We start from the raw sequence: 54,258 nt of genomic DNA on the forward strand, positions 1-54,258 counted from the left end.
GCGGTGAACTGCGCGGAGGAATTCGATGAGCTATCTGGACGAGCTGTTCTCAGTCGCCCGCAAGACGGCGCTGGTCACCGGCGCCGCGACCGGCATCGGCCGCATGGCGGCGACCGCTCTGGTCATGGCTGGCGCCTCGGTGATGATTGCCTCGCGCAAGGGCGAGGACTGCGCCAAGGTTGCCGGCGAGTTGAACGGACTTGGCGCATCCGGCCGGGCGGAAGGTTTTGCCGGCGACGTCTCCAGCGAGGCCGGCATTGCGGCGCTTGTGGCCGAGGTCAGGGCGCGGACCGAGCGGCTGCATATCCTGGTCAACAATGCCGGCATCTCCTGGGGCGCGCCGCTGGAAAGCTTTCCCTACCATGCCTGGGCCAAGGTGTTCGGCGTCAACGTCACCGCGGTCTTCCACCTGACGCGCGAATTGCTGCCTCTGCTCGAGGCCGCCGCCAGCGATGCCGACCCGGCCCGGGTGATCAACCTCGGATCGGTGATGGGCACGCAGCCTTTGGCCGAAGATGCCTACTCCTACTCGGCCTCGAAGGCCGCGGTTCACCACCTGACGCGCATCCTGGCAATCGAGTTCGCCGCCCGCCGCATCACCGTCAACGCCTTTGCGCCTGGCCCTTTCCAGAGCCGGATGACGGCCTTCGCCACCGGCACCGAGGACCAGGCAAGACACATCGGCAACCACGTTCCGATCGGCCGCATCGGCGCACCGGATGACATTGCCGGCGCAACGCTCTATTTGTGCAGCCGGGCCGGCAGCTATGTCACCGGCGCCATCCTGCCGATCGATGGCGGGCAGTCGGTGCAACACGGGCTGACATTGTTCAAGGAATGAGACGCACGCCATCCGGCAACGAAATGCCGGGGGTGAAGATGGAGGACATCAGCGTGGAACCGATCAGTCTCGATGTGCTTCTGGCCAACGTCGGCAAGGAAGTCGGCGTGTCGCCATGGCGGGTCGTCACCCAGCGCATGATCGACCAGTTCGCCGATGCCACCGACGACCATCAGTTCATCCATTGCGATCCGGAACGCGCCAGCCGCGAAACACCGTTCGGCGGCACCATCGCGCATGGCTTCCTGTCGCTTTCGCTGTTGTCGGCGATGACCTTCGAAACCATGCCGCCGCTGGAAAACAGCAAGATGGGCGTCAATCATGGCTTCGATTCGCTGCGCTTCCTGGCGCCGGTGAAGACCGGCTCGCGCATCCGCACCCGTTTCGTGCTGGCCGACGTCAAGGTCAGGCCGTCGGGGTGGGTGCAGACGGCGCACGACGTGACGATCGAGATCGAGGGCTCGAAGAAACCGGCGCTGACCGCGCGCTGGCTGACGCTGACGCTGATCGAACGCCAGCCGGAAGCGGTCTGACTCTCGTCGGGCGGAGAAGCCCGAATCTATCTGTGCCAAATCTATTTGGCTTCGGCCGCGACGTACTTCATGTGGCGGCTGACCTGCAGCGCAATGTAGACGACCAGTGAACAACCGATTGGGAACACGATCTCGTTGAGGCCGGTTGCGATCGCCTGTGGCATTGCGAGAGCAGCGTCGTTCGCCGCGGCCGTCTCGATGGTCAGCACCGTGATGCCGCCGCCGAATACCGCGCCTATCAGGGCGCCTGCCAGCGCGAAATGGAGCGGACGCGGTTCTTCCTTCGATGCCAGCGACGCCAGTGCCCAGCCGAGCAGCCCGTATTCGATAGCCCGCAGCACACCGAGCGTCGTGAGCGACAGGATGGCCGGCTTTGCCGCCGCGTCCAGCGCGCTGACCATAACCTTTTGCGTCCCTTTGGCGATGCCCATCGCCAGTGGCGCCGAAATCGCACCGATCAGGCCACCGAGCGAGGCTCGCACCTTGGTGAGCGCCGTGCCGAGGCTGACGCCCGCGCAGACGAAGAACGACCAGGTCACGCCTTGCGCCAGTTCGATCAGAACCTGCGTCGTCGCCGGGTAGGCACCTGCCGCAAATCTGACGGTCAGAATGAGAGCTTCCATGGCGAAGCCGAGCGCGATCGCCAGCCATGCGACCATGACGACGCGCCTGAGCGCCATCCTGGCGCGATGAGAAAGCGGGTCCACGTCCGGCACGCCGGACGAAAGCTCAGTTCCGGTCATAACGGCCTCCCGAAACGAAATTTTTGCAGAGCCGCGAATTAGTCTTTGTCTGTAACAGTCCGATGTTGCCGGCTTTATTGCCTGGTTACATCGTTTTGTGAGGTCAAGCCTCTGCTTCACACCGCCCTTGCCCGACGCCGTACAGCGTATATATGCTGCATCCAGCATCAGTCATAAGGCAGTAGAAAGTTGCAGCTAAGCGTCCAGGAGCGCCGCGAAAAACAAAAGGCCGAACTGCGTTCCGAACTTGTCGACGCCGCGCACAAGCTTGTCCAGGAAGAAGGCTATGACGGCCTCACCATCCGCAAGCTCGCCAAGCGCGTCGGCTATGCGCCGATGTCGGTCTATTCCTATTTCGCCGACAAGCAGGACATCCTGTTCGCGCTGGCCGAGGATGCCTTCGAGACCCTGGCCAGGCGCATCGCAAATCATACGGCCGACGACCCGATCGAGGCGCTCAAGGCGGTGCTTGTCGAATACGCCGCCTTCGGGCTGGAAAATCCCAACGAGTACCGCACCGTGTTCATGACCGAAAAAGTCAAGCCGCCGACCGGCAAGACCTTTGCCGAGATGGAAGGCGGCAACCCGGCGATGAAAGTGCTGATCGAGAGGGTCGAAGCCTGCGTTGCCGCCGGCAGGCTCAAAGGCGATCCACGCGCCATCGCCACCATGCTGTGGGCGGTCGGCCACGGCGCCATCTCGCTGCTGATCACCTTCCCGTTCTACCCGTTCGGCGACCAGACGACGTTCATCACACGGATCGGCGACATCATGCTCGAAGCCATCGCCGCGCACGAGATTGCGCCGCTCACGCCGCCCGTCAACTGCTGAAGAGCGGCGCTCCTCCCGATCTGCAGGATCTTCTCCGAACGATCCGCGCCACAGCGCCGAGCGTTCGGCAATTCTCCGTACGCGTACGATTCTGCTTGAACATCGGGAGTCCAGGGCGTATCTGTACGCAATACCGTACAAGTACGAGAAATTCAATAGCTGAACCGGAGACCGACGATGAAGAAGGCAATCCTCACGCTCGCCGCCCTGCTGGCGCTCTCTGGCGCCGCATTTGCCGGCAGCAGTCAGACAGGCAAGCAAGAAGCGGCCTGCATCGACACCAAGGCTGATGTGAAGCTCGATTGCGCGCCGACCGGATCGCTTGAAAACGCCGATGCCGCGGCCCACAAGGCCGGCAGCAAGGGCCCGAGGCTCGGCATCGGCATCGACCCGTGGATCGTGCCAAGCAGCTTCTGAGCCGACGGGCGACAACACGCGGTGATGAACCGAAAGGGCGGCAGCAATTACCGGCCGCCCATCGTGCTGCCTCAGCCCTGCTTTTTGTCACCCCGCGCAGATCACTTCTTGCGCTTCTGTCCCACCACCCTTTTGGGCTTGCCGGGTCTTGCCGGTGCGCCGGGAATGGCCGTTCCGGTGATCGATACCGGATCGCTGGCCGGGAATGTATCCTCGAGGCCTTCCTCGAGTTCCTCTTCGATATCCGTCCCAGTGCGCTGCTCGTCTTCGAAAGAGCGCACGGCCGGCGTCTTGACCGGCGACTTCGGCGCGGAGTTCGGCGGCATTTGCGTTCTCCCTCGGCTCGCTGTCGCAGAACGGGCGGGCGCGGCGAACATGCCTATGCTGCTGCGTCGCGCGCCGCCTCCGACAGAAAAGTAAAGACATAATCGGAAAAGGAACGCCAGCATTCGACGCGGAACGCGTCGGCCGCCGTGCGCAACAGCACGATTTCGACCTTGCCGAGAATGGTACGCGACGCCGCCCCGACCGGAAAGACGTCGAGCGACAGATCCTGCGGGCAGCCGGCATTGATCGTCGCCGCGGCAGCCGGACCGGTAACCGATATGGCGACGTTGCGGTGCGAGATGCCGACCGCCGAATGCAGTACGGAAATGCTGGCGCAGTCGGCGAGCGGATCTTTTCCGCTCTCGTCGATGACCAGCCATTCGTCCGGCCCGAGCCACAAGGCCGTGCGTCCGGCCTTTGCCGCCGAGGTTTTCGGCCTTTGCGGCAGGACGACGCCGAGCGCTTTCGAAAGTGCCGCAATCGAGGCTTCCGGCGCGCGCAGCGATATGCGCTCGGCCGGCGGCAGCACGGCAAGTGTAACGCCGGCGGCGGAAAGCGACTGGCCGGCGAGAGCTGGACGGCGTTCGACTGAGGGTCCGGCGGCGTCGGTTTTCAAAGCGGCTTTAGCCATTGAGGCGCTCCCCCTTCTCGTCGAAGAACACCATGCCGGTGACCTCCACCTCGATCATCCCGTCCGGCATCGGCACATAGAGCGTCTCGCCCGTGCGATCGCGGCCGCCGGCGACCAGCCCCAGCGCGATCGAGCGGCCGCAATTTTGCGACCAATAGCTCGAGGTGACATGGCCAATCATCTTCATCGGGATTGCCTGCTTCGGGTCCGCGACGATCTGCGCGCCCTCCTCCAGCACCACCTTGGGATCCCTGGTCTTCAGGCCGACAAGCTGCTTGCGGCCCTTGGCGACCAGGTCCGGCCGCGCCATGCCGCGAATGCCGACGAAATCGGTCTTCTTCTTGCCGACGGCCCAGTCGAGCCCGGCATCGTTCGGCGTCACCGTCCCGTCGGTATCCTGGCCGACGATGATGTAGCCCTTTTCGGCGCGCAGCACATGCATCGACTCGGTGCCGTAGGCACAGGCTCCGTGCTTCTGGCCCTCGGCCCATAGCGCTTCCCAGACCGCCTCGCCATAATCGGCCGGCACGTTGACCTCGAAGCCGCGCTCACCGCTGAACGACATGCGAAACAGCCTTGTCGGCACGCCGCAGATCCTGCCTTCGCGCACCGACATATGCGGCAGCGCCTCATCCGACATGTCGATGCCCTCGACCAGCGGCGCAATGATGTCGCGAGACTTCGGTCCCTGCACGGCAATCACCGCCCACTGCTCGGTGATCGAGGTCAGCCAGACGTTGAGATGCGGGAACTCGGTCTGGAGATAGTCTTCCATATGGTTCATGACCCGCGGCGCGCCGCCCGTCGTCGTCGTCACATGGAAACGGTCGGGTGCAAGCCTGCCGACGACACCGTCGTCATAGATGAAGCCGTCCTCGCGCAGCATGATGCCGTACCGGCAGCGGCCGGGCTCGAGCTTCTCCCATGGATTGGTGTAGAGCAGTTCCATGAATTTGGCCGCATCCGGCCCGACCACCTCGATCTTGCCCAGCGTCGAGGCGTCAAACAGGCCGGCCGTCTTGCGCACCGTTATGCATTCGCGGTCGACGGCGGCATGTATGTCCTCGCCCGGCTTCGGGAAATACCAGGCGCGCTTCCACTGGCCGACATCCTCGAATACAGCGCCCTGGCGCTCGGCCCAGGGATGGATCGCCGTCTTGCGGGTCGGGTCGAACAGGGGACCCCGCGCGTGGCCGACGATCGAGCCGAATGTCACCGGCGTATAGGGCGCGCGGAACGTCGTCAGCCCGACCTGCGGGATCGGCTTGCCCAACGTCTCGGCGGCAATCGCCAGGCCGTGCATGTTGGAGGTCTTGCCCTGGTCGGTCGCCATGCCATTGGTGGTGAAGCGCTTGACGTGCTCGATCGAGCGCATGCCCTCGTGCACTGCCTGGCGGATGTCCTTGGCGGTGACGTCGTTCTGGAAGTCGACAAACGCCTTGACCGTCGTCTCCGATCCGGCACCGGGTGCTGCACCCAGCATGCCGCGCGACCAGCTCTCGCCGGCGTTGACCTTCGGCTTGGAGCCCTTGGCCGGCCTGCTGCCGGCGTCCTTGGCCGCCTTGGCGCCCGCTGCATAGGCCTCGTCGATCGTCGCCGACAGCCCGTCGGTACCGTTGCAGGCGCCGACCGAGACGCAGTCCTGCGCATAAATTCCGGGCACGAAGCGCTTGGTCTCGTCATTGAAGGCGACCTTGCCGCGCGATTGCGAGAACAGATGCACCGATGGCGTCCAGCCGGCCGACATCAGAATCGCGTCAACCGGGATGGTGCGCTCGCCGCCGCCATTCTTCGGCTGCACGGTCATCGACGACACCCGCAATTTGCCGCCGGCGCGGATCACCGCGCGGCCGAAATTGACCTCGATGCCGAGCGCCCTCGCCTCGTCGATCGCCGGCCCGGTCGGGTTGTCGCGCAGGTCGACGATCGCCGCCACGTTGATGCCGGCCTTTTTCAGGTCGATCGCCGCCGCATAGGCGGAATCGTTCGCCGTATAGACGCCGATATTCCTGCCGACGGCGACGCCGTAATGGTTGAGATAGGTGCGCGCCGCCGACGCCAGCATGATGCCCGGCCGGTCGTTGTCGGCAAACACCATGTGGCGCTCGATGGCGCCGGTCGCCAGTACCACGCGTTTAGCGCGAACCTGCCACAGCCGCTCGCGCGGCAGGTCGCGGCCGGGGTTCTGCAGATGGTCGCTGACGCGCTCGACCAGCCCGACGAAATTCTGCGCGTAATAGCCGAAGGCCGTGGTACGCGGCAGCACGCGGACATTGTCCATCGCGCTCAACTTGGCGAGAGCCGATTGCGCCCAGGAAAAACCGTCCTGGCCTTCGATCTTCGCGCCGCTCTCGAAGCGCAGGCTGCCGCCGAATTCCGCCTGCTCGTCGGCAAGGATGACGCGCGCGCCGGTCTCGGCCGCGGCCAATGCCGCGGCGATGCCCGCGGCACCGCCGCCAAGCACCAGCACCTCGCAATGGGCGAAGCGCGCCGAATAGTGGTCGGGATCCGGCTGGTCAGGAGCGACGCCAAGACCGGCGGCGGCGCGGATCTTGGGTTCGTAGAGGTTTTTCCACGCAGCCTTCGGCCACATGAAGGTCTTGTAGTAGAAGCCGGCCGAAAGCATCGGCGAGGCAATACTGCTGACGGCACCGACGTCGAAAGCGAGCGACGGCCAGCGGTTCTGCGACTGTGCGGTCAATCCGTCATAGAGCTCCTGCACCGTGGCACGCACGTTCGGCGTCTTGCGTGCCGCGTCGCGCTTGATCTCGACCAGCGCGTTCGGCTCTTCGGCGCCGGCCGACAGCAAGCCGCGCGGCCGGTGGTACTTGAACGAGCGGCCGACGAGATGGACGCCGTTTGCAAGCAGCGCCGAGGCCAACGTATCGCCCTCGATGCCGGTATAGGGGCGGCCGTCGAAGCTGAAGCCAGCTATCTTTGCCTGTTTGAGCCGCCCGGCGCCGGCAATGCGGAACGTGGCGCTCATTTGGCGGCTCCCGGCAGCTTTACGGGCTTCGGCTCGCCGGCCTTGTAGGTCATCAGGAACCTGTCGCTGACGGTGTCGCGCACGGCGTTGAAGAACCGCGCGCAGCCATGCATGTGCCGCCAGCGCTCATAGATGATCCCCTTGGGGTTTGAGCGGATGAAGAAGAACTTTTCAAAATCGTCGTCGCTCTCGCTGGCGATGTTTGGGGAACGCGCGATATGCGCCTCGCCGGCGTTGCGGAATTCGAGCTCCGGACGCTCTTCCTCGCAATAGGGGCAGCGGATGAGAAGCATGGTTGGTCCTACAGTTCGCCGTGGCCGACGCGAGCGCCGGCAGGTTGGTCGCAAAGCCTCTGGCCCATCGTCACGAAGGGCGCGACCAGCCGGATGCGCTCCTCGATGCTGGCTACCGGGCGGAAAAGGTCGCGATACGCCATATTGCCGACCGAAAGCGTCATCGGTTCGGTCGTCACGATGACGTAGCGCCGCTCGAATTTTTCGCCCTCCTCGAGATCGGCTGGCCGGTTCTCCATAAAGGTGACCACTCTCTGACCGGCGCTCCAGGTGCAGGCGAGTACACCCTCGTCGACGGAAAACGGCCAATCTGCTTCATTGCCGGCGCGGCTGATGGGCTGCAGGCGCACCTCCTCTGGCGTGGGGATATGGAACAGGCCTTGCTCGCCGGCGAGCATCAGCGGCATGGCGACGGCCATCTCGGTCATCATCAGTGCGCCACCGCTGCCGCCGCCGCCTCGTCGATGAGGCGGCCGGTGCGGAAGCGCTCGATGGTGAAGGGCGCGTTGATCGGGTGCGGATCGTCTCTGGCGATCGTATGGGCAAAGACATGGCCCGAACCCGGCGTCGCCTTGAAGCCGCCTGTGCCCCAGCCGCAATTGACATAGAGGCCGGGCACCGGCGTCTTGGCTAGGATCGGCGAACGGTCCGGCGTCACGTCGACGATGCCGCCCCATGAGCGCAGCATCTTCATGCGCGTGAAGATCGGGAACATCTCGCAGATGGCGTCCAGCGTATGCTGCAAAATGTGCAGCCCGCCGGTCTGCGAATAGGAGACATATTGGTCGGTGCCGGCGCCGATGACCAGTTCGCCCTTGTCGGACTGCGAGATATAGGCATGCACGGTGTTCGACATCACCACGCAAGGCACCACCGGCTTGACCGGCTCCGACACCAGCGCCTGCAGCGGATAGCTTTCCAGCGGCATGCGCACGCCAGCCATGTTCATGATCACCGATGAGTGCCCGGCGGCAACCACGCCGACCTTCCTGGCACCGATGAAGCCGCGCGTCGTCTCGACACCGGTGACCGCGCCGTTCGGCGCCCGTTTGACGCCGGTGACCTCGCAATTCTGGATGATGTGGACGCCGCGCGCCGAGGCGCCGCGCGCATAGCCCCAGGCGACGGCATCGTGCCGCGCCGTGCCGCCGCGGCGCTGCAGGGAGGCGCCCATCACCGGATAGCGCGCATTGCGCGAAATGTTGAGCGGCGGGCAGAATTCCTTGGCCTGCTCCGGCGTCAGCCATTCATTGTCGATGCCGTTCAGCCGGTTGGCATGGACGTGCCGCTTCAGGACCTGGATGTCATGGATGTTATGGGCGAGCATCATGACGCCGCGCGGCGAATACATGACGTTGTAGTTGAGCTCCTGGCTGAGCCCGTCCCACAGCTTCAGCGCATGGTCGTAGATGCCGGCGCTTTCGTCATAGAGATAATTGGAACGGATGATGGTGGTGTTGCGGCCGGTATTGCCGCCGCCGAGCCAGCCTTTTTCCAATACCGCGACGTTGGTGACGCCGTGCACGGTGGCGAGATAATAGGCGGTGGCCAGGCCGTGGCCACCGGCGCCGACGATGATGACGTCGTACTCCTTCTTCGGCTCCGGTGAGGACCATTGTTCCTCCCAGCCCTTGTGACCGCGCATGGCCTCGCGGGCGATGGCGAATACCGAGTATTTCTTCAACGTCGCAGGCCTCGCAAATGGCGGCCGGGCGGATCGGTCGACCCCGGCGCGCGAGCTGTATCACTAGCGAAACGGCGCTGCCAGCCTTGCACTGTTTGCGACGGCGCTTGCCGTTTTGCGCCGTGGTGAAAAAGCCGCATGCGGGCTGGTTGATGCAATTGCCATCCATCACTATCCGTCGCCTGGCGATCGGAGGATTATGGCGGTGGCTAACGTCTGGTGGAATCTGACATTGCGCTTCATGCTGGAACTCGCCGCTTTGCTCGGCCTCGGCATGGCGGGCTGGAGCCTCTCAGCGGGCATGTGGCGCTGGACCCTTGCCGCGGCATTGCCGTTCGTTGCCGCCGCGCTCTGGGGTACGTTCGCGGTGCCGAACGATCCGAGCCGGTCGGGGCGGGCGCCGGTTCCGGTGCCGGGCGGTTTGCGGCTGGTACTCGAGCTCGTCATCCTGTTCGGCGGCGCTGCGGGATTCCACCTGGCCGGTTACACGACAGCCGGCATTGCCGTCGCCCTGCTGATCGCCGTCAGCTACGCATTTTCGCTCGATCGGCTCGGCTGGCTGCTCAAGCAATAGTCGCCTTGCACCGTTTGCGACGGCGCTTGCCGTTTTGCGCCGTGCTTTCACTGATCGCTGTTCTGAGCTTCGCCTTTTGACGGGTCAGCCGGAGCACGCTTCAGGATGGACGGCCCGATTGCATAGATCGGCCGCAAATAACCCTCACGGCAATCGGCGGCGATTTTACGAATTTCCGCATCGTCTGACTGCTCCACCATGGCCACGAAGCGCTCGATGATCACCTGGCGCGGCCTGATAGCCACTGCCGCAGCAAAGCGCCTCAACACGGCATCCGGATGCGCGAGCAACCGTGGCAGGTCCTTGGTGCTCGGCATGTTATATTGACCATAAGCATTGACCAGTGTCTTGAAAGCCGAGTCCGGACGCAGGGTAGCGGCATTTTCCACCGCAAGCCTTAGCTGCCAGCGCTCCGCAAGGCAGATGAACTGGACGACCCCCCACCGCACACCGGCATGTTCGTCATCCAGCCGCAGCATGAGGCGACCGAGAACGGCTCCATCGGCCGGCGTCGTGCATCCCAGAAGCGCCTCGATCGCGTCGAACCGGATACCCGAAGATTCACTGTCGAGCAGATCGGCGATCTCCGCGACGACGCAATTCATCTTGTAACTCATTTTGGAATTGGCTTCGGCCACCAAGTACGCGGCAGCGGCCTGTGTATGAAGGTTGCCGGACGTCAGCAGCGGCCGGAGGTTTTCAAGGGGAAAGCCTTTGCCAAATTCCGATTGAAGGGCGATCGTCAACTCGCTGTCGCCCTCGAAGCCGGGGGCCAACAACTTGATCATTATGTCTTGGGGGGTCATTGGAATGGGTGGCGCGTCCACCCGCGAGTTTTGGATGACGATCCGTAACTTGGTGGCCAACGGACGTCAAGGAGTGCTGTTGAAAACAGCGCAAGTATCGGGTGGTCCGCACCGCCCCGATTTGCGACCAAGCATCCAATTGCCGGCCAGAACCGGCGCGAAAAAAGGATGCAGAAAATGTTCACACTCACCAACAAAGTCGCCATCGTCACCGGCGCCAGTTCCGGCATCGGCCGCGCCACGGCAAAGCTCTTTGCCGAGGAAGGCGCCAGGCTCGTCGTCGCCGCCCGCCGCCAGGCGGAACTCGATGCGCTGGTTGCCGAAATCGAAGACGCCGACGGCACGGCTATCGCTCTTGCCGGCGATGTCCGTGACGAGGCCTACGCGAAAGTCCTGGTCGACCTGGCGGTCGAGAAATTCGGCGGGCTCGACATCGCCTTCAACAATGCCGGCTCCGTCGGCAGGATGGGGCCGGTTTCTGAGCTGTCGCTGGAGGGCTGGCGCGAGACACTCGATACCAATCTGACCAGCGCCTTTCTCGGCGCGAAATACCAGGTGCCGGCGATGGTCGAACGCGGCGGCGGCTCGCTGATCTTCACCTCAACCTTCGTCGGCTACACGGTCGGCATGCCCGGCATGACCAGCTATGCCGCGAGCAAGGCCGGACTGATCGGATTGACGCAGGTGCTGGCCGCCGAATTTGGCGCCAAGGGCGTCCGGGTCAACGCGCTGCTGCCGGGCGGCACCGACACGCCTTCGGCGACATTCAACACACCTGAATCGCGGGCGTTCGTCGAAAACCTGCATGCCTTGAAGCGCGTCGCCGAGCCAGAGGAGATCGCCCGCTCGGCGCTTTACCTGGCTTCCGATGCATCGAGCTTCACCACCGGCACGGCACTGTTCGCCGACGGCGGTGTCTCGATCACCCGCACGTGAAGCGTTTCGCGGTTGGCGTCGGCCCGCCAGCCGCAATGTCGGCCGCCAGCCGCAATGCCGGAAAAACCGGTCTTGCTTTTCCCGGCGATTTGACGATTCCGTCTTCTCCTCGAAAACGGGTTGGAAACATGCTGCTGATCAGGACCTATATCGCTGCAAGCGCAATCGAAGGCGTCGGCGTGTTCGCCGCCGAGCCGATCCGGAAAGGGGCGCAGATCTGGCGGCTCGATCCGGACTTCGACCGGCTGATCCCGATGGAAAGATACGAGACGGCGCCGCCGCACCTCAAGGAATTGCTCGACAGATATGCCTATCCCAGTCCGGACCGGCCGGGCTTCATGGTGTATGAGGTCGACAATGGCCGCTTCATGAACCACGCCGACAAGCCGAACACCGACTTTTCGCAATATGGCGGGGCCACCGCGACCCGCGACATCGCCGCCGGCGAGGAAATAACCTGCGACTACGGCGAGTTCTTCGAGGGTTTCGAGCAGCTCCACCTGGCCACGGCGTAGCGGCGCCTATCTGGCCCAAGGCGAATTTTGTTCTTGCTTTGTGCCGGCAGCTATGCTATTAATTTCTCTACGGTGTGATTCACACCAGCGACCCGCCGCCGAGGCGGGTTTTTTCGTTTCGGGATTCGGCGGCCTCAGGCTTCGGTCTTTTCGGCGGTGAGTTTCACCCCTAAGGCCTTCACCACGCCAAGCAATGTCGAGAGGCGCGGGTCGCCATCGGGGCTCAGTGCCTTGTACAGGGCCTCCCGGGTGACGCCGGCATCTTTCGCCACCTTGGACATGCCACGCGCGCGGGCAACTATGCCGAGAGCATTCGCGATATAGCCGGTATCGCCCGTGGCAAAGGCGTCGGCAAGAAGTTCGGCCTGGGCCTCCGCGCGGCCGAGATGTTCGGCAGGATCAAAAGGCAAGGTCTCGTGGGGCATTTCAGATCTCCTTGGCCATTTCAATGGCCTTCCTGATATCGCGCTTCTGCGAGGACTTGTCGCCGCCGCAGAGCAGGATAACGAGCGCGCTGCCGCGCTTGACGAAGTACAGTCGGTAACCGGGACCGTAGTCTATCCGAAGCTCGCCGATGCCATCGAAGAACTTCACGTCTCCCATCAGTCCGGACTGGATACGTGCCACGCGGATCGCAATCCGCTCGGCCGCCCGCATATCGTTTAGACCCTTGAGCCAGTCCCGGAACTCGGCGGTTTGTTCAACGATGGTCACTCGTGAACTATAGTTCACAGATTGAAAAAATCAAGCCGCCATGTGGGACTGTCGTGCCCGCCCGGACGGCACCGCCTCTCAATCGGCTGTGGACAGAGCCCCTTGATTCTGCTATCAGCCGCCCCAATTCGTGGTGTAACGCGCCGCGGAGGCTTGCGGCTATGGCCGCTTGCCTGTTGATTTCAAACCCGAAAGACAGGATTGCACGTGCAGGTACTCGTCCGCGACAACAATGTTGATCAGGCGCTTCGCGCGCTCAAGAAAAAGATGCAGCGCGAAGGCATCTTCCGCGAAATGAAGATGCGCGGACATTACGAAAAGCCCTCCGAGAAGCGCGCCCGTGAAAAGGCGGAAGCCGTGCGCCGTGCCCGCAAGCTGGCCCGCAAGCGCGCCCAGCGCGAAGGCCTGCTGCCGATGACGCCGCGTCCGGTCGCGGCCGGTGCTGCCGGTGCCGGTGCTCCGCGTCCGCCGCGGTTCTGACGTCAATTTTTCGTCCTTTTCCAAGGATATCCAAGGTGGCGCGATGCGGAATCGCCGCCACCTTTTTGTTGTGAGTTCGACCCGGTCCGAGAGGACCGGTTGGGAGAGATGCCGGTTCGGAGGGGGAACGGACCAGACGGCGCAGTAAGGACAGGGCAGACATGGACGCAATCACCGTAGAGCGCAGAACCGCGTGGCGCGGCCTCGCCCTGACGGCAGCCCTGCTTTCCGGGATGGCGCTTGCCAGCTGCCAGAGCGTTCCGACCGGCGAGTTCAACAACATCGACAAGGCGCAAGGCTCGAGCGAGAACATCTCCTCGCTGTCGGCGGTGATCCAGCGCAACCCCCAGGATCCGGAAGCCTACAATGTGCGCGGCTCGGCCTATGGCCGCGGCGGCCAGTACCAGGCGGCGCTGAAGGACTTCAACACCGCCATCCAGCTCAATCCGAATTTTTACCAGGCCTATTCGAACCGTGCGCTCATCCAGCGCTTCCTCGGCGATCAGGCGAGCGCGCTCGCCGACTACAATCGCTCGATCCAGATCAATTCCAACTATGACGCCGCCTATATCGGCCGCGGCAATCTCTACCGCAGGGCGGGCCGGGTCCAGGAAGCCTTCAACGATTTCCAGAAAGCCATCCAGCTCGACACGACCGATGCGCGCGCCTATCACAATCGCGGCCTGATCTACCAGAGTCAGGGCCAGCACGCCTTTGCCATCGAGGATTTCTCGACCGCCATTTCGTTGGCGCCGGACGCCTCCGAGCCTTACAACGGGCGCGGCCTCTCCTACCTTGCCATGAACGACGAGGACAATGCCTTCGCCGACTTCAACATGGCCATCAAGCTCGACGGCAAGAATGCTGAGGCCTGGTCCAACCAGGCGTTGATCTACGAGCGGCGCGGCGACAAGGTCAGGGCCGCGAAATCCTACCGCGAGGCCGTGCACCTCAATCCGACCTACCAGCCGGCCAAGGACGGCCTGGCCCGCACCAGTGCCGGCTGAGCGGCCGGTTAATCGGGCCTCCGTTTCCGCACTCCGACAACCCTGCGTTTAGCTTCGCCTTGCTGGCGCCAAGTTTTCGGCGGAACGCTCGGCGTGCTCAGCCGTTTGTACAAGGCAATTTCGAAAGGACCCTGCCATGATCAAGAAACTCGCTTGTGCCGCTGTTCTCGCCACGACCGTCGTTGCCGCTCCCGCCAGCGCCAGCAAACTCCAGCTCGGCGTGCTCGACTGCACCATCGACGGCGGCACGGCCTATCTCGTCACTTCCAACAAGGGTGTTTCCTGTGTCTTTCGTGCGCATCGTGGCGGCCCCTCTGAAGTCTATACCGGTGTGATTTCCAAGCTCGGCGTCGATGTCGGCCGGACGCATCAGGGCCAGCTGGTATGGGCGGTTCTGGCGGCGACCCGCAACCACGATGAAGGCGACCTTGCCGGCAGCTACTATGGCGTGAACGCCGAGGCCAGCGTGGTCACCGGTGGCGGCGCCAATCTCCTGGTCGGCGGCCTCGACAGCGCCTTTTCGCTGCAGCCGCTCAGTGTCCAGGCACAGACCGGCGTCAACCTGGCGGTCGCCGTCACCTCGCTCGACCTGATCCACTCGTTCAAATAACGGCGCAGCATGGCTCCCGAGCGGCGGGGAGCGTAGGTGTCGGCCTGCGAATGGCTGCCGAAGGCTCATAGATTCCGGCAGGCCCACTCCGCAGAGGATGGGCCGCCCTGATGTTCAAAGTTGCGGCGCTCGAAGATCACGGCATGGCAACTGTGTTCATGCCGTTACCGTCACCGAAGATTGCGGCGATCCAATATTGCTTGTCTTCGGTCTGACCAGAATCTCAACGCCTCGTCCCCCACCGCACAATTTTGAAATCCGCCACGTCAACGGCGATCAAGACCGCTTGATCTCAACTACGGTTGAGGTTCTAGAAGTCCTCCCATACTGCGGCATGTACTCATTTGGACGTGAAGAACGCTCCAATACTTCAGACCAGCAAAGCCTGGGGGACCGGATGACCAAGACAAGCACAAACAGGGTCGACTGGCGCGCGCTGTGGGCGAGCGGCGACCTGGCGCGCTTCTGCTTCATCAGCCTCGGCATCCTGCTGCACGCCACCAACGAAACCATGGTGGCAACGGTCATGCCGGCCATGGTCGGCGAACTCGCCGGCGTGCAACTGGTCGGCTGGTCGCTGGCGATCTACGAGCTCGGCGCCATCGTTGCCGGTGCGGCCGCCGGACGGCTGGTGAGCTATGTCGCGCTGCGTACCAACATGATGGTCGCCGCAATGCTCTATGCCGCCGGCGCGCTGGTCTGCGCCACCGCGCCTTCGATGCCGCTGTTCCTCTGCGGCCGCCTGATCGAGGGGCTCGGTGGCGGCGCGCTGGTGTCGCTGGCCTTCGTCTCGGTCGAGCGGCTGTTTGCCCGCGCGATCTGGCCGCAGCTTTTCGGCGTCATGTCGGCGATCTGGGGCGTCGCCGCCTTCAGCGGCCCCGTGCTCGGCGCGGTCATGACCGAATTGCTGTCCTGGCGCTGGGCCTTCGGCGTCTTCACCCTCGGCGGCACGGCGATGGCGCTGGCAAGCTTCATCGTGCTCGACACACCGGAAGCAACAAGGCCGCAGGCGACGGGCGGCTCGGCGCCGCCCTTTCCCTTTGCGGCGCTTGGCTGCCTCGCCGTCAGCGTCGTGCTGATTGCCACCGCCGGCGTCGACATCGCCCTGCTGCGCTCGTCGCTGCTGCTCACCCTCGGCCTGATCGGCCTGGCGCTGTTTATCTATATCGACGCACTGAAGCCGCGCTCGCGCCTGTTCCCGTCGCGGCTGTTCTCGTGGCGCTCGCCGGTCGGCGCGGGCATGACCATGGTCGCGGCGTTTTCGGTGGCGACCTGCTCCTTTACCGTCTACGGTCCGCTGCTTCTGACCAGCCTGCACGGCATTCCGATCCTGACCACCGGCTACATCATCGCCGCCGAATCGATCGCCTGGTCGATCCTGTCGATCCTCGTCGCCAATGCGCCGCCGGAACGCGAGCGGCTGATCATCGTCGGCGGGGCGCTGATGATCGCCACGGGCGTCGCCGGTTTCGCCTATACGGTGCCGGCCGGCTCTATCCCGTTGATCCTGCTTTGTGCCTTGCTGCAAGGCGGCGGTTTCGGCATCGCCTGGCCGTTCGTCACGCGTGTCATCGTGGCATCGGCCAAGGAAGGCGAGCAGACGATCGCCTCGGCCGCTGTGCCGACCATGCAGCGCATCGGTTATGCCGTGGGGGCGGCACTGACCGGCATCGTCGCCAACGCCAGCGGCTTTTCCGAAGGCCTGAACCGTGAGGCCGCGGCAAGTGTCGCCGCCTGGCTGTTCCTGGCGTTTATCCCGCTCGGAATCCTGGGATGCCTTGCCGCCTTGCGGATTTCGGGGGCGACCGACACGAAGCCGGCGAAGCTGTCAATCTCCGTGGGGGAGATTGACTAGACAACGACCGTCTTCATCCGGTCGGCGATCAGCGCCGCGAGCCGCGTCGCCACCTCGTCCTTGCTCATCTCCGGCCATTCCTCGACGCCGGCCTTCGAGACGATCCGCACCTTGTTGCGGTCGCCGCCCATCACGCCCGGGGAACCATCTTCATGCGAGACATCATTGGCAACGATAAGATCGGCACCCTTTTTTGCAAGCTTGGCCTCGGCGTTCCTGACCAGGTCCTGCGTCTCCGCGGCGAAACCGACCACCAGCATCGGCCGCTTTTTGTGATGCCCGACACCGGCGAGAATATCGGGATTTTCCACCATCTGCAGCGCCGGTGGCCCCTCGCCCGCCACCTTCTTGATCTTCTCCCCGGCCGAATTTTGAGTGCGCCAGTCGGCGACAGCCGCGACGAACACTGCCGCGTCGGCCGGCAGCAGCTGCTCGACGGCGTCCTTCATCTCGACGGCCGTTTCGACGTGCAGCGTGGCGACGCCGGCCGGATCGGCAATGCCGACCGGGCCGGAGACGAGACGCACGTCGGCACCGAGCCTGGCCAGCGCCACCGCGATGGCGTGGCCCTGCTTGCCCGACGACCGGTTAGCGATGTAGCGGACCGGGTCGATCGGTTCATGCGTCGGCCCGGAGGTGACGATGATCTTCCTGCCCGCCAGCGGCTTTGGCCGGCTGTCGAGCAGCGCCTCGATCGCGGCGACGATCTCCAGCGGCTCGGCCATCCGGCCCTCGCCCACCTCGTTGCTCTCGGCCATCTCGCCCTTCGCCGGGCCGACGAATGCGACGCCGTCCTTGCTCAGCGTCGCACGGTTGCGGCGGACCGCCGGATGCGCCCACATTTTCGGGTTCATCGCCGGCGCCACCAAAACGCGCTTGTCGGTGGCGATGAGCACGGTCGAGGCAAGGTCGTTGGCATGGCCATTGGCGAGCTTTGCCATCAGGTCGGCGGTGGCCGGCGCCACGACCAAAAGGTCGGCCTCGCGCGACAGCCTGATATGGCCGATGTCGTGCTCGTCCTGCCGGTCGAACAATTCGGTGAAGACGTGGTCGGCCGACAGCGCCCCGGCCGACAGCGTAGTGACGAACTCCTGCGCCGCCGCGGTCATCACCACCCGCACTGCCGCGCCGCGCTCGCGCAGCCGGCGGATCAGGTCGAGCGCCTTGTAGGCGGCGATGCCGCCGCCGATGATCAGCAGGATGCGCTTGCCGGAGAGGATGCCTCGCGGGCTGGAGACGGCGACCACCGGCGCTGCTGGACTCTGCGAACTCGTCAGTTCGCGCAGTGTTTTCTCGATCTGGTCGATGCGACCGGCCGAACCGAACTGACCTTCGACCGCTGCGCGGATCATCACCCGCGCCTGGTCTTCCATCGACCGGCCATTCTCCGCCGCCAGTCGGCGCAGCAGGTCCTTGACCTCGTCATCAAGGTTGCGGATCGTGATGCTGGCCATCTGATTGCACCTTGCCCGGAATTGCTGAGTGCAATGATAGCAATGCAATCACTTTGCAACAAGCGCTAGAAAATACGCCAGGCGATATACACCAGCGTCAATGCAATCACCCACAGCGCCAGCCGGCCGGAGCGGGTGTAGCGCGCCTCGGCCTTGCCGATCGCGCGTGCGGTCCTTTCGTCGAAGCGCAGGCCGTGTTCGGCCATCAGGTCGATCTCACGCGACAGCCGCTCGGTGCGGGCGGCGAGGTCCGGTGCCTGGCGGGCCAGCGCCAGCAGCGCGTTGGCACCGTCGCGCGCATCGGCCAGCAGGGCGCGCGGGCCGAGGTTGCGGGCAATCCAGCCGCTCACCACCGGCTCCGACGTCTTCCACATGTTGAAGGCCGGGTCGAGCGTGCGGGCGACGCCTTCGACGACGACCATGGTCTTCTGCAGCAGCACCAGCTCGGACCGCGTCGCCATGTCGAAGAGGTCGGTCACTTCGAACAGCAGCGTCAGCAGCTTGGCCATCGAGATGGTCTCGGCAGGCTGGCCGTGGATCGGTTCGCCGATCGCCCGGATCGCCTGGGCGAAGGCCGCGACATTGTGCTGGCGCGGCACGTAGCCGGCCTCGAAATGCACCTCGGCGACGCGCTGGTAATCGCGCGTGATGAACCCGTAGAGGATTTCGGCGAGGAAGCGGCGCTCCTTTTTGCCGAGCCGGCCGGCAATGCCGAGATCGACGGCGACGATGGTGCCATCGGCTTCTATAAACAGGTTGCCCGGGTGCATGTCGGCGTGGAAGAAACCGTCACGCAGCGTATGGCGCAGAAACGACTGAACGAGGTTGGCGGCAATCGCCTTCAGGTCGTGGCCGGCGGCGGTCAGGCCGGCAATATCGTTCATCTTGATGCCGTCGACCCACTCCATGGTCAGCACGTCACGACCGGTGCGCTCCCAGTCGACCGACGGCACACGGAAGCCGGGATCGTCCTTGGTATTCTCGCCGAGCTCCGAAAAAGCCGCTGCCTCCAGCCTCAAATCCATTTCGATCTTGGTAGTCTGGGCCAGCGTCTCCGTCACCTCGACCGGCCGCAGCCGGCGCGACGACGGGATGTACTTTTCCTGCAGCCGGGCGGCGAGGAAATAGCTTTCGAGATCGCGAAAGAAGCGTCGGCGCACGCCCGGCCGGATGACCTTCACCGCCACTCGCCTAACGACGCCGTCCTGCAGCGTTTCGGCGGTATGGACCTGGGCGATCGAGGCGGCGGCGACGGCCTCGCCAAAACTGACATAGAGCTCGTCGACCCTGCGTCCGAGCGAGGCCTCTATCGCGGCGACAGCCTCGGCCTTGGGAAACGTCTGCATCTTGTCCTGCAGCATGGCAAGATCAAGCGCGATATCGTTGCCGACGACATCCGGCCGTGTCGCCAGGAACTGGCCGAGCTTGACGTAGGACGGGCCGAGCCGCACGACCGCCTTGGCCAGCCTGTCGCCGCGCTCATAGGCAAGCGCCCGACGGCGGGTGAACAGCCGGGCCATGCGCCAGCCGAATTTCGGCAAGCCGAAGAGCTCGTCACCGGGCAAAGCCGCGATGACACCCTCGCGCACAAGCACCCAGCCGGCCCGCACGAGCCTGAAACCAGCGCCGATGCTGCTCATGGCTGGCTTTGCCCTGCCGGTTTCCTGAACTGGCGCAAGGCACGTCGGAAAATGCGGGCCAGCCTCAAAGCTTCCAGCCCGAATGAAGCGCGGCGATGCCGCCGGAATAATTGCGGAATGAGGCGCGCTCGAAGCCTGCGCGCGAAATCATCGCCGTGAAATTCTGCTGATTGGGAAACTTGCGGATCGATTCGACCAGATAGGAATAGGGCTCGTCATCGCCGGTCACCACCTTGCCGATCCGCGGAATGGCGTTGAACGACCATGCTTCATAGACCTTGTCGAGCAGCGGCATCTCGACCTCGGAGAATTCAAGGCAGAGAAAGCGCCCGCCAGGCTTCAGCACGCGATAGGCTTCGGCAAGCGCCACATCGATGCGCGGCACGTTGCGGATGCCGAAAGCGATGGTGTAGGCGTCGAAAGTAGCGTCGGCAAAAGGCAGTTCCTCGGCATTGGCTTCGACGAAATCGGTATTTGCCGACAGGCCTTTTTTCTCGGCCCGGTCGCGGCCGACGGCGAGCATCGAGCCGTTGATATCGAGAACCGTTGCATGAGCGTGCCTGCCGCTCGCCTCGACGATGCGGAAGGCGACATCGCCGGTGCCGCCGGCAACGTCGAGAACGCTCCAGCCCGGCCGCTTCGGTGGATTGAGCCAGGCGACCATGGCGTCCTTCCACAATCGATGCAAGCCGGCCGACATCAGGTCGTTCATCAGGTCGTAGCGGTTCGCCACCTTGTGGAAAACATCATTGACCAGGGACTGCTTGTCGCCTGGCCCTACCCGCTTGAAACCATAGGAGGTTTCCATGCCGCCCGCAGCAGTGGTTCTTTCAACCGACATCGTTTTGATCCGCCATAAAATCGGCGGGACCATAGCCGATCGATGGTGCGGGCGCTATTGTTTAAGGCGCGGTGTTCGGCCGCGCTTCGAAGCAGGTTCCGGAAAAGTGTCACACGGTTTTCCGACAGGAACTTGCGTCATAAGAAAAAGCCTGACGGGATAATTGAATGCCTTTGAAAGCAGAACTGCACTGCCACATCGAAGGGGCAGCGGCGCCTGAACTCGTCCTCCGCCAGGCTGAGAAATACGGCAAGGATGCCTCGCCCTACATCCAGGACGGCTCCTTCGTCTGGCACGACTTCACCTCTTTCCTCGCCGCCTACGACTTCTCGTCGGACCTGTTCCGCACCGAAGAAGACTATGCGCGGCTGGCCGACCATTACCTGACCAGCCTCGCCCGCGACGGCGCCATCTATTCCGAGGTTTTCACCTCGCCCGACCATGCCAACAAGGCCGGGCTGTCGCCAAAGGCCTATACCGACGCGCTCGGCGAAGGCATGGCCCGCGCCAAGGCGAAGACCGGCATCGAAGGCCGCATGATCGTCACCGGCGTGCGCAATTTCGGTGTCGAATCGATCGAGCGGGCGGCGCGTTTCGCCGCGCGCTGCGGGCATCCGCTGGTCACCGGTTTCGGCGTCGCCGGCGACGAGCGGATAGGCGACCTGGAAGATTATGTCAGGGCCTTCGAGATCGCCCGCGAGGCCGGCCTCGGCATCACCGTCCATGCCGGCGAATTGATGGGCTGGGAGAGCGTCGAGGCGGCACTCGACCACATCCGCCCGTCTCGCATCGGCCATGGCGTGCGCGCCATCGAGAACCCCGAGCTTGTGCGGCGCATCGCCGACGAAGGCGTCGTGCTCGAATGCTGCCCTGGCTCCAACATCGCCCTGAAAATCTTCGACAGCTTCGCCGACCATCCCTTCCCCGCCTTGCGGGCAGCGGGCTGCAAGGTGACGCTCAACTCCGATGACCCGCCCTATTTCTGGACCTCGCTGAAACGCGAATACGACATCGCTGCCGAGCATTTTGCGATGGACGACAAGGCGCTCACCGCCGTCACCAGGACGGCCATCGAGGCAGCCTTCGTCGACAGGAAGACCAGGGCGGCGCTGCTGGGCAGGCTCGGCGCCAAGGGCAGGTGAATGGTGAATGGTTCACCCGGCGCTTCGGTCCGTCAGCCGCGAGTTTTTCCGCGCAACCAAGGACTCGCAAACCAGTTCACTATTCACTATTCACCATTCACCATTCACTTGCGCAGTTGGAGAACACCATGAAGGGCGTCACCGTCGTCGACCATCCGCTTGTCCAGCACAAGCTGACCATCATGCGCAAGAAGGAAACCTCGACGGCCGGCTTCCGGCGGCTGCTGCGCGAGATCTCGCTGCTGCTCGGCTACGAGGTCACCCGCAACCTGGAACTGACGACGACGACCATCGAGACGCCGATCGAGACGATGGAGGCGCCGACGCTGGAGGGCAAGAAACTGGTCTTCGCCTCGGTGCTGCGCGCCGGCAACGGCTTGCTCGAAGGCCTGCTCGATCTGGTGCCGGCGGCGCGTGTCGCCCATATCGGCCTCTACCGCGACCATGAGACGCTGGAAGCGGTCGAGTATTTCTTCAAGGCGCCGGGCGACCTCGCCGACCGGCTGGTGATCGTCGTCGACCCGATGCTGGCGACCGCCAATTCGGCGATCGCCGCGATCGACAAGCTGAAAGGCCGCGGTGCCACAAACATCCGCTTTCTCTGCCTGCTGGCGGCACCAGAGGGCCTCGAGCGGTTTACCCAGGCGCATCCCGATGTTCCGGTCTTCACCGCTTCGATCGACCGCCAACTCAATGAGAAGGGCTACATCATGCCGGGTCTCGGCGATGCCGGCGACCGCATGTACGGCACCAAATAGATCCGTTTACCGATTGTTTACGCAAACGGCTGGTTTCCGCATTCGTTAGAGCGGCAAACACCATGTCGGACTAAGGATCGGCAACCACAAAGGCCGGTCCATGCTGCGCAAGCTTCTCATCCTTGGCGTGTTTGCCGGAACGTCGGCATCGCTGCCGATCGTGTATCAGTCCAATTCACAGGTAATCGAGCGGCTGTTGAAATCAGCCATCGGAGCCAGGCCGGCCGACACACAAACCGACCTGAATCTCGCCGCCGTCCCGAACAGGCCCGCAACGCCGCAGCCGCTCGGCCGCAAGGTCGTCGTCACCGCGGACGCGCGCGGGCATTTCATGTCGCTCTTCAAGTTGAACGGTCGCCAGGTCGACGGCATGATCGACACCGGTGCGACGCTCGTCGCCATCAACACCTCGACCGCGCGCAGGATCGGCATCTCGCTCAATTCGACGGACTTCAGCCATCAGGTCAACACCGCCAATGGTGCGATCAAGGCCGCCGTGGTGACGATTGATCGCCTGCAGATCGGCAAGATCACCGTCGAGGGCGTCGAGGCCGTCGTGCTCGACGACAGGGCGCTGCACACCAACCTGATCGGCATGAGCTTTCTGCAGCGGCTCGAAAAATACCAGGTCGAAGGCGGCAAGCTGCTGCTGGTTCAGTAGAACGTGATCCCGAACCGCAGGTCCGCGCCTGCGAAAAGTTGGGGACCAGTCTTCGGACAAGATCGTGGTCCAAAGAAAGATAGAACCCATCCGATACCGTCGGAATGGCTCTACCCGCGGGGCAGGATCCGCCGGATGACGGTTTTCTCCGTGGCCGGTTTGAAAGTGCCGATGGTATACGCCGAAAGCACGGCGGCCGCGGCCGCTTCGGCATCCCCGGTATTGCGGGCATGGACCAGCGCCAGCGCTTCGCCGGCCCGCACTTCAGCGCCGACCGGCAACAGCCTGGTGATGCCAACGGCGTGATCGATCCTGTCGTCGGGCCGCGTCCGCCCGCCGCCAAGCCCGACCACGGCAAGCCCGATCTCGCGGGTCGCGATGCCGGTGACAAAGCCGTTCGCGCTCGCCTTGACCGCGAATTCCGTTGCCGCTTTCGGCAGATATTTTTCCGGATTGTCGACAAAGTCGACGGGACCGCCCAGTGCCGCCACCATGCGCGCGAAGATGGAAGCGGCGCGGCCGCCGGCCAGCGTCTCGGCGGCGCGGCGCAGGCCGTCCTGGTTGGACGACACCAGGCCTGCCGATTGCAGCATCTCGGCGGCCAGCGCCAGCGTCACGTCCTCCAGCCGCCGGTCGCGAAAGCGGCCGGTGAGAAAATCGACGGCGTTGCGCACCTCGACCGCATTGCCGGCGGCGGACGCCAGGGGCTCGTTCATGCCGGTGACCAGCGCCGAGGCCTTAAGGCCGGCGCCATTGGCGACGTCGACCAGGCTGTTGGCCAGTGCGGTTGCGTCGCGCGATTTCTCCATGAAGGCCCCGTTGCCGACCTTGACGTCAAGCACCAGCGAATTGAGGCCGGCGGCCAGCTTCTTCGACAGGATCGAAGCAGTGATCAGCGGCACCGATTCGACCGTTCCCGTCACATCGCGGATGGCGTAGAGCCTGGCGTCGGCGGGTGCGAGATCGGCGGTCTGGCCGATGATGGCGCAGCCGGTTTCGAGCACCGTCTTGCGGAAGCGCGCAACATCCGGCTGGCTGATATAGCCGGGGATGGCATCCATCTTGTCCAGCGTGCCGCCGGTATGGCCCAGACCCCTGCCGGAAATCATCGGCACATAGGCGCCGCAGGCAGCGACGATCGGCGCCAGCATCAAGGAGACATTGTCGCCGACGCCGCCGGTCGAATGCTTGTCGGTGACCGGACCGGGCAGATCCGACCAGTCGAGCACATCGCCGGAATCGCGCATCGCCATAGTCAGCGCCACCGCCTCGTCGCGGCTCATGCCGTTGAAGAACACCGCCATGGCAAAGGCGCCGACCTGCGCGTCGGTGACTGTGCCGGCGGTCAGACCCTCGATGAAGAACGCTGTCTCCTCAGCCGAGAGCTTCTGGCCGTCGCGCTTGCGGCGGATGATTTCCTGGGGAAGCATCAGGCGTCGACCCTGTGCTCCGGAAGCCCGTCCTGAAAAACACGCTGCAGAATGGTCGCCAGCCGCGCGCCGCCGACCGGTGCCATGTCCTTGGTCTCCTGGTGCGACAGCTCGGCTCCGGTCATGCCGGCGGCAAGGTTGGTCACGACCGAACACGCGGCGACGCGCAGCCCGAGGAAGCGGGCGAGAATGACCTCCGGCACCGTCGACATGCCGACGGCGTTGGCGCCCATGACGCGCGCCATGCGGATCTCGGCGGGCGTCTCGAAGCATGGGCCGGAGAACCACATATAGACGCCCTTGTGCAGCTTGGTACCGGTGGCCTTCGCCGCCTGCTCGATGGCGGAGCGGAGACCGGCGTCATAGGCTTCGGTCAGGCCGACGAAACGGCGGTCGCTCGGTTCGCCGATCAGCGGGTTGGAGCCCGAGAAATTGATGTGATCGGTGATCAGCATCACCGAGCCCGGGCCCATCCCGGGATCGACCGAACCGGCGGCGTTGGTGAGGATCAGCCTGGAGATGCCGAGGCCGGCGAGCACCTCGAGTGCCGGCCGCATCGCCGCCGCGTTGCCGTGCTCGTAATAATGCGCCCGGCCGGACAGCATCAGCACCGGCGTGCCGGCAAAGAGCCCCGCCACCACCTCGCCGGCATGGCCGCTGACTCCGCTTCGGGGAAACCCCGGCAAGTCGGCGTAGGAGATTCGCACCGCATCCTCGACTTGGTCGACAAGCCCGCCAAGCCCTGACCCCAGCACCAAGGCGGTAGTCGGCGCCAGCCCGTCCAGCCTTTCGACGAGGTGATCGAGCGCTTCCTTCATTTCAGCACATCGCCTTCAAACCCGTATGGCAGCAACTCGCCCATGGTCACGGTCTCGACCACGCCGCTATCATCGCAGAGATAGAACTTCGTCTCCGGCCGGCAGAATTCCGCCAGCCGCTGCCGGCAGCCGCCGCAGGGCGAGCATTTTGCCACGCGTTCGGCGATCACGGCGATTTCCGTGATTTTGCCGCCGCCGCCCATGATGTAGTTGGCAAGTGCGGTGGTTTCGGCGCACCAGCCCTCCGGATAGGACGCGATCTCGACATTGGCGCCGGTGAAGACACGGCCGTCCTCGGTGCGCAACGCCGCGCCGACCGGAAATTTCGAATAGGGCGCATAGGCCTTGGCCATGGCGGCTTTCGCCGCTTCGAACAGATCATGAGCCATGATAGATCAGCGTTCCTTGACATAAGGCACGCCGCCGGCGCGCGGCGGGATTGCCTTGCCGATGAAGCCGGCAAGCAGGATGACGGTCAGCACATAGGGCAGCGCCTGCATGAATTGCACCGGCACCTTGCCGATCAGCGGCAGCGGCGTGCCTTGCAGGCGGATCGACGCGGCGTCGAGGAAGCCGAACAGCAGGCAGGCGAACATGGCGTTGACCGGTTTCCATTTGGCGAAGATCAGCGCGGCCAGCGCGATATAGCCCTTGCCGGCGGTCATGTCCTTCACGAAGCCGCCATTCTGCACCATCGACAGATAGGCTCCGGCAATGCCGGTGAGCACGCCGGTGCAGATCAGCGCCCGATAGCGCAGCCAGGCGACTGATATGCCGGCGGTGTCGACCGCGGCCGGGTTCTCGCCGACGGCGCGCAGGCGCAAGCCGAAGCGGGTGCGAAACAGCACCCACCAGGTGAACGGCACGGCCAGGAAGGCGAGATAGACCAGCACGGAATGGCCGGAGATGAGTTCCGAATAGATCGGCCCGAGAATCGGAACGCTCCTGAGCGCCTCTGCGCCCGGCCAGATGATTGCCTCGAAGCGCTCGCCGGCGGCCAGCGCCGGCGTGCGCCCGCCTTGCTGGAACCAGGCCTGGCCGAGCATGATCGTCGATCCGGCGGCAATGAAATTGATCGCGACGCCGGAAACGATCTGGTTGCCGCGATGGGTGATCGAGGCAAAGCCGTGGATCAGCGCGAAGGCAACCGAGATGAGGATGGCCATGCCGAGGCCGAGATAGGCCGAGTGGAAGACCGAGGCGGCGGCCGCACCGGCGAAGGCGCCGACAAGCATCTTGCCCTCGAGCCCGATGTCGAAGACGCCGGCCCGCTCCGAATAGAGGCCGGCGAGACAGGCGAGCAGCAAGGGCACAGACAGGCGGATGGTCGAGTCCAGGACCTGTACGATGGCGTTGAAGAAATCCATCTCAGGCGCCCTTCCCCTTGACCGCTTCCATGCCGACCGATTTCGGGCTGAGCGAGGCGAACAACGCTTGGACGTAGGGCCGGAACATATGCTCGAGCGCGCCGGCGAACAGGATCACGAGGCCCTGGATGATGACGATCATGTCGCGGCTGATCACCGGCATCTCGAAGGCGAGCTCGGCGCCGCCCTGGTAGAGCATGCCGAACAGGATCGCCGCCAGCACGATGCCGACCGGGTGCAGGCGTCCCATCAGTGCCACCGCGATGCCGACGAAACCGGCGCCCGAAACGAATTCGAGCGCGACATTGTGCTGGTCGCCCATCGTCGGGTTGAGCGCCATCATGCCGGCCAGCGCGCCCGAGATCATCATCGCAATGATGATGATGCGGATCTCCGAAATGCCGGCATAACGCGCCGCTTTCGGGCTGTGGCCATAGGTGCGCATCTCGTAGCCGAGCTTCGTGCGCCAGATCAGCACCCACACCAGAAAGGCCATGGCTAGCGCCAGCAGGGAACTGACGTTGAATGGCGCCGAACGGATTTTGGCGCCGAACAATTCGATGACCCAGTTGAGCTTCGGCAATTGCGCGCCTTCGAGGAAGGTGCGCGTCTGCGGCGCCATCGAGCCGGGCGGCTTCAGCATCCCCACCAGCGCATAGACCATGACGCTGGCGGCGATGAAATTGAACATGATGGTGGTGATGACGATGTGCGAGCCGCGCTTGGCCTGCAGATAGGCCGGGATCAGCGCCCACAGCCCGCCCATCGCCGCGGCGGCGATAATGGCGATCGGGAAGGTCAGCCACCAGGGCAGCACGCTGTCAAAGGCCAGGCAAACGATGCCTATGCCGAGACCGGCGATGTAGCCCTGGCCCTCGCCACCGATGTTGAACAGGCCGCAATGCGCCGCAACCGCCACCGAAAGCCCACTGAAGATGAAGGTGGTGGCATAGAAAAGCGTGAACGCGATGCCTTGGCCGCGGCCGAAGGCACCCTCGACCAGGATGACGGCTGCACGCAGCGGGTTCTCGCCGACCAATATGACGACGAAGCCGGCGACGACGAATGCGACGAACAGATTGATCAGCGGGATCAGCACGTAATCGGCCCAGGCCGGCAGCTTGGCATAGGGGGTGCTCACTCGGCGGCCTCCCGGTGCTCGACGCCGGCCATCAGCAGGCCGAGCTCGCCCTCGGTCGCGTCGGGGCCGCGTTCGCCGACGACGCGGCCGGCAAACATCACCAGGATGCGGTCGGACAGCGAGCGGATCTCGTCGAGCTCGACCGAAACCACCAGCACCGCCTTGCCCTGGTCGCGCATGGCTATGAGGCGCTTGTGGATGAATTCGATGGCGCCGACATCGACGCCGCGTGTCGGCTGGCCGACGATCAACACGCCGGGATCTTGTTCCATTTCCCGCGCCAGCACGATCTTCTGCTGGTTGCCGCCGGAGAAATTGGCGGTCTTGAGGCGGCAGTCCGCCGGGCGGATGTCATATTTGACGATCTTGTCCCTGGCATCGTTACGGATGGCATCGATGTCGAGGAACGGCCCCTTCAGATAGCGCGCGTCGTCCTGATAACCGAGGATCGAATTCTCGTTCTCCTCGAAGGCCAGCACGAGCCCGACATGATGGCGGTCCTCCGGCACATGGGCAAGGCCGCGCTCGCGCAACTCGCCAGGGTCGGCGGCGCCGGTGAGGTCGATCGGCTTGCCGTCGAGCATGACCGAGCCCGAAACGGCATGCCTGATGCCGGAAATCGCCTCGAGCAATTCGGACTGCCCGTTGCCGGCGACGCCGGCAATGCCGACGATCTCGCCGGCATGGACGTCGAAGGAGACGTCGTCGACCATGGTGACGCCGCGGGAATCCTTGACCGTCAGGTTCTTGACCGCGAGCTTGACGCCGCCGGCCTTCGCCTCGCCCTTTTCGACGCGCAGCAGCACGCGCCGGCCGACCATCAGCTCGGCCAGCTCCTCGACCGTGGTCTTCCTGGTTTCGCGTGTCGCCACCATGGTGCCTTGGCGCATCACCGAGACCGTGTCGGTGATCGCCATGATCTCGCGCAGCTTGTGGGTGATCAGCACGATCGTCTTGCCCTGCTCCTTCAGCTGCCTGAGGATGCGGAACAGATGGTCGGCCTCGGCCGGCGTCAGCACGCCTGTCGGCTCGTCGAGGATCAGGATCTCGGCGCCGCGATAGAGCGCCTTGAGGATTTCGACGCGTTGCTGCAGGCCGACCGGCAACTCCTCGATGATGGCGTCGGGATCGACTTCGAGCCCGTATTCGCGCTCGAGCCGCTCCAGCTCGGAACGCGCCTTGGCAATGCTCTTCTTCAGCAGCGCATCGCTTTCGGCGCCGAGAATGACGTTTTCCAGCACCGAGAAATTGTCGACCAGCATGAAATGCTGATGCACCATGCCGATGCCGAGCGCGATCGCATCGTTCGGCGTCTTGATCGATGCCGGCTGGCCGCCGACACGGATCTCGCCGGAATCGGCCTGGTAGAAACCATAGAGGATCGACATCAGCGTCGACTTGCCGGCGCCGTTTTCGCCGACGATGCCATGGATAGTGCCGCGCATAATCTCCAGATTGATGTCGCGGTTGGCGCGCACGGCGCCAAAGCTCTTGTCGATGCCGATCAGCTCGATTGCGGCTTGCGCCATGCAGCCTGTTCCCACTGTTATTTTTTTACCGCTTGGTCAAACGCCTAGCATGACGCCCAGTCTGTGCCAATTGGGTCCCTACCAATTGGCCGGAGCAGGGTTCACTCTCGACAAATCCCGCCATGCTTGTCAATTTCCAACGTGGCCGCACCCTGCACAATTGCCTGATCGAGGATTTCAAATGACCATGCCCGAGGACCGGCTGACGACGCTGGAAATCCGCGCCGCCGAGCAGGAGAAGATCATCGAGGAACTGTCCGGCCAGATCGCCGAGCAGTGGAAGGTGATCGAGCGCATGCAGCGCAAGCTGGACGCGCTGGCCGAGCGCTTCCTGGCGCTGGAGGAACAGGCCGCGCCCGACGTGCCGGTGACCAAGCCGCCGCACTGGTGAGCGGGCCGACAAGACAAAACCGCCGGGCTTTCACCCGGCGGCTCGTCACTTCAGCAGTGCCAGTCGATCAATAACAGCAATCGATCAATACGGGCAGGCATTGTCCGACATGTAGTCGTGCACCTTGATGGTGCCGGCTATGATGTCGGCCTTGGCTTTTTCGACCGCCGCCTTCATCGCATCGTCGACAAGCGCCTTGTTGTTGTCGTCCATGGCGTAGTCGACCCCGCCTTCCTTGAGGCCGAGATCGTTGACGCCCGCCGTGAACTTGTCGTTCTTGGCATCCATGAAGGTGTTGTAGACGGCAACGTCGACGCGCTTGACCATCGAGGTCAGCACCTTGCCGGGCTGCAGGCCGTTCTGGTTGGAATCAACGCCGATGCCGAGCTTGCCGGCGTCGGCCGCTGCCTGCAGCACACCGACACCGGTGCCGCCTGCCGCTGCGTAGATTACGTCGGCGCCCTGGTCGATTTGCGTCTTGGCGATCTCGCCGCCCTTGGCCGGATCGTTCCAGGCTGCCGGCGTATCGCCGGTCATGTTCTGGATGACGTCGGTGGCCCCGGCCGCCTTGGCGCCACCGACATAGCCGCAGCCGAACCTGCGGATCAGCGGAATATCCATGCCGCCGACGAAGCCGACCTTCTTGGTCTTGGAAGCCATCGCCGCCATCACGCCGACAAGGTACGAGCCTTCCTGCTCCTTATAGACCAGGGAGCGGACATTGGGCTTGTCGACGACCATGTCGATGATGGCGAATTTGGTGTCGGGGAACTCGGTGGCGATCTTGTCAAGCGCGTCAGCCCACGAGAAGCCCGCCATGACGATCGGGTTGCGGCCGTCCTCGGCGAAACGGCGCAGCGCCTGCTCGCGCTGGGTGGCGTTGCTGACCTCGAATTCCACATAGGGGATGCCGGTCTCGGTCTTGAACTTTTCAGCGCCGTGGAAGGACGCCTCGTTGAACGACTTGTCAAACTTGCCGCCGAGATCATAGAGGATCGCGGGTTGAATGTCCGCGGCGAAGGCCGGAAGAACCATTGCAGCTGCGGCCATGAGGCCGAGAACGATACGTTTCATGTGATCCACACCCCTGTCGGTTATTTGTCCATTATGCACCGCATGCCGGCCCGGTTCTCCGGCAGGCATACGGTGTCGGGCAGGAGTGTCTTCCTCCCGCTTCGGGTCAATCTGGCACGGCCCGAAACAAAATTCACGTGGAATTTTGACCCTTTGGAAAAGCATGGCGCCGCATCGCGGCGCCACAGCATATTCCTTGCGTCAGGGGCATAAAATCAGGCGGAGACGGCGGCCGGAATGGCGCAGGTGACGCCGGTTCCCTGCAGGCCGCAATAGCCGTAAGGGTTCTTCGCCAGATATTGCTGGTGGTCTTCCTCGGCGAAGTAGAATTCCGGCGCCGGCGCGATCTCGGTGGTGATCTTGCCGCGTCCGGCACCGCGCAGCGAAGCCTCGTAGGCATCGCGCGAGGCGAGCGCCGCCTGGTACTGCGCGTCGTTGAACGTATAGATCGCCGAACGGTAGGTGGTGCCGACATCATTGCCCTGGCGCATGCCTTGCGTCGGGTCGTGGCTTTCCCAGAACAGCTTCAAGAGCTCGGCATAGGACACGATCTTGGGATCGTAGATGACGAGCACGACTTCGGCATGGCCTGTCAGGCCCGTGCAGGTTTCCTGATAGGTCGGGTTGGGCGTGACGCCGCCGGCATAGCCGGCCGCCGTGACCCATACGCCCTCGACTTGCCAGAACAGGCGCTCGGCGCCCCAGAAGCAGCCCAGCCCGAACATCGCCATTTCCATCCCTTCGGGATAAGGACCCTTGAGCGGCCTGTTCGAGACAAAATGCTTCGATGCCGTCGGGATCGGCCGGTCGCGGCCGGGCAACGCCTCGGAGGGTTTCGGCAGGTTGAGCTTCTTGTTCAGCATGTCGCTGAGAAACATGTGTGGCTTCCTTTTCTTCTTGGTTGAGCCTTCCTGGTACGGGATCACCGGGTCAGGCTGGAAATGTCAGGTTGCGGCGAACCGCCCGCTGGGGCGCTGCCGCCTGTAACCGATGGCATAAAGAATGAACGCCAGCACCGCGAACACGGCAAAGCCGGGCTGGCTGAGCACCCAGGCGATGGCACCGTCCCACAGCAGCGGGTTGACCTTGTCGCGGACGAAGCTTTCGAAGGCGCTGCGCGTATCCGGCGAAACCGCGAGCCAGCTGGTGTTGAGCGGAGTCATCACCAGCGCCGAAGCCGCCACCGAGCGGGTCGCATCGAGCACGGCCATGATGACCGAAACCGAAAGCGCGACCATTGCAGCGAGACGAAAAACGAAGCGGAACATCCGGACCCTTCCTCCCCAGGAGTTTATCAGAATGTCGTGTCGGACTGTTAGATAGGATCTACCCGCTTATTGCACAATCGCGACACGTGAAGTTGAACCTGCGGCCGCCGGTTCGCCGGGACCGGTGGCGCGCCGGGGACGGCAAGCACACCTCCGCCGCTCCTTTCGATAGGCTCCCAACGGGTGCCCCAGCGGCATGGGCTGAGCATCCGTATCCGGCAAAGCGAATAGACTGCCGTTATGTCTTGGCATTCGGCACCGGATCGACTAGATGAGCCCCGCGCCTGTTGCTTTGACGGCTCAGGTGCGGGGAAAGGGTATCCGCTGGTTGACGGCGCCCACGGCCGGAATTCCGGCACCGGAATCCCAAAGGAGATGCATCTCCCCAACCCGCGCGGCGAAACCGGCCGCGTCGAAAATGCTAAAGAGACGGAGAGGTGGCCGAGTGGTTGAAGGCGCACGCCTGGAAAGTGTGTTTACGGGAAACCGTAACGCGGGTTCGAATCCCGCTCTCTCCGCCAGTTAAATCTCACCGGCTCGCCGAGTCTGAAGGGACGCTGGACGGCGACTGCCGCTGCGATGCAGTATCTTGAGGCAGGCAGGCAGAGGGGGGCGCGAAGGCTGCTGAGCGGCTTTCATCTTCGCCGCACCCTTACCTCAGATCAGCCTACAACCAATCGGCCCGCGCTTCACCAGAAGCGCGGGCTTGGTCGACTCGGCACCGTCGCCGCCCCGTCTAGCGCGGGACCGCTTGTATTCCCGAGACCGAGCGCTCTGTTTCGGCGGAGAAAACCACGAAGGCAAAGATCAGCACGGCGACAGCGACGATCATTGAGCCGGTGGCGACGATCGGCTCGAGCGCCGGATTTCCCTGCAGCATCAGGTAAAGCGCCGGCAGCATCACGACCAGGCCGAGATTGTAGACGCCATAGTGGATCATCGCGCTCCTGCGGGCGGCCTTCGCCGGGTTCAGCGCATAATAGCCGCCGAATATTGCACTGGTGACCCACCCCAGCAGGTTGATGTGCGCGTGAGCCGGAAACGCGCCGTGATCGCCTGAAATTGCCATCTGCAGGCCAGCTGCAATTCCCAGAATAAGAAAGATGATGGCTGTCTTGAAAAAGAGTTCCGAAACCTTAGGCATGTCATTCTCCCAAACCCGTTTTGCCGCCGCATCATGCTGTGGTTCCGGCGATCTTGCCAAGGGACCGTCGGGCCTGCGGAGCCATTTGTCGCCGGCCTGACAGCCCGTTGGCGGCCGGCCGCCGGGCCTGGCCGGTTGCGAGTCCAGCCAGCAAAAAATATGCACTCACGCTAATTTAATTGCAACATTACCGGCCAGGCTTGCATGTCGTTCTCGCCAGGGAAGTGTCCTGCACGATGGTGGTGCCATACGCGCCAAAGGTCTGCCCGTCAGTGTTGCAGCAAGGCCTCGCCGAACTTCTCCCACAGCTGTGCGCAATCTGTTGCTCTGAGGCTGGGGGTTCCGACTGGGCCATATCTGATGACGGCGGCGTGAACATCATAGCCAACGATAGGTGCATTGGCGACAAAGTGGATAGCCTCGCCCAATCGGCGGGGGCCAATTGGCGCATCGGTTTTGTTGGTGATATCGAAGACACCACGAATATCCGCTTCCTGATTCCTGGCTGCCAACGCAGCCGCCATTACCCTTTCTTGCATCATCGAAATCTCTCCTATCGGTCTAAGTCTAAGAACCGCGGCTTGTGCCGATCCGGCAGCTGACAACCGGCAAATCGAAGTGCCTTTTGCAGCATCTCGATTGGCTCTTGCTGCGAGCCATTCCGCCCGCTCCCGCGGCAAGCCGATAAGGCACTGCCAGCAAAATCCGCAGGCACATCCACGGTCGCATCAAACACGGCCCACGTGCCAGTCGGCTCCTGAACGGGCAAAAACCTCATAACAGCGCCTGCTAATATACCATGCCGACTGTGAGGACGAGACTTTTTCCTGCATCAACTAAACGAATGAGAGCTGGTGTCGAAGTGCCGGGCGACGCTCGTCGAAAACAAATCGTCGGCGACATCGCCTGGATCGAAGGTGGGCCTGAGCAGTGATCCGGCCGCATTCGGGGCTCGCCGACAGGGACAAGCACAAGACGCAGCGCCGGCACGCCTCGTCAGATGTTACTTTCTGCCCTGCGGATAGATCGTCTCGCCGCGCTTCAGCATCTCCACGAACGCCGCGATCTTCTTCTTGCGTCCGGCTTCGGTTTTCATGTTGTGGATGCGGAAGGCGAGTGCGAAGCGGTTTTGCCCGCTGAGCTTTGCCAGCATCTCTTTCGCCGTGGGCTCGGCGTCTATTGCCGCCTGGAGGTCGTCGGGGATCTTCATCTCCTTGCCGCTCTTGTAGGCGCGCGCCCAGCGGCCGTCGGCCTTGGCCGCATCGACCTGCCTCAGCCCGTGCTCGGTCATCCGGCCCTCCTCGATCAGCCGGGCGACATTGTCGACATTGATCTGGCTCCAGGTGCTCTTCTTGCCGCGCGGGGTGTAGCGCTGCAGGTAGCTTTTGCCGTCCAAGGCCTTGCGCACTGCATCGATCCAGCCCCAGCACAACGCCGCGTCGATGGCTTGCTTCGGCGTGATCGACGGCAGTCCCGAATCGAGCTTATGGATCTTGATCCAGACTTCGTCCTCGCTGTCGTGATGCTCGCCAAGCCAGGCATGGAAGCTTTCGGCATCCCTGAACTCGCGCACCTTGGCGGGGTCGACCTTGACGGGCGCCATCAGCCGGTCCGCCCATGACGCGAGCGCGTAACGACGCCAAACCGCTTGCCGGCCGCGCGCGCGCTCACCTCAGCTCCGAGTCCGCAATCCGCAGGCCTGGTGATTCTCGCCGGCACGCATTCAGCCCGCACGATTGGGCGTTCCGAGGACATGGGATTTCGGCGGCAGCATGACGTTGTCGAATGTCTGCGTGAACATCGCCGCCGCAAAGAAAGCGACGGCGCGCAGGGTTTCGGTGCCGGTGTTGACGAGGTCGTGCCTGACCGGCGTCGGAAGTACCAGGACGCTGCCCGGCCCGACCGGGTGGGTGGTGCCGCCCTCAATGTGTAGCTCGCCGGTGCCGGCGATGATGTATTGCGTCTCTTCGGTGGCGTCGCTGTGCCAGCCGAGCCGCTTGCCGGGCTCGATCTCGTAGACAATGACCGAGGACTGGGTGGTGCCGTGCCCGCCGTAAACCGCGAAAGCGCCGGCCCATTTGACCGACGGATCGTCCTCTGCCCAAACCAGCGAACGTTCGAGCCTGTCGGATGCGACGACTGCTGTCATGGCTTCGTTCCTCTCAGCGAATTGCGAACACGAATCTAGATGATTTTTCTGGTCTGCGTCAGCAAAACTGGCTGCTGACCGTTCCCTCGTGCATTGCGCGTGACGATTTGTCGGGCCGCGATCCGATCTATTCTACTCTCGGGCCGGATCACTGAGCCGATACCCCAATGCAACCAAGCCTTTACCTTTTAGTCAGTTTTGAGTTGCCCCTGCGTTGCGTTCGTGGTCCGGTACAACCAGGGCGCTCAATGCGGCATTCGGCAACGGTCGCCTCACCGACCGTCAGGGCAACACACCGTCGAGCCAATACAGGAGATAGCAATGGGCATTTTCGACAGTATCAAAGGTGCGATTTTCGGAAACGCGGTTGCGGGCGAAGCGCCGCCGGCGCAACCGTCTCCCGCGCCTGCTTCGAGCACGGCCACCCAGCCGACGGCGCCTACCCGATCCGCCCCGGCTGCAACCCCGGCTCCGGCCGCGCCGGCCGCGCCGTCCTCTGCCCCTGACATCGCTGCCATTCTCGACAAGGCGGTGGCCGCGAGGGGGCAGAAACTCAACTGGAAGAATTCGATCGTCGACCTGATGAAGGCTCTGAATATCGACAGCAGCCTCGGCGCCCGCAAGGAGCTTGCCCACGAGCTGAACTACACCGGCGATATGAACGACACTGTAACGATGAATCTGTGGCTGCACGACGCACTGATGAAAAAGCTGGCCGAGAACGGCGGCAAGCTTCCGAGCGACCTGGCCGCCTAGAGTCACAAGACAAGCAATTCCAGGAAAACGTGGTGAACGGTTTTCCGTCCGGAATTGCGTCAAACGAAAAAGACAGACCGGTTCTGCCCGCACCGTGGTTCTTGCTGCGCCGGCTTCGGCCGCAACCGAGCAGACCACACTGCCAAGCATCAGACTGCCATTAGATAAAACTGAGACCGATCCCGGCCGCCGGGATTGGGTCCATGGGAAGTCGCATGGCACAAAGCGCTGCCGCCTCGCGCCCGGATTGCCTCCCGCAAAAACCGACGATTTCGGTCGCTGCCCACGCGCTGGTAGGACCACCATTTTGCTGGCGAAACGCGACGTTCGGCGTATCATTCTCTCGGGAGAGGGTTCATGGTGGGAGGAAGCCAATGAACGTGGTGAAGCGGGTGACGGTCGCCGACTTGACAGCCCAAGAGCTTGTTTCATCTGCGCTTTCACGGTTTGGTGCCGGCGACACCATATCGACGAGGGCGATGCTGGACATCGTTCGCAGGACGGCTCCGGCCTGCGGCAACAGTGACGACGATCTGGTCGAGCTTATCGTCATGACGGCGGTTGGTAGGACCATGGGCGTCGTGTTCGACCATCGCTCCCATTAAAACAATCTGGAACGAACATCAGGCTGCGCCCAGGAGCAGTGGCGGGCGGTGGCAGCGCCGCCAAAGAGGCCGGCCTGTTTGTGCGTGAAGGTCGGCCTGGCACCAAGCCCTTGCTTTGAGCAAAACCGCTGCTCATGCCGGGTCATGCCCGAAGCCGGTAGTTGGGCGACACGCTCGAAGGAACTCGCTGAAATCTTGCCCGTTATGCTCTCGTTGAGATGAGGAGAGCTGCCATGGCCGACGACAAAACCAAGACCGACAGTCGCGACCGCTCACGAGTGGCGGGCGGCGAAGACTACGAGGTACGTCACTTCGCCGAGGAAGCGGGCATTACCCCTGAGCAGGCGCGCACGCTGATCAAGCGCCACGGCACCGACCGCAAGGTGCTGAACGAAATCGCCGAGAGCATAAGAGCGTCGTAATGGCTGACAAGAAAACCGCAATGGCCGACCGCAAGACGCGCGATCTGGACGAAAAGGAGGCTCTGCGCCTGGCCGAAACCACCGACGTTTCGCCGAAGCAGGCGAAGGATCTGATGCGCAAGCACGGCAAGGACAGCCCGAAGGTCGAGAAGGAAGCCAAGAACTTCAAGGCCGAGGGCTGAGCCGCCCAGCCGGTTGGACGCGCGGCATGGGGCCGCGATCCTGCGGCTTATCGGTTTTCTAACAAATTCGGCCTATCCCTTCCGCTATCGCGGCTCAGGGATGCCATATGCGCGGGATATCTGGTGGGGCGAGGCCGTCGATAGACGACATACGGCATGTGAGGCTGATGTTTTGCCTGGTGGCGGCGGTCGTGATGGCGGCGGCGCTCCTCGCCTTTGCCCACTCCCTCCTGCAGGATCCCGATAGCTGGTGGCACATCAAGGTCGGCATGGATATGCTGGCACGCCGCACATTCCCCACCGTCGACATCTATTCCTACACTTTTGCCGGCCAGCCATGGATCGCCAAGGAATGGCTTAGCCAGGTTCTCCTTGCAATTGCCTTTCAAGCCGGCGGCTGGAACGGCGTGGTGCTGCTGGCGACTGCAGTAATCGCGCTGACGGCCTTCTTGACGTCGTGGTATCTCAGCGCGTGGTTGAAGCCGACGCTGGCGATAGGACTGACGCTGGTTCTCGCGCTCTTGATCGGGCCAATCTATGTCGCCCGGCCGCACATCTTTACCTTGCCCATCATCGTCGTCTGGACCGCCGGTCTTTTCCAGGCCGCACGCAACGAGAAAGCACCGCCCTTATGGCTGCTGGCGCTGCTTTGCCTGTGGGCCAATCTCCATGCCACCTTCACCTTCGGTTTCGTCATCGCCGCCTTCGCCGGCCTCGATCTCGTCATGCGCACACGCTTGTCGAACCCCCGGCTGCTGGCCAAGTGGATCGCTTTCGGGCTGCTTTGCCCGCTGGTCAGCCTGCTCAATCCCTATGGCGTCAAAGCCATACTCGCCACATTCACCGTGGCCTATGGCAATGAGGCGGTGCCTTACATTGCGGAGTGGCAGCCCTTCGACGCCGCGCGGCACACCCTCCAGGAGGTGGCCCTGCTGGTGGCGCTTTTCGGGCTGCTCGTGTCGAGATTGCGCATTGGCTGGGCCAAGGCGCTGTTCCTTGTCTTCACGTTGCACGTCTATCTCACCCACATACGGTTCATGTACCTGTTCTTTCTTCTCGTGCCGGTGGTCCTTGCCGTCGAGGTCGCGCAACAATATCCAGTGCTTTCAGCCGAGAAATGGGCGGCGGAAAAGCGTGACGGACTTGAACAATTTTTCGCACGGCAATTTTCCAGGATTTGTGCTGGACTTGCCGTTTTGCTGGTTTTGGCGGCTGCCGCCTTGACGAGCTATCCGGTCGCGCCGAGCCAGAAGACCTCGGCGAGGGACGCACTGGCCTTTGCCCAAACCCATAATCTGTCGGGCAATCTGCTGAACTCCTACGATTTCGGCGGCACGCTGATTTTCCATGGCATCAGGACGTTTATCGACGGCCGCGCGGATCAGCTCTTCCTGAATGGCTTTACGGAAACGGATGAGCAGACGGGGCACAGCCGGGGCAAGCCGATCCTGAAAGCCCAACTCGACAAATATACGATAGGCTGGGCGTTGTTGACCGCCGACGACAGCCGCATTCCGTTCTTCGACGAACTGGGCTGGAAGCGGGCCTATGCGGACGATTACGCGGTGATCTACACCCGCGCGGACTGAGCCCCGGCAGCTTCGCGCGCCGGTGCGCACCTCCCTCCTGAAGCTTCGGCCAGCGCCGAGGCGGCGAAATCCTTATGGGATTTTGATTTCTTTGCTCCGCGTCCCGTCTCGAACCTTTATGGCACTTTGATCCATATTCACAGGAGCGGTGTATCCAGCCGCCCATATGATGCGGCGACGGGTTGGGCAGTTTTGTCCAAATTAAAAGAACAAACACGATATAGGAAAATGCATTATGGACATATTTGTTGTCGCGATTGGAATCGCGTTCTTTGCTCTATGCTTCGGCTACATCAAAGCCTGCGACAAGCTGTAAGTTTAGGGGATCGTAACATGCTTTTCGACTATATCCTCGGCGGCGCCGTGACCTTGTTTCTTCTCGCCTACCTGACATACGCCCTCGTTCGCCCGGAACGCTTCTGATCTCCGCTGGCAAGGAGCCAACCCCATGACAATCAACGGATGGCTGCAGATCCTCGTCTATTGCGGGATCGTCGTTCTGCTGGCCAAGCCGCTCGGCGGCTACATGCATCGCGTTTTCAGCGGCGAGCGCACATTCCTGTCGTCAATTCTGGCCCCGCTCGAGCGCGGGCTCTACCGCATATCAGGGACCAGCGAGCGCGAGGAGCAGCACTGGACCTCCTATGCGGCCGCCCTGCTGTTCTTTAACCTGGCCGGCTTCCTGGTGCTCTATTTCCTGCAACGGCTGCAAGGCGGCCTGCCCTACAATCCGGCCGGCATGACCGCCGTCGAACCTGAGCTGGCCTTCAACACCGCCGCCAGCTTCATGACCAACACCAACTGGCAGAACTACGGCGGCGAAAGCACGATGTCCTATCTCGTGCAGATGGCCGGCTTGACCGTGCAGAATTTTCTGTCGGCGGCGACTGGCGTCGCCATTGCGGTCGCATTGATCCGCGGCTTTGCCAGAGCCTCAGGCAAATCGATCGGCAATTTCTGGGTCGATATGACCCGCGGCACGCTCTACCTGCTTTTGCCCTTTTGCATCGTGTTGACTCTCGTCTATGTCTATCTCGGCATGCCGCAGACGCTCGCTGCCTACGTCAACGCGACGACGCTCGAAGGCGCGCAACAGACTATCGCGGTCGGGCCGGTCGCTTCCCAGGTTGCCATCAAGATGCTCGGCACCAATGGCGGCGGTTTCTTTAACGCCAATGCAGCGCATCCCTTCGAAAATCCCGATGCAATCTCCAACCTGATCCAGATGGTGACGATCTTTGCCCTCGGCGCGGCGCTGACCAATGTCTTCGGCCGCATGGTAGGCAACCAGCGCCAGGGCTGGGCAATTCTGTCGGCGATGGGCGTGCTGTTCATCGCTGGCGTTGCCGTCTGCTACTGGGCGGAAGCCGCCGGCAATCCGCTTGTTCATGCGCTGGGTGTCGACGGCGGCAACATGGAGGGCAAGGAGAGCCGCTTCGGCATCGCCCTGTCGGCACTGTTTGCCGTCATCACCACGGCCGCATCCTGCGGCGCGGTCAACGCCATGCATGACAGCTTCACCGCACTCGGCGGCATGATCCCCATCATCAACATGCAGCTCGGCGAGGTCATTGTCGGCGGCGTCGGCGCCGGCTTCTACGGTATCCTGATGTTCATCGTCATTGCCGTTTTCGTCGCCGGGCTGATGGTCGGACGCACGCCCGAATATCTCGGCAAGAAGATCGAGGCCAAGGAGGTCAAGATGGCTATGCTGGCCGTGCTCTGCCTGCCGCTTGCAATGCTGATCTTCACTGCTATCGCGGTGGTGCTGCCGACCGGCGTTGCTTCCATCGCCAATGCCGGCCCGCATGGCTTCTCCGAGGTTCTCTATGCCTACACCTCGGCCGCGGCGAACAATGGCTCCGCCTTTGGCGGCCTCAGCGGCAACACGCCCTGGTACAACGTAACGCTCGGCATCGGCATGCTGATGGGCCGGTTCCTGGTCATTATTCCGGCGTTGGCGATTGCTGGCTCGCTGGTTGCGAAGAAGACCGTCCCTGCCTCCGCCGGCACCTTCCCGACCGATGGTCCGCTGTTCGTCGGGCTGCTGGCCGGTGTCATCCTGATCGTCGGCGGCCTGACCTTCTTCCCGGCCCTGGCGGTCGGACCGATCGTCGAGCACCTGGCGATGATTCACGGTCAGACATTCTGAAACGGCGATGCCCTGGTTCAAGATCATACCTCGAAAGGTCCGGCATCGCCCCGAGCCGGAGGGGGAGAAAACGCCCCCTCCTTTCCCGACGCTGTCCACATTCCTCGCTATTGCGGCAGCCTTGATCATGATCTGGCTGCTGGCTTACGGGCCGCCGCACCTTCGTTCGGCACACGATCGACCGGTCAACAACATCGACACTGGAGCTACCAAATGAGCCCGTCGAAATCCGTGAGCATCATGGATACCCGCATTCTGTGGCCCGCTATCGGCGGTTCCTTCAGAAAACTGAACCCGCGCACCTTGATGCGAAACCCGGTGATGTTCGTCGTCGCCGTCGTCTCGGCGCTCACCACCGTGCTGTTCGTCAAGGATCTCGTTACCAGCGGCGGCGATCTTGGCTTCACGCTGCAGATCATCATCTGGCTGTGGTTCACCGTGCTCTTCGCCAATTTCGCCGAAGCGGTGGCCGAAGGCCGCGGCAAGGCGCAAGCTGACTCGCTGCGTCGGGCGCGAACCGAGACGCAGGCAAAGCTGTTGAACGGTGGCGACCGCAGCAAGTTCAAACTGGTGCCCGGCACCAGCCTGAAGGTCGGCGACACCGTGCTTGTCGAAGCCGGCGACATCATCCCCTCGGACGGCGAGGTGGTCGAAGGCGTGGCGTCGGTCAACGAGGCGGCCATCACCGGCGAATCCGCACCGGTCATCCGCGAATCCGGAGGCGATCGTTCGGCGGTGACCGGCGGCACGCAGGTCTTGTCCGACTGGATCCGCGTGCGCATCACTGCGGCTGCCGGTCATACGTTCCTCGACCGCATGATCTCGCTGGTCGAGGGCGCCGAGCGCCAGAAGACACCCAACGAGATCGCGCTCAACATCCTGCTCGTCGGCATGACGCTGATCTTCGTGCTGGCGACGGCGACGATCCCGAGCTTCGCCTCGTATTCGGGCGGCTATATCCCGGTGACCGTGCTGGTCGCCCTGTTCGTTACCCTGATCCCGACCACAATTGGCGCCCTGCTGTCGGCTATCGGCATTGCCGGCATGGACCGCCTGGTGCGCTTCAACGTGCTCGCCATGTCGGGCCGCGCCGTCGAGGCGGCCGGCGATGTCGACACGCTGCTGCTCGACAAGACCGGAACCATCACGCTGGGCAACCGTCAGGCGACGGCATTTCGTCCGGTCAAGGGCGTCACCGAACAGGAACTGGCCGACGCGGCTCAGCTTGCCTCGCTTGCCGACGAAACGCCGGAAGGCCGCTCGATCGTCGTCCTGGCGAAGGAAAAATACGCTATCCGCGCCCGCGACATGGCAAGCCTGCACGCGACTTTCGTGCCCTTCACCGCGCAAACCCGCATGAGCGGTGTCGATCTGGAAGGCTCCTCGGTCCGCAAGGGCGCAGTCGATGCGGTACTTGCCCACGTCAACCTCTCGACCGTTGCCACAGGCAGTATGCGCCCCGGCAGCGACACCGTCCGCGACCTTCAGGCGATCGCCGACGAGATCGCCAAATCGGGTGGCACTCCACTCGCGGTCGAGCGCGACGGGCGCCTGCTCGGCGTCGTCCATCTGAAGGACATCGTCAAGGGCGGCATCGCAGAACGCTTTGCCGAATTGCGCCGCATGGGCATCCGCACGGTGATGATCACCGGCGATAATCCGATGACCGCGGCGGCGATCGCGGCGGAAGCCGGCGTCGACGACTTCCTTGCCCAGGCGACGCCCGAGGACAAGTTGAAGCTGATCCGCGACGAGCAGGCCAAAGGCAAACTGGTCGCGATGTGCGGCGATGGCACCAACGATGCGCCGGCCCTTGCGCAGGCCGATGTCGGCGTTGCCATGAACACGGGCACGGTCGCGGCGCGCGAGGCCGGCAACATGGTCGATCTCGACAGCGATCCGACCAAGCTGATCGAGATCGTCGAAATCGGCAAGGCGCTGCTGATGACGCGTGGCTCGCTGACCACCTTCTCCATCGCCAACGACGTGGCCAAGTATTTTGCCATCATCCCGGCAATATTCGCCGCCTTCTACATCGCCCCGGGCCAGACCGCCGGGCCGCTGCAAGCGCTCAATGTCATGCATCTGGCGACGCCGCAGAGCGCTATCCTCTCGGCCATCATCTTCAACGCGCTGATCATCATTGCGCTGATCCCGCTGTCGCTGAGGGGCGTCAAATACCGCGCGGTCGGCGCCGGTGCGCTGCTCAGCCGCAATCTCATTGTCTATGGCCTTGGCGGCGTCGTAGTGCCCTTCGTCGGCATCAAGATGATCGACATGGCCATCACCGCTCTCGGTCTCGCCTAAGGAACCACGTCGATGCTCAATCAAATCAGGCCCGCGATCGTCATGATCGTCTTCTTCACCATTCTGACGGGTTTGGTCTATCCGATCGGCATGACCGGCATTGCCCAGGCGCTGTTTTCGCGCCAGGCCAATGGCAGCCTGATCGAGAAGGACGGCAAGCTCGTCGGTTCCGAGCTGATCGGCCAAGCTTTCGAAAGCGACCGCTACTTCCATGGCCGCCCGTCGGCTGCCGGCGACGGCTACAATGCCGCCGCCTCGGGCGGCTCGAATCTCGGCCCGACCAACCCGAAGCTCATCGACAGGATCAAGAGCGACGCCGAAAAGCTGAGAGCCGAAAACCCGAGCCAGCCGGTACCGATGAATCTGGTCACCACGTCCGGCAGCGGCCTCGATCCGCATATCAGCCCCGATGCGGCCTATTTTCAGGTTGCCAGGGTGGCCAAGGCCAGGGGCGTCGATGAATCCAGGATCAAATCGCTTGTCGACAGCCATGTCGAAGATCGCGAATTGGGATTCATCGGCGAGCCGGTAGTCAATGTGCTGGCCCTCAACCTTGCGCTGGACGATGCCATGAAACAGTGAAGGACCGGCGCCGGGATCGACACCGAAGCCGGCGCCGTTCATGATTGACCCGTATGCCAGACGACAGACGCACCGCCGAAACCAGGCCCTCTCCCGACGCGCTGCTCGAGCATGCCGAGCGGGAGGAGCGCGGCCGCCTGAGGATATTTCTCGGCGCCGCCCCCGGTGTCGGCAAGACCTACGAGATGCTGATGTCGGGCCGCGCCAGGCTGGCCGACGGGGTCGACGTGGTGATCGGCATCGTCGAGACGCACGGCCGCAAGGAAACCCAGACGCTGGTCGAAGGCTACGAGGTCATTCCTCGCCTTGAGATCGATTACAAGGGGCGGATCCTTGAGGAGATGAATCTCGACGCCATCCTCGCCCGGCACCCGGCGCTGGTTCTGGTCGACGAACTCGCCCACACCAATGTCGCCGGCAGCCGTCACCCCAAGCGCTATCTCGACGTCCAGGAAATCCTGACGCACGGCATCGATGTCTACACGACGCTGAATATCCAGCACGTCGAGAGCCTGAACGATGTCGTGGCGCAGATCACCCGCGTCAGGGTGCGGGAAACTGTCCCCGACTCCATAATCGACCAGGCCGACGACATCGAGATCATCGACCTCACCCCCGACGATCTGATCAAACGGCTTGAGGAAGGCAAGGTCTACATCCCCAGCACCGCCCAGCGCGCCATCGAGAACTATTTCTCGCCGGGCAATCTGACGGCGCTCCGGGAATTGGCGCTCCGCCGCACTGCCCAGCGGGTCGACGAGCAGTTGCTGACCCACATGCAGGCCCACGCGATACCCGGGCCTTGGGCGGCGGGGGAAAGGGTTCTCGTCTGCGTCGATGCGCGTCCGGGCGGGGCGGCCCGTGTACGTTATGCGCGGAGGTTGGCCGACCGGCTCCGCGCCCCTTGGACGGCGCTTCATGTCGATACCCCTCGTTCAGCTGCCATGCCCGAGGAGGACAAGGATCGGCTGGCGACGCAGCTGCGCCTTGCCGAGCAGCTCGGTGCCGAGGTGACGACCATTCCGGGTCAGAACGTCGCGCAAGACATCGTTCGGCATGCGACGGCGAACAACTTCACCCATATCGTGATCGGCAGGCCGACCCGATCGCGTTGGCGGGAATTGATCGAAGGCTCGCTCACTTACGATCTCATCCGCAATGCCGGCGACATCAGCGTCCATGTCATTTCGGGAAACGAACGCAACGCCGAGGCGACGTCGAGGACCGTCAAGGCGGCGGACGAGCAGTGGCAGTTCGAGATCTGGCCCTATCTCAGGGCCACGGCCTATGTTGTTGGCTCGCTCGCCTTCGCCGTCCTTCTCGACCAGTTTCTCGACGTCCGCAATCTGGCGATCATCTTTCTCATTGGGGTCCTGACGTCGGCGGTGACCGGCGGTCTCTGGCCGGCTTTGTATGCCTGCCTCATCAGCGCCATTGCCTTCAACTATTTCTTCCTGGAACCACGCTACACGCTGACGATCGAGGATCCGGAGAGCATCGTTGCGCTGGCTGTCTTCCTGGTTGTTGCGGTCATTGGCAGCAATCTAACAGCGCGCGTGCAGCGTCAGGCGGTCGCCGCGCGCTCGCGGGCACGCGCCACAGAAGATATTTATCTCTTCTCAAAGAAGCTCGCCGGCGCTGGGACGCTTGATGACGTTCTCTGGGCGACTGCCTTCCAGATCGCCTCGATGCTGAAGCTGCGCGTGGTGCTGCTTCTGCCGGAGAACGGCACGATTGCGGTCAAAGCCGGCTACCCACCCGACGACACGCTGGCCGAGGCCGACATCGCAGCAGCCCGCTGGGCCTGGGAGCATAACCGCGCCGCCGGGCGCGGCGCCGACACGCTGCCCGGAGCAAAGCGCCTCTATCTGCCCTTGCGGACCGGACGCACGGCGGTAGGCGTTGTCGGCCTCGACAACGACAAGCAAGGTCCGCTGCTGACACCCGAGCAGCAGCGTCTGCTCGATGCGCTCGCCGACCAGGCGGCGGTCGCCATCGAGCGCATCCAGCTCGTCGCCGATGTTGACCGGGCCAAGCTTGCGGCCGAGGCAGACCGTCTGCGCTCGGCCTTGCTCACCTCCATTTCCCACGATTTGAAAACGCCGCTTGCCGCCATCATGGGCGCGGCCGGAACACTCAGGGACTTCGAGGCCGCGCTTCCCGAGCAGGACCGGGCGGAACTGCTGTCGACCGTGCTCGATGAAGCGGAGAGGCTTAACCGCTTCATCGCCAATCTGCTCGATATGACCAAGATCGAATCCGGCACGATGGAGCCGAACTATGCGTTTCACTATCTCGGCGACATTGTCGGTTCAGCTCTGTATCGGGCCCGCAAGATCGTCGGCGAGCATAAGACCGAGATCGACATTCCATCGGATCTGCCGATGTTGCGGGTCGACCCCGTTCTGTTCGAACAGGTGCTGTTCAACCTCCTCGACAATGCTGCAAAATACGCGCCGCCAGGTTCGACGATCCGCCTGCAAGCCTGGGCCGACAACGGCTTCGTCATCCTGCAGATCATGGATGAGGGACCAGGCATTCCGCCAGCGGATCTAGAGCGCGTTTTCGACACTTTCTACCGTGTGCGCAAGGGTGACCAGGTGCGTGCCGGCACGGGGCTCGGCCTGTCGATTTGCCGCGGCTTCATCGAAGCGATGGGCGGGACGCTCTTGGCGGCAAACAGGTCCGACCGCTCGGGGGCGGTTTTCACGATCAAGATGCAACTGGTGCCGGCGGAACTGCCCAATCTCGGCGAACCCGAGACGGGCCATCAAAATATGGACGATCTGGCATGACGAGCCTGGACGTCAGGATATTGGTGGTGGACGACGAACCGCCGATCCGGAAACTGCTTCGCGTCGGGCTTGGCAGCCAAGGCTATGCGATCAGCGAGGCGCCGAACGCCAGGGCGGCGATTGAACTCATCGCGACGGAAAAGCCGGACCTTGTGCTGCTCGATCTCGGCCTGCCCGGCATGAGCGGGCATGAGTTGCTCCGCAAATGGCGGGATGATGGCCTGGACATTCCCGTGGTTATTCTTTCCAGCCGCACCGACGAGGCCGGCATCGTCTCGGCCCTCGAACTCGGCGCCGACGATTATGTCACCAAGCCATTCGGTATGAACGAGCTTGTCGCACGCATCCGCGTCGCGCTTCGCCACAAGTTCCAGCAGCAGGGTGAGAGACCGGTGTTCCAGACCGGCGACCTCTCCGTCGATCTGGTGAAGCGCATCGTCAAGGTCGAGGACAAGGAGATAAAGCTCTCGCCGAAGGAATACGACATTCTTCGCACCTTGGTGCAGCACGCCGGCAAGGTTCTCACCCACCAGTTCCTGCTGAAGCAGGTCTGGGGCGATTCCACCGACGTTCAATATCTCAGAGTCTATGTCCGGCAACTCAGGCTAAAGATTGAGAAGACGCCCGACCAGCCCCGCTATATCACGACCGAGACCGGCGTCGGATACCGGCTGCGCGAAGTCGACTGACGCGACGAGCATCCGAAGCCGAAATGCCTCTTCCAATCTGCTTCAAATCAGCGGCGGCCATGGCGTCGCCGGACAAAAGCCCTATATTAAGCGAAGATTGGTTTTGTGCGGGAATGAACGAATGCCACGGCTTCGTCTATTGACGTTTCTAGGGTCGGCAATGCTGACTGCGGCGATGCTGTCGGGCGTAAATCCAGCTGCATCGGCACAGGTCGGCAGTCCCGCCGATCGCAACGTGTTGATCCAGCAAGACCAATTGCAGATGTTGGAGAACAGGCTGCGGCGGCAGCAATACCAGCAGCAGCAACAGCAGTACCGTGCCCTGGATCGCCAAATCCCAATACCGCAACGGCAGGAGGTGCCGCAGATGAGGCCAACTTGCCAGTTGCTGCCGTCAGGGAGCGGCTTTGTCAGCACCTGCCGCTGACGACCGGTCTCTTTCATTTATTTAGCCGACTTATATACTGGGGAAACCGCTCCGCCTGCGCCCCATTGAAAGCGGGCGAGTTTGCAACGCTGCCCTTGCCGTCTGGGCACCGATTCGACTGGATTATCGAATGGCAGCCAGCAAGAAGAAGGTTGTACGCAAGGCAAGGAAGGGCGACGGGGTTCGCCAGGTCGCGGCGATTCCCTTTCGGCTGAACGAGCATGGCGATGTCGAGGTGATGCTGGTCACATCGCGAACGACGAGGCGCTTCATCGTACCGAAGGGCTGGCCGATGAAGGGCAAGAGCGGCCGCAAGGCAGCCACCATCGAAGCACAGGAAGAAGCCGGTGTTCTCGGCAAGACACTGAAACAGCCTGCCGGCACCTACCACTACTGGAAGCGGCTGGCGAACCGCTTCGTTCGCGTCGATGTCGTCGTCTATTTGCTTGAGGTAACCGAGGAACTTGCCAAGTGGCAAGAAGCCAAGAGACGGCAGCGGGCATGGCTGACGCCGACCGACGCGGCGTTGCTGATCGACGAGCCGGATCTTTCGACGCTGGTGAGGAACATCAGGATTGCCGAACTGGAGCATAATCCCAAAAAGCAGAGTCCGGCGTTCGGAAAAGATCCCGCTCAATAGAAGATGGAGGCATGCCCCGACTGTGTCGGGATGGAATTGGTTTTCCAGCGCCCGCCGCCCCCGTCTCTTGAACCGATGCCTCACTGACTGCCATCGTCTTCCTCGGGCAGAGGCCGCGCCGGCGTGCCGGTATAGGCCCACAGCCATTCGCGCGGCAGTGGCCCTTTGTTGCGTTCGCTCTCCTGCGACTGTTCCCATGCATGTGCGAGGATGCCGACGGAGCGCGACAGCACGAAAAGGCCCCGCGTCAGCGGCGGCGGGAAGCCGAGCTCGCCGTAGATGACGGCCGTGGCGCCGTCGATATTGAGCGGGATTTTTTTGCCCTTGCGCCGCGAAACCTCGGCCTCGACCATCTCGGCGATATCGGCGAAGCGCCCGCTGACGACGCCGCGCGCGGCAAAGTCACGGGTCAGCTCGATGAGGCGGGGCGCCCGCGGGTCGACCGGGTGGAAGCGATGGCCGAGCCCGGGCACATAACCGTCCTCCCCAGCAAGGAAATGATCAACCCGCAGCGACACGGCGCCCGTGAGGGGCACGCCGGCGTCCACTTCAGCGGCGATGTCGCCGTAGAAGGAAAGCGCCTGTTCGCCGGCGCCGCCATGCACATCGCCAAGCACGTTGATGGCAGATGCCATGGCGCTGTTGATGCCGACGCCGCACGTGATCGCCATGCGGGCGATGGCGATCGACGGCGCCTGCGGCCCATGGTCGACGGCAGCACCCAGCGCGATGCCGAGCAGCGCCGCCTGCTCCTCGCTCGGCAGTTCGCCGCGCAGCATGAGCCAGATCATTGCCGGAAAGCTGACGCGACCGATCAGATCCTGGATTTCATAGCCGCGCAGCCGGATGACGCCGGGGCGCATCTCGATGATGCCGGTCTGCCACCATTCCTCGCCGCGCGCGCGGCCAGCCTTGTTTTCCGTGTCGCTCATGGCTTCTTTTCCGTGCCGCTCATGCCTTCGCTCTTTTCTTGGCGCGTGGCGGCAGGTTGGCAAAAACTTCGTCCATATGCTCGCCCAGCCCCGGCGGCGGCCTGCTCGGCAAAGGTGCCTCGCCATCGACCATGAAGCCGCCGCGCACCACGGTCAGCGGCCTAGCCATCCCGGACACGGCCTGGAAGCGTACCGTCATGCCGCGCTCGATCACTTGTCTCTCTTGCAGTACCTGCGGGATTGTCAGCACCCGGCCTGCCGGCACGCCGGCGCGATTGAACGTCTCCTCCCAGGCGGCGGCCGAGCCGCTCGCCAAGGCATCCTCGATCAGCGCTTTCAATGCAATGCGGTTCTGCTTGCGCGTTTCGCGCTCGGCAAAGCGGACATCCGACGCCAACTCCGGCCGACCGATCAACCGGCACAGTGTGACGAACTGCTCTTGCTTGTTGGCGGCGATGTTGAGCAAGCCGTCGCCGGTGCGAAACGCGCCAGACGGTGCGGCCGTCATGTTTTCATTGCCCATCGGCTGCGGCTCGACGTCCGCCGTCAGATAGTTCGACACCGGCCAGCCGAGCGCAGAAAGCGTGCATTCGAGCATCGACACGTCGAGGAACGCGCCCTCGCCAGTCGTCTTCTGCTTGACCAGTGCGGCGGTAATGGCGAACGCCCCTACCAGCCCGCCAAGCGTATCGGCGACGGGATAGCCGACACGCAGCGGCGCCGTTTCCGGTGTACCGGTGATGCTCATGATGCCGGAAAGACCCTGGATGATCTGGTCGTAGGCTGGATTGTCGCGCATCGGCCCGGTCTGGCCGAAGCCCGATATCGCACAGTAGACAAGGCTTGGCCGGACCTCCTTCAGCCTGGCATGGCCAAGCCCCAGCCGGTCCATTACGCCGGGGCGGAAATTCTCGACCAGCGCGTCGGCCGAAGCGACCAGATCGAGGAAGCGTTCGCGGTCGGCCTCCTGCTTGAGATCGAGCGCCACCGAGCGTTTGCCGGCATTCTGCGCCAGGAACGAAGCGCCCATGCCCGCCCGGTTGAGCTCCGGCGAGGCGCCGAGCTGGCGCGCCAGATCACCACCTTGCGGCGTCTCGACCTTGATGACGTCGGCCCCGAGCAACGCCAGCTGGTAGGCGCAATAGGGGCCGGCCAGCACATTGGTCAGGTCAAGGACGCGGATGCCGGAAAGCAGGTCTGTCATGACGTCACGAACAGCTCAGGCATCGCCCGGCACGTGCTCCGGTCCACGCATGCGCCTGTGCTCGATGTAGGCCCAGATATGCGGTCCAACCAGCCCGATGAAGGCCAGCGTCAGCAGCGTCAGCGACAGCGGATGCTTGTAGAACACCGTCCAATCGCCGTTGGAGATGGTCATCGCGCGGCGGAACTGCGTTTCGGCAAGCGGCCCGAGAATCATGCCGATGATGACCGGCGCGGTCGGGAAATCGAAACGCCTCATCAGGAAGCCGGCGGCACCGAGCAGATAGAGGATGACGAGGTCGATCGGCGATTGCGAGATGCCGTAGGTGCCGACCGTGGCGAACACCAGGATGCCGGCATAGAGCTGCGGCGCCGGGATCTTCAGCAATCGCACCCAGAGCCCGATCAGCGGCAGGTTGAGGACGACGAGGATGACATTGGCGATGAACAGGCTGGCGATCAGCCCCCACACCAGGTCGGCCTGCGTCGTCAGCAGCAGCGGCCCCGGATTGATACCGTAGCTCTGGAACGCCGACAGCATGATCGCGGCCGTCGCCGAGGTCGGCAGGCCGAGCGTCAGCATCGGCACCAGCACGCCGGCCGCGGATGCATTGTTGGCCGCTTCCGGCCCGGCAACGCCCTCAATGGCGCCGACCGTGCCGAACTCCTCCTTGTGTCTGGAGAGTTTCTTCTCGATAGCATAGGAGAGGAAGGTCGGGATTTCGGCGCCGCCGGCCGGCATGGCGCCGATCGGGAAGCCGATCAGGGAGCCGCGCAGCCATGGCCTCCACGAGCGCGACCATTCAGCCGCGGTCATGTAGAGCGACCCTTTCAACGGCACGATGTCGTCCTTGCCGGCATAGCGGCGTGAGGCCATGTAAAGCGTCTCGCCAACGGCGAACAGGCCAACGGCGACGACGATGACGTCGACGCCGTCCAACAATTCGCTCATGCCGAAGGTGAAGCGCGGCTGCCCCGTCTGCAGGTCGACGCCTATCATGCCGACAACGAAGCCGACGAACAGGCTGGTCAGGCCGCGCACCGACGACGAGCCGAGCACTGCCGAAACCGTGATGAAGGCCAGCACCATCAGCGAGAAATATTCGGCCGGGCCGAAGGCCAGCGCGAATTTGACGACGATCGGCGCCAGGAAGGCAACGCCGATGGTGCCCAGCGTGCCGGCGACGAAGGAGCCGATCGCCGAGGTTGCCAGGGCCGCACCGCCGCGGCCGGAGCGGGCCATCCGGTTGCCTTCCAGCGCGGTGACGATGGTGGCGCTTTCGCCAGGCGTGTTGAGCAGGATCGATGTCGTCGAGCCGCCATACATGGCGCCGTAGTAGATGCCGGCAAACAGGATGAACGACGCCTCCGGCGCCACCTGGTAGGTGATCGGCAACAGCAGCGCGATGGTCAGAGCCGGCCCGAGGCCGGGCAGCACGCCGATCGCAGTCCCCAGCGTGGTGCCGACCAGGCACCACATGAGATTGATCGGCGAGAAGGCGACCGAAAATCCGTGCGCGAGATGGCCGAGCGTTTCCATGGCGTCAGCCCCTCAGCATGGCGACGACCGAATCGACGATCGCATTCAGCTGGTTTTCGATGAAGCCGGCACCGATATTGACGCCAAGCGCCCTGGCAAAGCCGAAATAGGCGGCCAGCGCCAGGATCAGCCCGAGCAGCACGTCACGCAGCGGACGCCGGCTGCCGAAACCGTGGCAGATGAGAACGAACATGATGACAGATGCAGCGGTAAAGCCGAGCGGCTGGATCAGCACCAGATTGGCGATCAGTCCGAGGGCGACGATGCCCATCGCCTTCCAGTCGGTCGGCGTCTCCTTTTCGTCCTCCGGCTGCCATCCGCCCCGCAAGGCGGCAATGATGAGCAGCAGCGACAGGATCATCATCCCGGTCATGGTGATGTAGGGAAAGACGGTCGGACCGACCTTGGAATAGAGCGGCGAGACCGGGATTGCCAGCGTCTGCCAGGCAACCGCACCCGCACAGGCGAGGAGCCCAACGCCGATCAGCAGTTCGGGAACTGCAAGGCGCGGCGGCGCCTGCTGGTCGCTGGTGCTCATCATCGTCCTCCCAATGCCAGCCCCGAGGGCCGGTTCTCCCTGGACTGGTCTCACTCGGCCGATCTCGGCCTAGTTTCACCTCCGGCGCCGCGTATGTCCATGCGGCTGGCGAAAGTCGGCAAGGGTTGGCGCAGGCCGCCCCTTGCCGAGAGCATCACGCCAGGCCGAGGTCCTTGAGGATCGTCCCGATGCGGGCCGTGTCTTCGGCGACGAATTTCGCATAATCGTCACCGGTGAGCAGGATCTGCGTCCAGTTACGGTTCTTGCATTCGGTGGCCCAGGCGTCGCTCTTGGCCATGGTCTCGATCAGCTTGATCATTGCTGCCTTGTCGGCGTCCGAGACGCCGGGCGGTGCGAAGACGCCGCGCCAGTTGAACAGCTCGACATCGATGCCGGCTTCCTTCATCGTCGGCGCATCAATTCCCTCCTGGCGTTTATCCGCGGAGATGGCCAGCAGCCGCAGCGCACCCGCCTTGACCTGTTCGGCGAACTCGCCATAGCCGGAGATGCCGGCCGCGACCTGGTTGCCGAGCAGCGCCGACAGCGCCTCGCCGCCGCCGGCAAACGGCACATAGGAGAGATTGGTGGCCGGAACACCGACGGTCTTGGCGATGAGGCCGAACAAGATGTGGTCCGAGCCGCCAGCCGAACCGCCGGCGACCGGAACCTGCGTCGGGTCGGCTTTGAGGGCGGCAACAAAGTCGGCCGCAGTCTTGAATGGCGAGGCGGCCGGCACCACAAGCGCCTCGAACTCGCCAGTAAGGCGGGCGATTGGCGTGACCTCGGTAAGGTTGTTAGCCGCCTTGTTGGCGATGATCGCGCCGACCATGACCATGCCAGCCACCATCAGCGCGTTGCCCTTGCCCTTCCACTGGTTGACGAATTGCGGCAGGCCGACAGTACCGCCGGCGCCGCCGACATTGGTGATCTGCGAGCCGGAGATCAGTTTTTCGCTGCGCAGCACCTGGTCCATGGCGCGCGCCGTCTGGTCCCAGCCGCCGCCCGGCGCCGCTGGCACGAAAATCTGCAGCTGCGGCGCGTCCTGCGCGAAGGCGGGGATAAAATGCGATGCCGCGAGTCCGGCAGCACCCGCTGCCGCGGTGCTCATCAAGAATCGGCGTCTGTTCAGCATGGGATTCCTCCAAATCGCGACACCTCCTCCGGTGCCTGCCAGAAACGTGGCCTGCCTTCAGACCCGCTCGATAAAATTCATGCAGAGTTTGCGTCTTCCTGTCAAAGACAGAACACGCCGCATGCGGCACAATCGGCCTGCGCGATTTTCAGGCTGGCGAACCGGACGCCCGAAGAC

The 54,258-nt window shown here is 63.4% G+C and carries 59 protein-coding genes and 1 tRNA gene; 29 read left to right on the forward strand and 31 right to left on the reverse strand.

Going from position 1 to position 54,258, the window contains the following annotated elements:
- The first annotated feature begins 25 nt into the window (after window positions 1–25).
- Together NKJ81_RS01315 and NKJ81_RS01320 are read left to right on the forward strand one after the other, a co-directional pair.
- Window positions 26–841 carry an SDR family oxidoreductase gene (locus NKJ81_RS01315; protein ID WP_352539381.1) on the forward strand — a complete coding sequence of 272 codons (816 nt, stop codon included), beginning with the start codon at window positions 26–28 and terminating at the stop codon, window positions 839–841.
- Between the two features lie 38 nt (window positions 842–879).
- Complete coding sequence (locus tag NKJ81_RS01320) at window positions 880–1,374, forward strand: MaoC family dehydratase (RefSeq protein ID WP_031211357.1); 495 nt, start codon at window positions 880–882, stop codon at window positions 1,372–1,374.
- Window positions 1,375–1,415: 41 nt separating this feature from the next.
- Here the strand turns inward: NKJ81_RS01320 and NKJ81_RS01325 are convergent, their stop codons facing one another.
- On the reverse strand, window positions 1,416–2,117 hold the full coding sequence (locus tag NKJ81_RS01325; RefSeq protein WP_352469493.1) for a hypothetical protein: 702 nt from the start codon (window positions 2,115–2,117) through the stop codon (window positions 1,416–1,418).
- Between the two features lie 189 nt (window positions 2,118–2,306).
- Here NKJ81_RS01325 and NKJ81_RS01330 point away from each other — a divergent pair, with 189 nt between their 5' ends.
- Together NKJ81_RS01330 and NKJ81_RS01335 are read left to right on the forward strand one after the other, a co-directional pair.
- Window positions 2,307–2,948, forward strand: a complete 642-nt coding sequence (locus NKJ81_RS01330; protein WP_352469491.1) for a TetR/AcrR family transcriptional regulator — start codon at window positions 2,307–2,309, stop codon at window positions 2,946–2,948.
- A gap of 177 nt (window positions 2,949–3,125) precedes the next feature.
- Window positions 3,126–3,365 (forward strand): DUF680 domain-containing protein, encoded by a 240-nt coding sequence (locus NKJ81_RS01335; RefSeq protein WP_352539382.1) that lies wholly within the window; start codon window positions 3,126–3,128, stop codon window positions 3,363–3,365.
- Window positions 3,366–3,466: 101 nt separating this feature from the next.
- On the opposite strand, the gene NKJ81_RS01340 is transcribed toward NKJ81_RS01335, so the two are convergent.
- Genes NKJ81_RS01340 through NKJ81_RS01365 form a run of 6 tightly spaced genes read right to left on the reverse strand, consistent with a single transcriptional unit; the run spans window position 3,467 to window position 9,286 of the window.
- Window positions 3,467–3,691 carry a hypothetical protein gene (locus tag NKJ81_RS01340; protein WP_352539383.1) on the reverse strand — a complete coding sequence of 75 codons (225 nt, stop codon included), beginning with the start codon at window positions 3,689–3,691 and terminating at the stop codon, window positions 3,467–3,469.
- 53 nt (window positions 3,692–3,744) lie between these two features.
- A complete protein-coding gene (locus tag NKJ81_RS01345; RefSeq protein WP_352539384.1) occupies window positions 3,745–4,323 on the reverse strand; it encodes a sarcosine oxidase subunit gamma in 579 nt (192 codons plus the stop codon).
- Entirely contained in the window at window positions 4,316–7,309 is a 2,994-nt protein-coding gene (locus tag NKJ81_RS01350; RefSeq protein WP_352539385.1) for a sarcosine oxidase subunit alpha, read from the reverse strand. Before NKJ81_RS01350 ends, NKJ81_RS01345 begins: the two co-directional genes overlap by 8 nt.
- Window positions 7,306–7,602 carry a sarcosine oxidase subunit delta gene (locus tag NKJ81_RS01355; RefSeq protein ID WP_023675338.1) on the reverse strand — a complete coding sequence of 99 codons (297 nt, stop codon included), beginning with the start codon at window positions 7,600–7,602 and terminating at the stop codon, window positions 7,306–7,308. Before NKJ81_RS01355 ends, NKJ81_RS01350 begins: the two co-directional genes overlap by 4 nt.
- Before the next feature lie 8 nt (window positions 7,603–7,610).
- Entirely contained in the window at window positions 7,611–8,033 is a 423-nt protein-coding gene (locus NKJ81_RS01360; RefSeq protein ID WP_352488693.1) for a hypothetical protein, read from the reverse strand.
- Window positions 8,033–9,286 carry a sarcosine oxidase subunit beta gene (locus NKJ81_RS01365; protein WP_352448264.1) on the reverse strand — a complete coding sequence of 418 codons (1,254 nt, stop codon included), beginning with the start codon at window positions 9,284–9,286 and terminating at the stop codon, window positions 8,033–8,035. Before NKJ81_RS01365 ends, NKJ81_RS01360 begins: the two co-directional genes overlap by 1 nt.
- Before the next feature lie 199 nt (window positions 9,287–9,485).
- Here NKJ81_RS01365 and NKJ81_RS01370 point away from each other — a divergent pair, with 199 nt between their 5' ends.
- Entirely contained in the window at window positions 9,486–9,860 is a 375-nt protein-coding gene (locus NKJ81_RS01370; protein ID WP_352539386.1) for a DUF2568 domain-containing protein, read from the forward strand.
- A gap of 47 nt (window positions 9,861–9,907) precedes the next feature.
- Here NKJ81_RS01370 and NKJ81_RS01375 read toward each other — a convergent pair whose 3' ends face one another.
- Entirely contained in the window at window positions 9,908–10,648 is a 741-nt protein-coding gene (locus NKJ81_RS01375; protein WP_352539387.1) for a hypothetical protein, read from the reverse strand.
- 195 nt (window positions 10,649–10,843) lie between these two features.
- Here NKJ81_RS01375 and NKJ81_RS01380 point away from each other — a divergent pair, with 195 nt between their 5' ends.
- Window positions 10,844–11,602 carry an SDR family oxidoreductase gene (locus NKJ81_RS01380; RefSeq protein WP_352469483.1) on the forward strand — a complete coding sequence of 253 codons (759 nt, stop codon included), beginning with the start codon at window positions 10,844–10,846 and terminating at the stop codon, window positions 11,600–11,602.
- 128 nt (window positions 11,603–11,730) lie between these two features.
- On the forward strand, window positions 11,731–12,117 hold the full coding sequence (locus NKJ81_RS01385) for an SET domain-containing protein (RefSeq protein ID WP_352454023.1): 387 nt from the start codon (window positions 11,731–11,733) through the stop codon (window positions 12,115–12,117).
- A 134-nt stretch (window positions 12,118–12,251) separates the two neighbouring features.
- On the opposite strand, the gene NKJ81_RS01390 is transcribed toward NKJ81_RS01385, so the two are convergent.
- Both NKJ81_RS01390 and NKJ81_RS01395 read right to left on the reverse strand, forming a co-directional pair.
- Complete coding sequence (locus tag NKJ81_RS01390; protein ID WP_352448268.1) at window positions 12,252–12,542, reverse strand: addiction module antidote protein; 291 nt, start codon at window positions 12,540–12,542, stop codon at window positions 12,252–12,254.
- Window position 12,543: 1 nt separating this feature from the next.
- Complete coding sequence (locus NKJ81_RS01395; RefSeq protein ID WP_352448269.1) at window positions 12,544–12,831, reverse strand: type II toxin-antitoxin system RelE/ParE family toxin; 288 nt, start codon at window positions 12,829–12,831, stop codon at window positions 12,544–12,546.
- A 207-nt stretch (window positions 12,832–13,038) separates the two neighbouring features.
- Between NKJ81_RS01395 and rpsU the strand changes: the two genes are divergently transcribed.
- The 4 genes from rpsU (at window position 13,039) to NKJ81_RS01415 (ending at window position 16,783) form a co-directional block, all read left to right on the forward strand.
- The gene (gene rpsU / locus NKJ81_RS01400; RefSeq protein WP_023675331.1) at window positions 13,039–13,311 is read left to right on the forward strand and encodes a 30S ribosomal protein S21; all 273 of its coding nucleotides are present in this window, start codon (window positions 13,039–13,041) and stop codon (window positions 13,309–13,311) included.
- Between the two features lie 161 nt (window positions 13,312–13,472).
- Window positions 13,473–14,318, forward strand: a complete 846-nt coding sequence (locus tag NKJ81_RS01405; RefSeq protein ID WP_352469482.1) for a tetratricopeptide repeat protein — start codon at window positions 13,473–13,475, stop codon at window positions 14,316–14,318.
- Window positions 14,319–14,454: 136 nt separating this feature from the next.
- A complete protein-coding gene (locus tag NKJ81_RS01410) occupies window positions 14,455–14,928 on the forward strand; it encodes a DUF992 domain-containing protein (protein ID WP_352539388.1) in 474 nt (157 codons plus the stop codon).
- A gap of 397 nt (window positions 14,929–15,325) precedes the next feature.
- A complete protein-coding gene (locus NKJ81_RS01415) occupies window positions 15,326–16,783 on the forward strand; it encodes an MFS transporter (RefSeq protein ID WP_352539389.1) in 1,458 nt (485 codons plus the stop codon).
- Here the strand turns inward: NKJ81_RS01415 and coaBC are convergent.
- The 3 genes from coaBC to ubiE all read right to left on the reverse strand — a co-directional run bounded on the left by coaBC (window position 16,780) and on the right by ubiE (window position 20,718).
- Window positions 16,780–18,237 carry a bifunctional phosphopantothenoylcysteine decarboxylase/phosphopantothenate--cysteine ligase CoaBC gene (gene coaBC / locus NKJ81_RS01420; RefSeq protein ID WP_352539390.1) on the reverse strand — a complete coding sequence of 486 codons (1,458 nt, stop codon included), beginning with the start codon at window positions 18,235–18,237 and terminating at the stop codon, window positions 16,780–16,782. The genes NKJ81_RS01415 and coaBC overlap by 4 nt on opposite strands.
- 65 nt (window positions 18,238–18,302) lie before the next feature.
- Window positions 18,303–19,877 (reverse strand): 2-polyprenylphenol 6-hydroxylase, encoded by a 1,575-nt coding sequence (gene ubiB / locus NKJ81_RS01425; protein ID WP_352539391.1) that lies wholly within the window; start codon window positions 19,875–19,877, stop codon window positions 18,303–18,305.
- 64 nt (window positions 19,878–19,941) lie between these two features.
- Complete coding sequence (gene ubiE / locus NKJ81_RS01430; protein WP_352539392.1) at window positions 19,942–20,718, reverse strand: bifunctional demethylmenaquinone methyltransferase/2-methoxy-6-polyprenyl-1,4-benzoquinol methylase UbiE; 777 nt, start codon at window positions 20,716–20,718, stop codon at window positions 19,942–19,944.
- A 167-nt stretch (window positions 20,719–20,885) separates the two neighbouring features.
- On the opposite strand from ubiE, the gene NKJ81_RS01435 reads away from it, so the two are divergent.
- The 3 genes from NKJ81_RS01435 to NKJ81_RS01445 all read left to right on the forward strand — a co-directional run bounded on the left by NKJ81_RS01435 (window position 20,886) and on the right by NKJ81_RS01445 (window position 23,279).
- Window positions 20,886–21,860, forward strand: a complete 975-nt coding sequence (locus tag NKJ81_RS01435) for an adenosine deaminase (protein WP_352469476.1) — start codon at window positions 20,886–20,888, stop codon at window positions 21,858–21,860.
- 128 nt (window positions 21,861–21,988) lie between these two features.
- Window positions 21,989–22,618 carry a uracil phosphoribosyltransferase gene (gene upp, locus NKJ81_RS01440; RefSeq protein ID WP_023675320.1) on the forward strand — a complete coding sequence of 210 codons (630 nt, stop codon included), beginning with the start codon at window positions 21,989–21,991 and terminating at the stop codon, window positions 22,616–22,618.
- 100 nt (window positions 22,619–22,718) lie between these two features.
- Entirely contained in the window at window positions 22,719–23,279 is a 561-nt protein-coding gene (locus NKJ81_RS01445) for a TIGR02281 family clan AA aspartic protease (RefSeq protein WP_352539393.1), read from the forward strand.
- Window positions 23,280–23,389: 110 nt separating this feature from the next.
- On the opposite strand, the gene deoA is transcribed toward NKJ81_RS01445, so the two are convergent.
- The 6 genes from deoA to NKJ81_RS01475 are packed head-to-tail and all read right to left on the reverse strand — an operon-like array spanning window position 23,390 to window position 29,564.
- A complete protein-coding gene (deoA, locus tag NKJ81_RS01450; RefSeq protein ID WP_352539394.1) occupies window positions 23,390–24,709 on the reverse strand; it encodes a thymidine phosphorylase in 1,320 nt (439 codons plus the stop codon).
- Window positions 24,709–25,527 carry a purine-nucleoside phosphorylase gene (locus tag NKJ81_RS01455; RefSeq protein WP_352539395.1) on the reverse strand — a complete coding sequence of 273 codons (819 nt, stop codon included), beginning with the start codon at window positions 25,525–25,527 and terminating at the stop codon, window positions 24,709–24,711. Before NKJ81_RS01455 ends, deoA begins: the two co-directional genes overlap by 1 nt.
- Entirely contained in the window at window positions 25,524–25,916 is a 393-nt protein-coding gene (gene cdd, locus NKJ81_RS01460; RefSeq protein WP_352488680.1) for a cytidine deaminase, read from the reverse strand. Before cdd ends, NKJ81_RS01455 begins: the two co-directional genes overlap by 4 nt.
- A gap of 6 nt (window positions 25,917–25,922) precedes the next feature.
- On the reverse strand, window positions 25,923–26,894 hold the full coding sequence (locus tag NKJ81_RS01465; RefSeq protein ID WP_352469471.1) for an ABC transporter permease: 972 nt from the start codon (window positions 26,892–26,894) through the stop codon (window positions 25,923–25,925).
- 1 nt (window position 26,895) lies between these two features.
- Entirely contained in the window at window positions 26,896–28,035 is a 1,140-nt protein-coding gene (locus NKJ81_RS01470; RefSeq protein WP_352539396.1) for an ABC transporter permease, read from the reverse strand.
- Window positions 28,032–29,564 (reverse strand): ABC transporter ATP-binding protein, encoded by a 1,533-nt coding sequence (locus NKJ81_RS01475; protein WP_352539397.1) that lies wholly within the window; start codon window positions 29,562–29,564, stop codon window positions 28,032–28,034. Before NKJ81_RS01475 ends, NKJ81_RS01470 begins: the two co-directional genes overlap by 4 nt.
- Before the next feature lie 181 nt (window positions 29,565–29,745).
- Here NKJ81_RS01475 and NKJ81_RS01480 point away from each other — a divergent pair, with 181 nt between their 5' ends.
- Complete coding sequence (locus NKJ81_RS01480) at window positions 29,746–29,955, forward strand: SlyX family protein (protein ID WP_352469468.1); 210 nt, start codon at window positions 29,746–29,748, stop codon at window positions 29,953–29,955.
- An 84-nt stretch (window positions 29,956–30,039) separates the two neighbouring features.
- On the opposite strand, the gene NKJ81_RS01485 is transcribed toward NKJ81_RS01480, so the two are convergent.
- The 3 genes from NKJ81_RS01485 to NKJ81_RS01495 form a co-directional block, all read right to left on the reverse strand.
- Window positions 30,040–31,029: a BMP family lipoprotein gene (locus NKJ81_RS01485; protein WP_352469466.1), complete on the reverse strand. Its 990-nt coding sequence runs from the start codon at window positions 31,027–31,029 to the stop codon at window positions 30,040–30,042.
- A 215-nt stretch (window positions 31,030–31,244) separates the two neighbouring features.
- A complete protein-coding gene (gene msrA, locus NKJ81_RS01490) occupies window positions 31,245–31,907 on the reverse strand; it encodes a peptide-methionine (S)-S-oxide reductase MsrA (protein ID WP_352539398.1) in 663 nt (220 codons plus the stop codon).
- Between the two features lie 66 nt (window positions 31,908–31,973).
- Window positions 31,974–32,297, reverse strand: coding sequence for a hypothetical protein (locus tag NKJ81_RS01495; protein WP_352539399.1), 324 nt, complete (start codon window positions 32,295–32,297; stop codon window positions 31,974–31,976).
- Between the two features lie 431 nt (window positions 32,298–32,728).
- Here NKJ81_RS01495 and NKJ81_RS01500 point away from each other — a divergent pair.
- Window positions 32,729–32,818: transfer RNA gene (locus NKJ81_RS01500), tRNA-Ser, on the forward strand.
- 215 nt (window positions 32,819–33,033) lie between these two features.
- On the opposite strand, the gene NKJ81_RS01505 is transcribed toward NKJ81_RS01500, so the two are convergent.
- The 4 genes from NKJ81_RS01505 to NKJ81_RS01520 all read right to left on the reverse strand — a co-directional run bounded on the left by NKJ81_RS01505 (window position 33,034) and on the right by NKJ81_RS01520 (window position 35,590).
- Complete coding sequence (locus tag NKJ81_RS01505; protein WP_023675307.1) at window positions 33,034–33,441, reverse strand: hypothetical protein; 408 nt, start codon at window positions 33,439–33,441, stop codon at window positions 33,034–33,036.
- Between the two features lie 269 nt (window positions 33,442–33,710).
- Entirely contained in the window at window positions 33,711–33,983 is a 273-nt protein-coding gene (locus NKJ81_RS01510) for a hypothetical protein (RefSeq protein WP_352469463.1), read from the reverse strand.
- 461 nt (window positions 33,984–34,444) lie between these two features.
- Window positions 34,445–35,044: a YdeI/OmpD-associated family protein gene (locus NKJ81_RS01515; protein ID WP_352539400.1), complete on the reverse strand. Its 600-nt coding sequence runs from the start codon at window positions 35,042–35,044 to the stop codon at window positions 34,445–34,447.
- Between the two features lie 120 nt (window positions 35,045–35,164).
- A complete protein-coding gene (locus NKJ81_RS01520; protein ID WP_352465923.1) occupies window positions 35,165–35,590 on the reverse strand; it encodes a cupin domain-containing protein in 426 nt (141 codons plus the stop codon).
- A gap of 321 nt (window positions 35,591–35,911) precedes the next feature.
- On the opposite strand from NKJ81_RS01520, the gene NKJ81_RS01525 reads away from it, so the two are divergent.
- The 13 genes from NKJ81_RS01525 (at window position 35,912) to NKJ81_RS01585 (ending at window position 48,736) form a co-directional block, all read left to right on the forward strand.
- Window positions 35,912–36,346: a DUF3597 domain-containing protein gene (locus tag NKJ81_RS01525; protein ID WP_352539401.1), complete on the forward strand. Its 435-nt coding sequence runs from the start codon at window positions 35,912–35,914 to the stop codon at window positions 36,344–36,346.
- 374 nt (window positions 36,347–36,720) lie between these two features.
- A complete protein-coding gene (locus NKJ81_RS01530; protein ID WP_352469460.1) occupies window positions 36,721–36,951 on the forward strand; it encodes a hypothetical protein in 231 nt (76 codons plus the stop codon).
- A gap of 233 nt (window positions 36,952–37,184) precedes the next feature.
- On the forward strand, window positions 37,185–37,373 hold the full coding sequence (locus NKJ81_RS01535) for a DUF3606 domain-containing protein (RefSeq protein ID WP_352502669.1): 189 nt from the start codon (window positions 37,185–37,187) through the stop codon (window positions 37,371–37,373).
- Complete coding sequence (locus tag NKJ81_RS01540; RefSeq protein WP_352469832.1) at window positions 37,373–37,555, forward strand: hypothetical protein; 183 nt, start codon at window positions 37,373–37,375, stop codon at window positions 37,553–37,555. The genes NKJ81_RS01535 and NKJ81_RS01540 overlap by 1 nt, the downstream gene beginning before the upstream one ends.
- 107 nt (window positions 37,556–37,662) lie before the next feature.
- Window positions 37,663–39,144: a hypothetical protein gene (locus tag NKJ81_RS01545; RefSeq protein WP_352539402.1), complete on the forward strand. Its 1,482-nt coding sequence runs from the start codon at window positions 37,663–37,665 to the stop codon at window positions 39,142–39,144.
- A 333-nt stretch (window positions 39,145–39,477) separates the two neighbouring features.
- Window positions 39,478–39,567 (forward strand): K(+)-transporting ATPase subunit F, encoded by a 90-nt coding sequence (locus tag NKJ81_RS01550; RefSeq protein ID WP_023675300.1) that lies wholly within the window; start codon window positions 39,478–39,480, stop codon window positions 39,565–39,567.
- A gap of 25 nt (window positions 39,568–39,592) precedes the next feature.
- Entirely contained in the window at window positions 39,593–41,296 is a 1,704-nt protein-coding gene (gene kdpA / locus NKJ81_RS01555) for a potassium-transporting ATPase subunit KdpA (RefSeq protein WP_352539403.1), read from the forward strand.
- Between the two features lie 213 nt (window positions 41,297–41,509).
- Window positions 41,510–43,603, forward strand: coding sequence for a potassium-transporting ATPase subunit KdpB (gene kdpB / locus NKJ81_RS01560; protein WP_352539404.1), 2,094 nt, complete (start codon window positions 41,510–41,512; stop codon window positions 43,601–43,603).
- A gap of 12 nt (window positions 43,604–43,615) precedes the next feature.
- Window positions 43,616–44,185 carry a potassium-transporting ATPase subunit KdpC gene (gene kdpC / locus NKJ81_RS01565; protein ID WP_352502664.1) on the forward strand — a complete coding sequence of 190 codons (570 nt, stop codon included), beginning with the start codon at window positions 43,616–43,618 and terminating at the stop codon, window positions 44,183–44,185.
- 53 nt (window positions 44,186–44,238) lie between these two features.
- Window positions 44,239–46,980, forward strand: coding sequence for a DUF4118 domain-containing protein (locus NKJ81_RS01570; protein WP_352539405.1), 2,742 nt, complete (start codon window positions 44,239–44,241; stop codon window positions 46,978–46,980).
- Window positions 46,977–47,669 carry a response regulator transcription factor gene (locus tag NKJ81_RS01575; RefSeq protein WP_352448298.1) on the forward strand — a complete coding sequence of 231 codons (693 nt, stop codon included), beginning with the start codon at window positions 46,977–46,979 and terminating at the stop codon, window positions 47,667–47,669. Before NKJ81_RS01570 ends, NKJ81_RS01575 begins: the two co-directional genes overlap by 4 nt.
- Window positions 47,670–47,829: 160 nt before the next feature.
- Window positions 47,830–48,096 (forward strand): hypothetical protein, encoded by a 267-nt coding sequence (locus NKJ81_RS01580; RefSeq protein WP_352539406.1) that lies wholly within the window; start codon window positions 47,830–47,832, stop codon window positions 48,094–48,096.
- Between the two features lie 130 nt (window positions 48,097–48,226).
- Window positions 48,227–48,736, forward strand: a complete 510-nt coding sequence (locus NKJ81_RS01585; protein ID WP_352469451.1) for an NUDIX hydrolase — start codon at window positions 48,227–48,229, stop codon at window positions 48,734–48,736.
- A gap of 80 nt (window positions 48,737–48,816) precedes the next feature.
- Here NKJ81_RS01585 and NKJ81_RS01590 read toward each other — a convergent pair whose 3' ends face one another.
- The 5 genes from NKJ81_RS01590 to NKJ81_RS01610 all read right to left on the reverse strand — a co-directional run bounded on the left by NKJ81_RS01590 (window position 48,817) and on the right by NKJ81_RS01610 (window position 54,081).
- A complete protein-coding gene (locus NKJ81_RS01590) occupies window positions 48,817–49,668 on the reverse strand; it encodes a citryl-CoA lyase (RefSeq protein WP_352469450.1) in 852 nt (283 codons plus the stop codon).
- A gap of 19 nt (window positions 49,669–49,687) precedes the next feature.
- Window positions 49,688–50,872: a CaiB/BaiF CoA transferase family protein gene (locus NKJ81_RS01595; protein WP_352469449.1), complete on the reverse strand. Its 1,185-nt coding sequence runs from the start codon at window positions 50,870–50,872 to the stop codon at window positions 49,688–49,690.
- A gap of 15 nt (window positions 50,873–50,887) precedes the next feature.
- A complete protein-coding gene (locus tag NKJ81_RS01600) occupies window positions 50,888–52,411 on the reverse strand; it encodes a tripartite tricarboxylate transporter permease (protein ID WP_352539407.1) in 1,524 nt (507 codons plus the stop codon).
- A 4-nt stretch (window positions 52,412–52,415) separates the two neighbouring features.
- Window positions 52,416–52,949 carry a tripartite tricarboxylate transporter TctB family protein gene (locus tag NKJ81_RS01605; protein WP_352502673.1) on the reverse strand — a complete coding sequence of 178 codons (534 nt, stop codon included), beginning with the start codon at window positions 52,947–52,949 and terminating at the stop codon, window positions 52,416–52,418.
- A gap of 154 nt (window positions 52,950–53,103) precedes the next feature.
- A complete protein-coding gene (locus tag NKJ81_RS01610) occupies window positions 53,104–54,081 on the reverse strand; it encodes a Bug family tripartite tricarboxylate transporter substrate binding protein (RefSeq protein ID WP_352453995.1) in 978 nt (325 codons plus the stop codon).
- Window positions 54,082–54,258: the final 177 nt, after the last annotated feature.

Origin of the sequence: Mesorhizobium sp. M0018 (assembly GCF_040323955.1) — a bacterium.
Classification (GTDB): domain Bacteria; phylum Pseudomonadota; class Alphaproteobacteria; order Rhizobiales; family Rhizobiaceae; genus Mesorhizobium.

Bases quoted from the DNA above. Each gene is read 5' to 3' on its own strand.
- NKJ81_RS01360 (WP_352488693.1), bottom strand. From the start codon at position 8,033: ATGATGACCGAGATGGCCGTCGCCATGCCGCTGATGCTCGCCGGCGAG.
- deoA (WP_352539394.1), bottom strand. From the start codon at position 24,709: ATGCTTCCCCAGGAAATCATCCGCCGCAAGCGCGACGGCCAGAAGCTC.
- NKJ81_RS01550 (WP_023675300.1), top strand. From the start codon at position 39,478: ATGCTTTTCGACTATATCCTCGGCGGCGCCGTGACCTTGTTTCTTCTC.
- NKJ81_RS01510 (WP_352469463.1), bottom strand. From the start codon at position 33,983: ATGATGCAAGAAAGGGTAATGGCGGCTGCGTTGGCAGCCAGGAATCAG.
- kdpC (WP_352502664.1), top strand. From the start codon at position 43,616: ATGCTCAATCAAATCAGGCCCGCGATCGTCATGATCGTCTTCTTCACC.
- ubiB (WP_352539391.1), bottom strand. From the start codon at position 19,877: ATGAGCAGCATCGGCGCTGGTTTCAGGCTCGTGCGGGCCGGCTGGGTG.
- NKJ81_RS01340 (WP_352539383.1), bottom strand. From the start codon at position 3,691: ATGCCGCCGAACTCCGCGCCGAAGTCGCCGGTCAAGACGCCGGCCGTG.
- NKJ81_RS01390 (WP_352448268.1), bottom strand. From the start codon at position 12,542: ATGCCCCACGAGACCTTGCCTTTTGATCCTGCCGAACATCTCGGCCGC.
- NKJ81_RS01405 (WP_352469482.1), top strand. From the start codon at position 13,473: ATGGACGCAATCACCGTAGAGCGCAGAACCGCGTGGCGCGGCCTCGCC.
- NKJ81_RS01370 (WP_352539386.1), top strand. From the start codon at position 9,486: ATGGCGGTGGCTAACGTCTGGTGGAATCTGACATTGCGCTTCATGCTG.
- NKJ81_RS01535 (WP_352502669.1), top strand. From the start codon at position 37,185: ATGGCCGACGACAAAACCAAGACCGACAGTCGCGACCGCTCACGAGTG.
- NKJ81_RS01410 (WP_352539388.1), top strand. From the start codon at position 14,455: ATGATCAAGAAACTCGCTTGTGCCGCTGTTCTCGCCACGACCGTCGTT.
- NKJ81_RS01475 (WP_352539397.1), bottom strand. From the start codon at position 29,564: ATGGCGCAAGCCGCAATCGAGCTGATCGGCATCGACAAGAGCTTTGGC.
- NKJ81_RS01455 (WP_352539395.1), bottom strand. From the start codon at position 25,527: ATGAAGGAAGCGCTCGATCACCTCGTCGAAAGGCTGGACGGGCTGGCG.
- kdpB (WP_352539404.1), top strand. From the start codon at position 41,510: ATGAGCCCGTCGAAATCCGTGAGCATCATGGATACCCGCATTCTGTGG.
- NKJ81_RS01495 (WP_352539399.1), bottom strand. From the start codon at position 32,297: ATGTTCCGCTTCGTTTTTCGTCTCGCTGCAATGGTCGCGCTTTCGGTT.
- NKJ81_RS01515 (WP_352539400.1), bottom strand. From the start codon at position 35,044: ATGGCGCCCGTCAAGGTCGACCCCGCCAAGGTGCGCGAGTTCAGGGAT.
- NKJ81_RS01485 (WP_352469466.1), bottom strand. From the start codon at position 31,029: ATGAAACGTATCGTTCTCGGCCTCATGGCCGCAGCTGCAATGGTTCTT.
- NKJ81_RS01585 (WP_352469451.1), top strand. From the start codon at position 48,227: ATGGCAGCCAGCAAGAAGAAGGTTGTACGCAAGGCAAGGAAGGGCGAC.
- NKJ81_RS01375 (WP_352539387.1), bottom strand. From the start codon at position 10,648: ATGATCAAGTTGTTGGCCCCCGGCTTCGAGGGCGACAGCGAGTTGACG.
- NKJ81_RS01465 (WP_352469471.1), bottom strand. From the start codon at position 26,894: ATGGATTTCTTCAACGCCATCGTACAGGTCCTGGACTCGACCATCCGC.
- coaBC (WP_352539390.1), bottom strand. From the start codon at position 18,237: ATGGCCAGCATCACGATCCGCAACCTTGATGACGAGGTCAAGGACCTG.
- NKJ81_RS01530 (WP_352469460.1), top strand. From the start codon at position 36,721: ATGAACGTGGTGAAGCGGGTGACGGTCGCCGACTTGACAGCCCAAGAG.
- NKJ81_RS01445 (WP_352539393.1), top strand. From the start codon at position 22,719: ATGCTGCGCAAGCTTCTCATCCTTGGCGTGTTTGCCGGAACGTCGGCA.
- NKJ81_RS01570 (WP_352539405.1), top strand. From the start codon at position 44,239: ATGCCAGACGACAGACGCACCGCCGAAACCAGGCCCTCTCCCGACGCG.
- NKJ81_RS01610 (WP_352453995.1), bottom strand. From the start codon at position 54,081: ATGCTGAACAGACGCCGATTCTTGATGAGCACCGCGGCAGCGGGTGCT.
- NKJ81_RS01600 (WP_352539407.1), bottom strand. From the start codon at position 52,411: ATGGAAACGCTCGGCCATCTCGCGCACGGATTTTCGGTCGCCTTCTCG.
- upp (WP_023675320.1), top strand. From the start codon at position 21,989: ATGAAGGGCGTCACCGTCGTCGACCATCCGCTTGTCCAGCACAAGCTG.
- NKJ81_RS01415 (WP_352539389.1), top strand. From the start codon at position 15,326: ATGACCAAGACAAGCACAAACAGGGTCGACTGGCGCGCGCTGTGGGCG.
- cdd (WP_352488680.1), bottom strand. From the start codon at position 25,916: ATGGCTCATGATCTGTTCGAAGCGGCGAAAGCCGCCATGGCCAAGGCC.
- NKJ81_RS01355 (WP_023675338.1), bottom strand. From the start codon at position 7,602: ATGCTTCTCATCCGCTGCCCCTATTGCGAGGAAGAGCGTCCGGAGCTC.
- NKJ81_RS01590 (WP_352469450.1), bottom strand. From the start codon at position 49,668: ATGAGCGACACGGAAAACAAGGCTGGCCGCGCGCGCGGCGAGGAATGG.
- NKJ81_RS01380 (WP_352469483.1), top strand. From the start codon at position 10,844: ATGTTCACACTCACCAACAAAGTCGCCATCGTCACCGGCGCCAGTTCC.
- NKJ81_RS01540 (WP_352469832.1), top strand. From the start codon at position 37,373: ATGGCTGACAAGAAAACCGCAATGGCCGACCGCAAGACGCGCGATCTG.
- NKJ81_RS01545 (WP_352539402.1), top strand. From the start codon at position 37,663: ATGCGCGGGATATCTGGTGGGGCGAGGCCGTCGATAGACGACATACGG.
- NKJ81_RS01525 (WP_352539401.1), top strand. From the start codon at position 35,912: ATGGGCATTTTCGACAGTATCAAAGGTGCGATTTTCGGAAACGCGGTT.
- NKJ81_RS01605 (WP_352502673.1), bottom strand. From the start codon at position 52,949: ATGAGCACCAGCGACCAGCAGGCGCCGCCGCGCCTTGCAGTTCCCGAA.
- NKJ81_RS01580 (WP_352539406.1), top strand. From the start codon at position 47,830: ATGCTGACTGCGGCGATGCTGTCGGGCGTAAATCCAGCTGCATCGGCA.
- kdpA (WP_352539403.1), top strand. From the start codon at position 39,593: ATGACAATCAACGGATGGCTGCAGATCCTCGTCTATTGCGGGATCGTC.
- NKJ81_RS01480 (WP_352469468.1), top strand. From the start codon at position 29,746: ATGACCATGCCCGAGGACCGGCTGACGACGCTGGAAATCCGCGCCGCC.
- NKJ81_RS01345 (WP_352539384.1), bottom strand. From the start codon at position 4,323: ATGGCTAAAGCCGCTTTGAAAACCGACGCCGCCGGACCCTCAGTCGAA.
- NKJ81_RS01595 (WP_352469449.1), bottom strand. From the start codon at position 50,872: ATGACAGACCTGCTTTCCGGCATCCGCGTCCTTGACCTGACCAATGTG.
- NKJ81_RS01315 (WP_352539381.1), top strand. From the start codon at position 26: ATGAGCTATCTGGACGAGCTGTTCTCAGTCGCCCGCAAGACGGCGCTG.
- msrA (WP_352539398.1), bottom strand. From the start codon at position 31,907: ATGTTTCTCAGCGACATGCTGAACAAGAAGCTCAACCTGCCGAAACCC.
- NKJ81_RS01335 (WP_352539382.1), top strand. From the start codon at position 3,126: ATGAAGAAGGCAATCCTCACGCTCGCCGCCCTGCTGGCGCTCTCTGGC.
- NKJ81_RS01385 (WP_352454023.1), top strand. From the start codon at position 11,731: ATGCTGCTGATCAGGACCTATATCGCTGCAAGCGCAATCGAAGGCGTC.
- NKJ81_RS01505 (WP_023675307.1), bottom strand. From the start codon at position 33,441: ATGCCTAAGGTTTCGGAACTCTTTTTCAAGACAGCCATCATCTTTCTT.
- NKJ81_RS01520 (WP_352465923.1), bottom strand. From the start codon at position 35,590: ATGACAGCAGTCGTCGCATCCGACAGGCTCGAACGTTCGCTGGTTTGG.
- NKJ81_RS01350 (WP_352539385.1), bottom strand. From the start codon at position 7,309: ATGAGCGCCACGTTCCGCATTGCCGGCGCCGGGCGGCTCAAACAGGCA.
- ubiE (WP_352539392.1), bottom strand. From the start codon at position 20,718: ATGTCGGTTGAAAGAACCACTGCTGCGGGCGGCATGGAAACCTCCTAT.
- NKJ81_RS01320 (WP_031211357.1), top strand. From the start codon at position 880: ATGGAGGACATCAGCGTGGAACCGATCAGTCTCGATGTGCTTCTGGCC.
- NKJ81_RS01575 (WP_352448298.1), top strand. From the start codon at position 46,977: ATGACGAGCCTGGACGTCAGGATATTGGTGGTGGACGACGAACCGCCG.
- NKJ81_RS01325 (WP_352469493.1), bottom strand. From the start codon at position 2,117: ATGACCGGAACTGAGCTTTCGTCCGGCGTGCCGGACGTGGACCCGCTT.
- NKJ81_RS01435 (WP_352469476.1), top strand. From the start codon at position 20,886: ATGCCTTTGAAAGCAGAACTGCACTGCCACATCGAAGGGGCAGCGGCG.